This window comes from Vibrio sp. R10-SG-ISO4 (assembly GCF_059834135.1).
Window position 1 is genome coordinate 1 of sequence record NZ_JCBDHJ010000001.1, and the last position, 57671, is coordinate 57671.

43 protein-coding genes, 9 tRNA genes and 1 rRNA gene (1 of these 53 running past the window's edge) are annotated in these 57671 nt (G+C 49.9%); 20 read left to right on the forward strand and 33 right to left on the reverse strand.

The window, feature by feature from the left end; all coding sequences use genetic code 11:
• From AC6R03_RS00005 to AC6R03_RS00015, 3 genes are all read right to left on the reverse strand, one after another.
• Positions 1 to 1517 (reverse strand): 16S ribosomal RNA (locus AC6R03_RS00005); the annotation flags it as partial.
• A gap of 591 nt (positions 1518 to 2108) precedes the next feature.
• On the reverse strand, positions 2109 to 3368 hold the full coding sequence (locus AC6R03_RS00010) for a cyclic di-GMP phosphodiesterase (protein WP_500627061.1): 1260 nt from the start codon (positions 3366 to 3368) through the stop codon (positions 2109 to 2111).
• Between the two features lie 146 nt (positions 3369 to 3514).
• The gene (locus AC6R03_RS00015; protein ID WP_500631239.1) at positions 3515 to 3919 is read right to left on the reverse strand and encodes a VOC family protein; all 405 of its coding nucleotides are present in this window, start codon (positions 3917 to 3919) and stop codon (positions 3515 to 3517) included.
• A gap of 266 nt (positions 3920 to 4185) precedes the next feature.
• Here AC6R03_RS00015 and ahpC point away from each other — a divergent pair, with 266 nt between their 5' ends.
• From ahpC to AC6R03_RS00040, 5 genes are all read left to right on the forward strand, one after another.
• Positions 4186 to 4743 (forward strand): alkyl hydroperoxide reductase subunit C, encoded by a 558-nt coding sequence (ahpC, locus tag AC6R03_RS00020; protein ID WP_334555125.1) that lies wholly within the window; start codon positions 4186 to 4188, stop codon positions 4741 to 4743.
• A gap of 154 nt (positions 4744 to 4897) precedes the next feature.
• Complete coding sequence (gene ahpF / locus AC6R03_RS00025; RefSeq protein WP_500631238.1) at positions 4898 to 6466, forward strand: alkyl hydroperoxide reductase subunit F; 1569 nt, start codon at positions 4898 to 4900, stop codon at positions 6464 to 6466.
• Between the two features lie 299 nt (positions 6467 to 6765).
• Positions 6766 to 8232 (forward strand): methyl-accepting chemotaxis protein, encoded by a 1467-nt coding sequence (locus tag AC6R03_RS00030; protein ID WP_500631237.1) that lies wholly within the window; start codon positions 6766 to 6768, stop codon positions 8230 to 8232.
• On the forward strand, positions 8232 to 8651 hold the full coding sequence (locus AC6R03_RS00035; protein ID WP_500631236.1) for a hypothetical protein: 420 nt from the start codon (positions 8232 to 8234) through the stop codon (positions 8649 to 8651). Before AC6R03_RS00030 ends, AC6R03_RS00035 begins: the two co-directional genes overlap by 1 nt.
• A gap of 77 nt (positions 8652 to 8728) precedes the next feature.
• A complete protein-coding gene (locus AC6R03_RS00040) occupies positions 8729 to 10030 on the forward strand; it encodes a methyl-accepting chemotaxis protein (protein ID WP_500631235.1) in 1302 nt (433 codons plus the stop codon).
• 127 nt (positions 10031 to 10157) lie between these two features.
• Here AC6R03_RS00040 and AC6R03_RS00045 read toward each other — a convergent pair.
• A tRNA-Leu gene (locus AC6R03_RS00045) sits at positions 10158 to 10242 on the reverse strand.
• Positions 10243 to 10433: 191 nt separating this feature from the next.
• On the opposite strand from AC6R03_RS00045, the gene AC6R03_RS00050 reads away from it, so the two are divergent.
• Positions 10434 to 10910 carry an RDD family protein gene (locus AC6R03_RS00050; RefSeq protein ID WP_334555102.1) on the forward strand — a complete coding sequence of 159 codons (477 nt, stop codon included), beginning with the start codon at positions 10434 to 10436 and terminating at the stop codon, positions 10908 to 10910.
• Between the two features lie 87 nt (positions 10911 to 10997).
• On the opposite strand, the gene luxS is transcribed toward AC6R03_RS00050, so the two are convergent.
• The 22 genes from luxS to pncC all read right to left on the reverse strand — a co-directional run bounded on the left by luxS (position 10998) and on the right by pncC (position 29316).
• A complete protein-coding gene (luxS, locus tag AC6R03_RS00055) occupies positions 10998 to 11516 on the reverse strand; it encodes an S-ribosylhomocysteine lyase (RefSeq protein ID WP_334555101.1) in 519 nt (172 codons plus the stop codon).
• Positions 11517 to 11646: 130 nt separating this feature from the next.
• Complete coding sequence (gene gshA / locus AC6R03_RS00060; RefSeq protein WP_500631234.1) at positions 11647 to 13224, reverse strand: glutamate--cysteine ligase; 1578 nt, start codon at positions 13222 to 13224, stop codon at positions 11647 to 11649.
• A 51-nt stretch (positions 13225 to 13275) separates the two neighbouring features.
• A complete protein-coding gene (locus AC6R03_RS00065) occupies positions 13276 to 16134 on the reverse strand; it encodes a M16 family metallopeptidase (RefSeq protein ID WP_500631233.1) in 2859 nt (952 codons plus the stop codon).
• Between the two features lie 8 nt (positions 16135 to 16142).
• On the reverse strand, positions 16143 to 16604 hold the full coding sequence (locus tag AC6R03_RS00070; RefSeq protein WP_334555098.1) for a YqaA family protein: 462 nt from the start codon (positions 16602 to 16604) through the stop codon (positions 16143 to 16145).
• Positions 16598 to 17548, reverse strand: a complete 951-nt coding sequence (locus tag AC6R03_RS00075; protein ID WP_500631232.1) for an NADP-dependent oxidoreductase — start codon at positions 17546 to 17548, stop codon at positions 16598 to 16600. Before AC6R03_RS00075 ends, AC6R03_RS00070 begins: the two co-directional genes overlap by 7 nt.
• A 117-nt stretch (positions 17549 to 17665) precedes the next feature.
• On the reverse strand, positions 17666 to 18796 hold the full coding sequence (locus AC6R03_RS00080; protein WP_500631231.1) for a sodium ion-translocating decarboxylase subunit beta: 1131 nt from the start codon (positions 18794 to 18796) through the stop codon (positions 17666 to 17668).
• A gap of 9 nt (positions 18797 to 18805) precedes the next feature.
• On the reverse strand, positions 18806 to 20581 hold the full coding sequence (oadA, locus tag AC6R03_RS00085; RefSeq protein WP_334555095.1) for a sodium-extruding oxaloacetate decarboxylase subunit alpha: 1776 nt from the start codon (positions 20579 to 20581) through the stop codon (positions 18806 to 18808).
• Between the two features lie 31 nt (positions 20582 to 20612).
• On the reverse strand, positions 20613 to 20870 hold the full coding sequence (locus AC6R03_RS00090) for an oxaloacetate decarboxylase subunit gamma (protein ID WP_334555094.1): 258 nt from the start codon (positions 20868 to 20870) through the stop codon (positions 20613 to 20615).
• A 452-nt stretch (positions 20871 to 21322) separates the two neighbouring features.
• A tRNA-Arg gene (locus tag AC6R03_RS00095) sits at positions 21323 to 21399 on the reverse strand.
• Positions 21400 to 21470: 71 nt separating this feature from the next.
• Positions 21471 to 21547 (reverse strand) — tRNA-Arg (locus tag AC6R03_RS00100).
• Between the two features lie 51 nt (positions 21548 to 21598).
• A tRNA-Arg gene (locus AC6R03_RS00105) sits at positions 21599 to 21675 on the reverse strand.
• A gap of 70 nt (positions 21676 to 21745) precedes the next feature.
• A tRNA-Arg gene (locus tag AC6R03_RS00110) sits at positions 21746 to 21822 on the reverse strand.
• Between the two features lie 50 nt (positions 21823 to 21872).
• Positions 21873 to 21949: transfer RNA gene (locus AC6R03_RS00115), tRNA-Arg, on the reverse strand.
• Between the two features lie 84 nt (positions 21950 to 22033).
• Positions 22034 to 22126: transfer RNA gene (locus AC6R03_RS00120), tRNA-Ser, on the reverse strand.
• Positions 22127 to 22150: 24 nt separating this feature from the next.
• Positions 22151 to 22227, reverse strand: a tRNA-Arg gene (locus tag AC6R03_RS00125).
• A 65-nt stretch (positions 22228 to 22292) separates the two neighbouring features.
• Positions 22293 to 22385 (reverse strand) — tRNA-Ser (locus AC6R03_RS00130).
• 181 nt (positions 22386 to 22566) lie between these two features.
• Complete coding sequence (csrA, locus tag AC6R03_RS00135) at positions 22567 to 22764, reverse strand: carbon storage regulator CsrA (protein ID WP_009847619.1); 198 nt, start codon at positions 22762 to 22764, stop codon at positions 22567 to 22569.
• 92 nt (positions 22765 to 22856) lie between these two features.
• Positions 22857 to 24044 carry an aspartate kinase gene (locus AC6R03_RS00140; RefSeq protein WP_500631230.1) on the reverse strand — a complete coding sequence of 396 codons (1188 nt, stop codon included), beginning with the start codon at positions 24042 to 24044 and terminating at the stop codon, positions 22857 to 22859.
• Between the two features lie 193 nt (positions 24045 to 24237).
• On the reverse strand, positions 24238 to 26820 hold the full coding sequence (gene alaS / locus AC6R03_RS00145) for an alanine--tRNA ligase (RefSeq protein WP_500631229.1): 2583 nt from the start codon (positions 26818 to 26820) through the stop codon (positions 24238 to 24240).
• Positions 26821 to 26953: 133 nt separating this feature from the next.
• Positions 26954 to 27418, reverse strand: coding sequence for a recombination regulator RecX (gene recX / locus AC6R03_RS00150; RefSeq protein WP_500631228.1), 465 nt, complete (start codon positions 27416 to 27418; stop codon positions 26954 to 26956).
• A 170-nt stretch (positions 27419 to 27588) separates the two neighbouring features.
• On the reverse strand, positions 27589 to 28635 hold the full coding sequence (recA, locus tag AC6R03_RS00155; RefSeq protein ID WP_334568429.1) for a recombinase RecA: 1047 nt from the start codon (positions 28633 to 28635) through the stop codon (positions 27589 to 27591).
• 180 nt (positions 28636 to 28815) lie between these two features.
• A complete protein-coding gene (gene pncC / locus AC6R03_RS00160) occupies positions 28816 to 29316 on the reverse strand; it encodes a nicotinamide-nucleotide amidase (RefSeq protein WP_500631227.1) in 501 nt (166 codons plus the stop codon).
• A 72-nt stretch (positions 29317 to 29388) separates the two neighbouring features.
• On the opposite strand from pncC, the gene mutS reads away from it, so the two are divergent.
• Positions 29389 to 31953, forward strand: a complete 2565-nt coding sequence (gene mutS, locus AC6R03_RS00165) for a DNA mismatch repair protein MutS (RefSeq protein WP_500631226.1) — start codon at positions 29389 to 29391, stop codon at positions 31951 to 31953.
• A gap of 94 nt (positions 31954 to 32047) precedes the next feature.
• Here the strand turns inward: mutS and lptG are convergent, their stop codons facing one another.
• Positions 32048 to 33118: an LPS export ABC transporter permease LptG gene (gene lptG / locus AC6R03_RS00170; protein ID WP_334555074.1), complete on the reverse strand. Its 1071-nt coding sequence runs from the start codon at positions 33116 to 33118 to the stop codon at positions 32048 to 32050.
• Between the two features lie 3 nt (positions 33119 to 33121).
• Entirely contained in the window at positions 33122 to 34228 is a 1107-nt protein-coding gene (lptF, locus tag AC6R03_RS00175; RefSeq protein WP_500631225.1) for an LPS export ABC transporter permease LptF, read from the reverse strand.
• A 191-nt stretch (positions 34229 to 34419) separates the two neighbouring features.
• Between lptF and pepA the strand changes: the two genes are divergently transcribed.
• From pepA to AC6R03_RS00195, 4 genes are all read left to right on the forward strand, one after another.
• The gene (pepA, locus tag AC6R03_RS00180; protein ID WP_500631224.1) at positions 34420 to 35928 is read left to right on the forward strand and encodes a leucyl aminopeptidase; all 1509 of its coding nucleotides are present in this window, start codon (positions 34420 to 34422) and stop codon (positions 35926 to 35928) included.
• 61 nt (positions 35929 to 35989) lie between these two features.
• A complete protein-coding gene (locus tag AC6R03_RS00185; RefSeq protein WP_500631223.1) occupies positions 35990 to 36439 on the forward strand; it encodes a DNA polymerase III subunit chi in 450 nt (149 codons plus the stop codon).
• 171 nt (positions 36440 to 36610) lie between these two features.
• Positions 36611 to 39484: a valine--tRNA ligase gene (locus AC6R03_RS00190; protein WP_500631222.1), complete on the forward strand. Its 2874-nt coding sequence runs from the start codon at positions 36611 to 36613 to the stop codon at positions 39482 to 39484.
• 163 nt (positions 39485 to 39647) lie between these two features.
• Positions 39648 to 40361, forward strand: coding sequence for a substrate-binding periplasmic protein (locus AC6R03_RS00195; RefSeq protein ID WP_500631244.1), 714 nt, complete (start codon positions 39648 to 39650; stop codon positions 40359 to 40361).
• A 1-nt stretch (position 40362) separates the two neighbouring features.
• Here the strand turns inward: AC6R03_RS00195 and AC6R03_RS00200 are convergent, their stop codons facing one another.
• Both AC6R03_RS00200 and rluA read right to left on the reverse strand, forming a co-directional pair.
• Complete coding sequence (locus AC6R03_RS00200; RefSeq protein ID WP_500631221.1) at positions 40363 to 41322, reverse strand: D-2-hydroxyacid dehydrogenase; 960 nt, start codon at positions 41320 to 41322, stop codon at positions 40363 to 40365.
• 35 nt (positions 41323 to 41357) lie between these two features.
• Complete coding sequence (gene rluA, locus AC6R03_RS00205; RefSeq protein WP_500628523.1) at positions 41358 to 42095, reverse strand: bifunctional tRNA pseudouridine(32) synthase/23S rRNA pseudouridine(746) synthase RluA; 738 nt, start codon at positions 42093 to 42095, stop codon at positions 41358 to 41360.
• Positions 42096 to 42310: 215 nt separating this feature from the next.
• Here rluA and AC6R03_RS00210 point away from each other — a divergent pair, with 215 nt between their 5' ends.
• Positions 42311 to 43582: an NRAMP family divalent metal transporter gene (locus AC6R03_RS00210; RefSeq protein ID WP_500631220.1), complete on the forward strand. Its 1272-nt coding sequence runs from the start codon at positions 42311 to 42313 to the stop codon at positions 43580 to 43582.
• A gap of 87 nt (positions 43583 to 43669) precedes the next feature.
• On the opposite strand, the gene rapA is transcribed toward AC6R03_RS00210, so the two are convergent.
• Positions 43670 to 46579, reverse strand: coding sequence for an RNA polymerase-associated protein RapA (gene rapA, locus AC6R03_RS00215; RefSeq protein ID WP_500631219.1), 2910 nt, complete (start codon positions 46577 to 46579; stop codon positions 43670 to 43672).
• Between the two features lie 663 nt (positions 46580 to 47242).
• Between rapA and AC6R03_RS00220 the strand changes: the two genes are divergently transcribed.
• The 5 genes from AC6R03_RS00220 (at position 47243) to AC6R03_RS00240 (ending at position 52078) form a co-directional block, all read left to right on the forward strand.
• On the forward strand, positions 47243 to 48619 hold the full coding sequence (locus AC6R03_RS00220) for a PhoH family protein (RefSeq protein ID WP_487901762.1): 1377 nt from the start codon (positions 47243 to 47245) through the stop codon (positions 48617 to 48619).
• Positions 48620 to 48784: 165 nt separating this feature from the next.
• Positions 48785 to 49789 carry an ornithine carbamoyltransferase gene (locus AC6R03_RS00225; protein WP_500631218.1) on the forward strand — a complete coding sequence of 335 codons (1005 nt, stop codon included), beginning with the start codon at positions 48785 to 48787 and terminating at the stop codon, positions 49787 to 49789.
• Positions 49790 to 50078: 289 nt separating this feature from the next.
• On the forward strand, positions 50079 to 51008 hold the full coding sequence (pyrB, locus tag AC6R03_RS00230; RefSeq protein ID WP_487901764.1) for an aspartate carbamoyltransferase: 930 nt from the start codon (positions 50079 to 50081) through the stop codon (positions 51006 to 51008).
• 18 nt (positions 51009 to 51026) lie between these two features.
• Entirely contained in the window at positions 51027 to 51488 is a 462-nt protein-coding gene (gene pyrI / locus AC6R03_RS00235; protein ID WP_500631217.1) for an aspartate carbamoyltransferase regulatory subunit, read from the forward strand.
• A gap of 200 nt (positions 51489 to 51688) precedes the next feature.
• A complete protein-coding gene (locus AC6R03_RS00240) occupies positions 51689 to 52078 on the forward strand; it encodes a RidA family protein (RefSeq protein ID WP_500627084.1) in 390 nt (129 codons plus the stop codon).
• Positions 52079 to 52250: 172 nt separating this feature from the next.
• On the opposite strand, the gene AC6R03_RS00245 is transcribed toward AC6R03_RS00240, so the two are convergent.
• Both AC6R03_RS00245 and mdh read right to left on the reverse strand, forming a co-directional pair.
• Positions 52251 to 52427 carry a hypothetical protein gene (locus AC6R03_RS00245; protein ID WP_487901766.1) on the reverse strand — a complete coding sequence of 59 codons (177 nt, stop codon included), beginning with the start codon at positions 52425 to 52427 and terminating at the stop codon, positions 52251 to 52253.
• Between the two features lie 116 nt (positions 52428 to 52543).
• Positions 52544 to 53476 (reverse strand): malate dehydrogenase, encoded by a 933-nt coding sequence (gene mdh, locus AC6R03_RS00250; RefSeq protein WP_334555058.1) that lies wholly within the window; start codon positions 53474 to 53476, stop codon positions 52544 to 52546.
• Positions 53477 to 53807: 331 nt separating this feature from the next.
• On the opposite strand from mdh, the gene argR reads away from it, so the two are divergent.
• The 3 genes from argR to AC6R03_RS00265 form a co-directional block, all read left to right on the forward strand.
• Positions 53808 to 54278: a transcriptional regulator ArgR gene (gene argR / locus AC6R03_RS00255; RefSeq protein WP_334555057.1), complete on the forward strand. Its 471-nt coding sequence runs from the start codon at positions 53808 to 53810 to the stop codon at positions 54276 to 54278.
• Between the two features lie 335 nt (positions 54279 to 54613).
• The gene (locus AC6R03_RS00260) at positions 54614 to 55582 is read left to right on the forward strand and encodes a TAXI family TRAP transporter solute-binding subunit (protein WP_334555056.1); all 969 of its coding nucleotides are present in this window, start codon (positions 54614 to 54616) and stop codon (positions 55580 to 55582) included.
• Positions 55583 to 55917: 335 nt separating this feature from the next.
• Positions 55918 to 57671 carry the 5' portion of a TRAP transporter permease gene (locus AC6R03_RS00265; protein WP_500631216.1) on the forward strand. 826 nt of this gene lie beyond the right edge of the window, so 1754 of the gene's 2580 nt are visible here — the first part of the coding sequence; its start codon is at positions 55918 to 55920; the stop codon falls past the right edge of the window.

The window sequence follows — 57671 nt, forward strand, 5'->3', positions numbered from 1 at the left end:
CCTTGTTACGACTTCACCCCAGTCATGAACCACAAAGTGGTGAGCGTCCTCCCCGAAAGGTTAAACTACCCACTTCTTTTGCAGCCCACTCCCATGGTGTGACGGGCGGTGTGTACAAGGCCCGGGAACGTATTCACCGTGGCATTCTGATCCACGATTACTAGCGATTCCGACTTCATGGAGTCGAGTTGCAGACTCCAATCCGGACTACGACGCACTTTTTGGGATTCGCTTACTCTCGCAAGTTCGCCGCCCTCTGTATGCGCCATTGTAGCACGTGTGTAGCCCTACTCGTAAGGGCCATGATGACTTGACGTCGTCCCCACCTTCCTCCGGTTTATCACCGGCAGTCTCCCTGGAGTTCCCACCCGAAGTGCTGGCAAACAAGGATAAGGGTTGCGCTCGTTGCGGGACTTAACCCAACATTTCACAACACGAGCTGACGACAGCCATGCAGCACCTGTCTTACAGTTCCCGAAGGCACCAAAGCATCTCTGCTAAGTTCTGTAGATGTCAAGAGTAGGTAAGGTTCTTCGCGTTGCATCGAATTAAACCACATGCTCCACCGCTTGTGCGGGCCCCCGTCAATTCATTTGAGTTTTAATCTTGCGACCGTACTCCCCAGGCGGTCTACTTAACGCGTTAGCTCCGAAAGCCACGGCTCAAGGCCACAACCTCCAAGTAGACATCGTTTACGGCGTGGACTACCAGGGTATCTAATCCTGTTTGCTCCCCACGCTTTCGCATCTGAGTGTCAGTATCTGTCCAGGGGGCCGCCTTCGCCACTGGTATTCCTTCAGATCTCTACGCATTTCACCGCTACACCTGAAATTCTACCCCCCTCTACAGTACTCTAGTCTGCCAGTTTCAAATGCAATTCCGAGGTTGAGCCCCGGGCTTTCACATCTGACTTAACAAACCACCTGCATGCGCTTTACGCCCAGTAATTCCGATTAACGCTCGCACCCTCCGTATTACCGCGGCTGCTGGCACGGAGTTAGCCGGTGCTTCTTCTGCAGCTAACGTCAAATCCATACGCTATTAACGCATGAACCTTCCTCACTGCTGAAAGTACTTTACAACCCGAAGGCCTTCTTCATACACGCGGCATGGCTGCATCAGGCTTGCGCCCATTGTGCAATATTCCCCACTGCTGCCTCCCGTAGGAGTCTGGACCGTGTCTCAGTTCCAGTGTGGCTGATCATCCTCTCAGACCAGCTAGGGATCGTCGCCTTGGTGAGCCCTTACCTCACCAACTAGCTAATCCCACCTGGGCATATCCTGACGCGAGAGGCCCGAAGGTCCCCCTCTTTGAGCCGAAGCTATTATGCGGTATTAGCCATCGTTTCCAATGGTTATCCCCCACATCAGGGCAATTTCCCAGGCATTACTCACCCGTCCGCCGCTCGACGCCGTTATCGTTCCCCGAAGGTTCAGATAACTCGTTTCCGCTCGACTTGCATGTGTTAGGCCTGCCGCCAGCGTTCAATCTGAGCCATGATCAAACTCTTCAATTTAAAGTTTTGATTCCCTAAATAAATAGGGGAGGCTCAATGAATACTGATAAGTTCCTAGTGACTAGAAGCTAGTTCCTAGAAAACTTGAATTGACTGTGCTCTTATTGGTTTTCACTTTTGAAAAAGTAAAACAAAACAGCTCAAGGCTGCTTCCCAATTCGAATGGTCACTCAGTTCATTGAAACCTAATTTGAAACCGCTCTTTATTAAGAGAAATTTCTAAATTGGATTATCATCAACGAGTGCCCACACAGATTGATAGGTTTATATTGTTAAAGAGCTGTGCTTTTCAAGAAACTTTCTCTCAAAGCGGAGGTGCATTCTAGCGAGTTAATTTGAAGAGTCAAACACTTTTCAAATTTATTTTCTCAAGAAGCTTTTACCTCTCTTAACACTGCTGAAGCCTTGTGGCCTCTGCCGTGTCAGTGGAAGCGCATTATAGGGAGCAACAGAAATAGCGCAAGCGAAAAAAGCCTTTTTTTTATCAAGAAACGCCTGACCGACTACTTTTCGATCAGGCGCTATTTTATACCTAGTTTACGCGCACACTATCCTAAGCATATACACAAATGCCTGTGGATAACTCAACCTCTAACTGTCTGAATCAAAGAAGTATGAAATGCGTGAGCGTGGGTTTAAGTACTCTTTTACTTTATCTGGCAGCTTAGCAGGCAAAATTGCATTCACTATTTTCAGTTCTTTCTCCGCTAAATCGAGAATCGGGGCTTGAGTCCTTGGCACAGAAGGGTCGTACATCAGCACATTCGGATAGAGAATATTGCGCGCGTTGACTGAAATGACCAAACCAACCATGTTGTTGGACAGTTGGACAACGGTACCGGGTGGGTAGACGCCCATAAACTTGATTAAAATGCCGAGGTTTTCGTTGCTATAGAGATGCTTGCAGTTTTTATAAAGGTGAGACAGCGCAACATAAGGGATCTTTTGTTCTGCTTCTATATTGCAGTGACAGAGATTGTCATACGCATTCGCCACCGACACTATTTGCGTCATCATATCTATCTCTTCTTCTTTTAACCCTTGAGGGTATCCAGAACCATCATTCAGTTCATGATGTTGAGTAATGACCGTTTTAGCACTTTCCGGAAAGCTCTCTATTTTATCGGCCAAGTCAAAACCATACTTGGTGTGCAGTTTGAGGTAGTTTTTCTCTGGTTCCGTCAAGGCCGTCTTTTTACGGACTATTGCCGTTGGGATTTTAACTTTTCCCATATCATGGAATAGCGCAGCAAACGCCACTTCTTTTATCTTGTCTGCATTGAGCTTTTTAGCCTTGGCAATCATCATCGCGATAACCGCAACATTGAGGGAGTGAAAATAGATGTCCTCAAATTCACTCTTACCGTTCATCAGGTGCAACGTCACGTTGTCATCGCTAAGCAATTTGTCGACCACATCGCTGACTAACTCCGATGCCTCATCAATGGCTTGTTCTGGTCGGCTGCGAATTTTATTCATCACCGCTCGCATCTTTGACAACGATCGTTCGAACTCTTTTTCACACTGGATCACTCGGCGTCGATAGGCATTGAGCTTTTCTATTTGCTCTTGTTTCTGCTGCCAGAGTTTTTCTGCCTCACTATCAACGCCGGAGTGGTCATTGTCGGCCTCTTCTTCGGGTTGCGCTTTCTGCGGTGGCAGTGGTTCAACATCACTTTGCGCTGGATTGATATAGACGTGCTTAATTCCCAAGTGACGAATGAGTCGCACTTGCTCTTCATCTTTTATCTTGAAGCTATTCAATAAGAAAGGGTGCTCATTCCATTTGAGCGGCAGTCGAATGTGCAATCCGGGTTGGAGACGATCGACGGTAATTTTGATGCTAGCCACGACGTTTATACAACTGAATCATTTTGATAACCCAATAATCTTAGATGAATTAGGTGGCGATTTCATCACAAAAAGCCACCCTACCTGACCAACTCATCAATAGACGTGAGCAACGGATTACTGACGCGACATGACACCTCAGCAGATTAGACTAGATTGCAGTGCAGCATCCAACGGATGCCAAACTGATCTTCCACTTTACCAAAGCGCGCGCCCCAAAATGTGTCGGCCAAAGGCATCATCACGCGACCTTGCGTCGCGAGCTTATCGAACAGTCTCGCTTGTAAGTCGAGATCGTCAAGCACAATGGATAAGGCGATGGTGTTTCCACTCAGCTCTCTCGCCACCACGCCATCAGAGAGCATCAATTTATTGCCCATGATGTCAATTTCTGCGTGCATAATCCAATGCGGCTCCGCCCCCTCAATGACCTGTGGTGAATCTTTGAAATATTGCACTGATGTGACGTCTGCTTCAAAACTATCACGATAAAAATGGAGCGCCTCGGCACATCTTCCAGCGAAAAAGAGATACGGTGTGATTTGATACATTGTCTGACTTCCTGTTGTTTTCTTTAAAAGATAGATGACAATTCACTAACTCGCGGATAAAGCGAAGAAAAATTCCACCGCTCTTATCTTGCGCGCAAAGCGCCGACTCGAACCACACTGCGTTAGACGAGGCCTTGTTTATTTTTAATAGGATTCCCCTATCAATAAGATAGCTACAAGCAATTTTATTTAGTCTATGGGGGATGAGAATATACTTTCCGAAAGCAAGAACTGCTCACCCAAAACATTCTGAGGAAAGTAAAGATATGATTAACACTAAGATCAAACCATTCAAAGCGACCGCATTCAAACAAGGTGAATTTGTTGAAGTCACAGAGCAAGACGTTCTGGGTAAATGGGCGGTATTCTTCTTCTACCCAGCAGACTTCACCTTCGTATGTCCAACTGAACTTGGTGACCTAGCAGACCACTACGAAGAGCTTCAAAAGCGCGGCGTAGAAGTGTACTCAGTCTCTACTGATACACACTTTACTCATAAAGCATGGCACGATAGCTCAGACACTATCGGCAAAATCAACTACTACATGCTTGGCGACCAAACTGGCAACATCACCAACAACTTCGGTGTTATGCGTGAAGGTCAAGGTCTTGCAGACCGCGCAACATTCCTGATCGACCCAGAAGGTACGATTCAAGCGATGGAAATCACTGCTGAAGGTATCGGCCGCGACGCAGAAGACCTACTTCGCAAAGTAAAAGCCGCTCAGTACGTCGCTGCTCACCCAGGCGAAGTTTGCCCAGCGAAATGGAAAGAAGGTGAAGAAACACTGGCACCATCTCTAGACCTAGTTGGCAAAATCTAATCTCACTGAGATTGTTGTTCCTCCCCTATTAGGAACCTAATTAAGAGAGCATTCTGGGTCTGATACCTGACGACCTTCTACCCGGTTTGCTCTCTTCCCAACCTGTTTTTATCCAGAGTAACCACTCTTTTGTTTATTTAAGGTAAGTACCACCATGCTAGACCAAGCGATTCAACAACAACTCAAACAATATCTCGCCAATGTAAAAGAAGAGGTTCGTCTAGTGGTTAGCCTAGATGAAAGCAAAGCCGCCAATGACATCCTCGCGTTGGCCAGTCAAATCGCTGAGATGAGCGATCTGATCAGTGTTGAACGAGATGATAATGCCAGCGCACGCAAACCTGTGATGGCTGTGACCAACCCGGCCAAAGGTACGTCATTGCGCTTTGCCGGCTTGCCAATGGGACATGAATTCACGTCTCTCGTTTTGGCGCTGCTGCACTCTGGCGGTCACCCAATCAAGCTTGAGCCTGAGGTGATTGAGCAAATCGCCGCATTAGACAAAGATCTTGATGTCGAAATTTTTATTTCACTCTCGTGTCAAAACTGTCCAGACGTGGTTCAAGCGTTCAACATGATGGCGGCGATCAACCCGAAAGTGAACGCGACCATGATCGATGGCGCACTCTTCCAAGATGAAGTGAAACAACGTGACATCATGGCCGTACCGAGTGTCTTCGTTAACGGCGAGCTATTCGGTCAAGGCCGCATGTCTCTGACTGAAATTCTTAACAAAGTGGATGATGGCGCAAGCGAGAAAGCCGCGAAAGCTCTGAGCGAAAAAGACCCATACGATGTCTTAGTTGTCGGTGGTGGCCCTGGTGGTAGTGCTGCGGCTCTTTATGCGGCGCGTAAAGGGATTCGCACTGGCGTTGTCGCTAAACGCTTTGGCGGTCAAGTTATGGACACCATGGCGATCGAAAACTTCATTTCAGTGAAACGTACTGAAGGTCCAAAACTGGCGACTGATCTTGCTGAGCACTTAAAAGAGTACGATGTGGACGTCGTAACAGAACAGCAAGCAGAAAAGCTGATGGGCGCAGCGCACACAGAAGATGGTCTGATTCATATCCAACTTGAGAGTGGCGCAACTCTGAAAAGTAAGAGTGTCATTCTAAGCCCAGGTGCACGTTGGCGTGAAATGAACGTTCCGGGTGAGCAAGAGTACCGCAACAAAGGCGTTGCCTACTGCCCACACTGTGACGGCCCACTGTTCAAAGGTAAGAAGACTGCCGTTATCGGTGGTGGTAACTCAGGTATTGAAGCCGCTATCGACCTTGCCGGTATTGTTGAGCATGTGACAGTGTTGGAGTTTGCGGATGTCCTTCGCGCCGACCAAGTCTTGATCAACAAGGCGAACTCGATGCCTAACATCGACATTATTACCATGGCGCAAACCACAGAAGTGATGGGTGATGGGAAACGTGTCACGAGCTTGAAGTACAAAGATCGCAACACAGATGAGATCAAAGAGATTGAGCTGTCTGGTATCTTCGTGCAAATCGGCCTCGTACCGAACACAGAATGGCTGAAAGATTCAGAGGTTGCCCTGTCAAATCGTGGCGAAATCGAAGTCGGTAGCCGTGGCGAGACGAGCCTAGAAGGTGTATTTGCGGCGGGTGATGCCACAACCGTACCGTACAAACAGATCATCATTGCGATGGGAGAAGGCGCAAAAGCAAGCCTTGGTGCGTTTGACTACTTGATTCGCAAACAAGGATAAATCCCCTTCTCGCACATCATTGGCACCGCGTGAAATTTTCACCTCAGAGGAAATTTATCGGGACGCAGTGATCGAACTTTGTGACGAGAAGTATAACAACAAAGGAAGCCCAAAAGACTTAGCCAGCAGCTGCCAACCTGCTGGTTTTTTTTGTCTACAATTTTTTTATCAGCAAAACAGAATTTATCAGCAAAACGGCTTTTAACAGTAATACGGATTGTTGGTACAACCACTGAGCATGAGTGGTGTACATATACTCCTAACATGCACATCGTTTATTTTGCTAAGAGTAGATTGGTATGATTAAGCTAGAGCGTGAGTTGTCGTTCTCTCAAAAAACGTACATTATCGGCCTGCCTATGATGGCACTTTCGTTTATCTATTTTGCTCGCTATGGGTATGCGACGCCCGACCTGATTGCCACTCTGGTCTTGTCTGCCTTAGTCGTCATTCTCAATCGCCCCACCACTCGCTATGCCCTGCCGTACGTGCTGTACGGGTTTGTTGCTTTGCATATTCATCAAGCCTATGGCGACATCATGCTTCATTTTGAAGTCTTCATCATGTTGGCGTTGATGACGCTCTACAATAACTGGCTGATGGTATTACACGCACTGGTTGCCGCCGCTCTGCATCACGTTGTCTTCTTTTGGATGCAGTCGTCTGGCGTACCGGTATACATTTTCCCACCGAACAGCAGCTACACCTTAGTTATTGAGCACTGCCTGTATGCTATTTTCCAAGCTAGCGTATCCATGTACGCCTGTCTTGTACTGGATAAAAACCTGCAACGCTTGAAATACGTCAGCCGCACCGTCGATCATGTGGTGCAAGGTTCGACGTTCAACTTAAATGTGGAACTGCAAGAGCGGGATGAGTTTTTCACTCGCTTTAACCAAATCATTCTACAGTTACAAGACACCGCCAGAATCCAACGCGAATCCGTTGCGGAGCTTTCTCATGTATCCGAGGATTTTGCGGCTAACACCACACGAATTGATCGTGAGATCTCTCGCAATAGTAACAATATTAAGCAAGTCGCGAGCGCGGTGAGCAATCTCGGTGATTCGTTCTCCCATGTCTCACAAACAACCCAAGCTTGCCATCAAAGTGCCCTGCATGCCGCCGAGCTTAGTGATGCATCGCTTTCTCAATCGGCCGAATGTCAACATCGCTTAGCCCGCATGACTGATATTGTTGACCAAACACGCAGCAACGTCAGTCAAGTCGTACAAGACGCCAACAGCATTCACCAGATTCTCGAAGCGATCACGAGCATCTCTGAGCAGACAAACTTGCTCGCTCTCAACGCTTCCATCGAAGCGGCAAGAGCCGGCGAAGCCGGGAGAGGTTTCGCCGTGGTGGCAGACGAAGTCCGCCAGCTAGCGAATCGCACCAGCGCAAGCGTTGAGGAGATTGGTGTGTCTCTAGGTCAATTAGAGAAAGCGGTCAAACTCTCCACGGGCAACATCAGTGACATGACGGAACTATCAACGCAAGTCTCTAGTGCCGTGGACAATATCATCCAATCGACCGGACAAATCTCGCACAATATCAGCCAAGTGAGTCTCCAGATGTCGCAAGTCGCCGATTCAGTCGATGAGCAACACCGCTCATTAGACCGTCTACAAAGCAGTATGTCGGAAGTGGATAACGCCAGTGCTGTGATTGCCGAGCAATCGCAGGCGCAAAGCGCCTCGATTTCAGAGCTAACCCAAGCCACTAGCAAATTGGCGAGCCTAAGCCAGCGATTCCAGCTCTCTTAATGGCCTACCGCTACTTTTTGATCCCGCTGCTGTTTGCAGCGGGTTATTTCGCGCCGACCTGGTTCAAGTTTGAACCGAAAATGGAGTTCGCCGCGGCGCCTCAAGGGCTCACATTGGTCGACTGCCCAGTGAATGATGGAAAATGCCAAGTCGATGGGTATCACGTGACGATAAAAAGCGGCCAGTTTTCACCGCTAGAGAGAACCGAGTTTGAGCTCACTTATGAGGATGATCCTCCACTCGCTGACGTACTCGTTACCTCTGATGATCAACAATTTGGCACCTTAATTGGCCAACCGACACTCGATACGAGCCACTCCTACTCCGTGCTGATCCCCTACTGCACCAATAGCGCTATGCAAATCATCATCATTGACCCCTCGCGCTCGGTTGGCTTACGCCTCTCATCGCTGTTATAACCATTGAACAAACGCATCGAGTTACCTACACTAAACTCAATACAGTGCATAATAAAAACAGTGGTTAGGAGACAAGGATGTTTAATTTCGCTCGCGCCAAAAATGACAAGATTACTCAGTTAGAAAATCAACTTAGCAGCGCTAATCAATTCAAGGAGTCGGTGAAAGAATCGGTTCCTTATATCGAATTCACACCCGATGGGCACATCCGTTTTGCCAACGCTCAGTTTCTCTCTGTTACCGGTTATAGCTTGGAAGAAGTGCAAGGCAAACATCACCGCTTCCTTTGTTTCCCGGAGGACGTTGAGACAGCTGAATACAAACAACTTTGGAAAGATCTCAATCGCGGCATCCCTAAAACGGGCCGATTTATTCGCAAAAACAAGCAAGATCTCGCATTTTGGGTCGAGGCCACCTATTTTCCGGTCCGCGATCAAGATGGGAAAGTAGAGTATGTCGCCAAAGTGGCCTCTGACGTGAGTGATGCTCAGCGAGAGCGTGAGCGCAATCGAGCACTGTTAGACGCCCTGGATAAATCGTTAGCCGTCATCGACTTTGAACCCGACGGCACCATCATTACCGCCAATAAAAACTTCCTCGCGCACATGGGCTACTCATTGGCCGAAATCAAAGGTCAGCACCATCGTATGTTTTGCTTGCCAGAGTTTTATCAGTCCAACCCCAATTTTTGGGCAGAGTTGTCGACGGGTGCCATCAAAACCGGTCTGTTCCAACGGATTGATAAGCATGGTCAACGTATGTGGTTAGAAGCGACTTATAACCCGATTTTCAACCATGAAGGCAAAGTGGTTAAAATCATCAAACTCGCGAGCGATATTACCGATCGTGTCGAAAAAGCCGAGCGAGTCAAAGAAGCCGCCACCACCTCATTCGAGATAGCCCAGCAAACCGTCAACTCCGCGTGTGAAGGGAAAGAGAGCATTGCGCAGCTTCTGACCAACTCTCAAGAGATCAACCGCTCCGTCGCCGAAATGAATGAGTTGGTGACCGCCTTGAATGGTCAGTCGAAAAGCGTTGAAACCATCGTTTCAACCATCAGCGCCATTGCCGAGCAAACCAACCTGCTCGCATTGAACGCTGCAATTGAGGCGGCGAGGGCCGGAGAGCAAGGCCGCGGCTTTGCCGTTGTGGCCGATGAAGTGCGGAATCTCGCAGCCAGGACCTCAGAATCCACCTCAGAGATTGCCGACGTTATTGGTGAGAACAGTAAGATCACGCAAAAGCTCGATGGCAAAATCCAAGCCGTTACCGAAAAAACGTCCCACGGTGAATCTCAAACTGAGCAGATCTCACAAGTGATCGACAGAATCATCGATGACGCAGAAAAAGTATCTCGAACGGTGGAAAACCTGTCTTAACCCTCTATCGTGATACTGCTAAGCGTCGTTCAAACAAAGCCTCGTTTAAACACGGGGCTTTTTTGAATATGGCGAATGCTAGAAACAACAAAGCCCCGACTTTCGTCGAGGCTTTGTTGTTTAAATATGGTACCGGTGGGCGGACTTGAACCGCCACGCCCGAAGGCAACGGATTTTGAATCCGTCGTGTATACCAATTTCACCACACCGGCATCTTGGGGATGACTCCCTGTTGATGTCTGGCATTATACGTAAGCTTTGCCATCGCGCAAGTGCAAAAAGCTGATTTGCTTATTGTTTGCTGATAAATTCGCCACAAAGTCGTAAGCTGTGCGCAAGCTCTCTTTTCATCACCAGTTTGACACTATATTCTGGCGCCAGTTTTTTAAGGGTAAGTCGTTTTATGTCTAGCAATAGCACCTTGCCACCAGCGGGACTTTTTCGCCGCTTAGGGGCACTTTTTTATGATGGATTGATCATCATTGCCATCGAAATGATGGCAGCCGGTATCGTTATCGCCATTTTACATGCGCTAATGGCGCTCGGCGTATTTCATGTTGGCCAATACCAAGACGTCAGTGATTTCCTTACGCAGCATCCGGTATGGAGCCCTCTCTACACCTTCTATCTCGCGGCGGTGTGGGTCTACTTCTTTGTCTACTTTTGGACAAAAGCGGGCCAAACATTGGGCATGCGTGCCTGGAAACTGCAACTGCAAAATGAGCAAGGTGGTCGAATCACGGTGACGCAAGCGCTGATTCGCATTGGCACATCCGGTTTCGGCCTGGCCAATCTTAGTGTGCCTATCGATCCCAAAAAGCGTGGCTTTCACGATATATGGGCTAAAACGCGCGTCGTGGTATTGCCCAAAGCGCAATAACAATCTGATAGGTAATAAAAAAGGAAAGCGATGTGCTTTCCTTTTTTGGTTTCTGTCCCAGCCTAAATCAGCTGGTCTATTCGGTGCTTAGTCAACACTGAGCTCTTTCAGCATCGAATCTGGTAGCGCCAACTCATCGTTCTTATTGACCGAAATGCCCGCGTCAATAATCGCTGTTGCAATCGCTTTGGCTTCATCCAGTGAATGCATCGCTGCCGTACCGCATTGGTATTCGTTGAGCTCTGGAATCTTGTTCTGGCTTTCCACTTTCAGCACATCTTGCATTGCCGCGAGCCATGCGTCAGCAACTTGAGACTCGGTCGGTGTGCCAATTAGGCTCATGTAGAAGCCTGTACGACAACCCATCGGTGAAATATCGATGATTTCCACGCTCTCACCGTTAAGGTGGTTACGCATGAAACCAGCGTATAGATGCTCAAGGGTGTGGATGCCTTTTTCTGACAAGATGTCTTTGTTTGGGGCGGTAAAACGCAAATCAAACACTGTGATGGTATCCCCTTTAGGCGTGGTCATCGTTTTTGCCACGCGAACGGCTGGGGCGTTCATACGAGTGTGATCTACGGTAAAGCTATCTAGTAACGGCATGGTCCGTCTCCATTGGTTCCAAGCTCTTGGGAGCTGTTCTATTCTTTTTCTTCGCCCGGCGATAACAGCTAGGCAGATAGTCAAAGCCTAGCAAATCGACGATGAATGAGCGAGCCTATTGTGGCACGGATTACGCCTGCTGCGGCGTTTTTAAGTACGCGAAGTAGTCTTCTAAAAACGCATCAAATGACAGGCTGTCTTTCGCTTCAATGTCAGCTTGTGCCTCCACTGAGCGCGCGACTTCTTGTTCCATCAGAGACTCACTGTAGGTACGGTATTGATGAGCTTGATGGCGCGCTTTGTACTGACGACCAAAATCTCGGCCCACACTCCCTAAACCGCCTAGGCGTTTGGTGTCTGCCAGTAGTTGCCCTGAAATGGTCAGCTCTGGGTTATCAATCCACTCAAGCAGTGTCTTTGCCACATCTTGGTACGCCTGACCACCGGCTGCCTCATCCATGACTTTGGCGATCGCCGTCAATTCAGAAAATACACGCTTAGCCCAGGTTTGCAACGTTAAGACTTCACCTTTGCAGCCAATCTGCAACTCAAGACCCGGCTTGCGACCTTCGACAATCACTTTGTTCCAGTTCTCTCGCCAGCACGCTTGCTCACAAAAATCCATCGGCTCAGAGTCACTTAATGCAGCCCATGCTAAGAAGAGGTCGAGGAAGCGAACCTGATCTTCGGTAATACCCACCGAGCTGTACGGGTTCACATCCAGTGAGCGCACCTCAATGTACTCAACCCCGCCTCGGCGCAACGCTTCAGACGGTTTCTCACCGCTTTTGGTCACTCGTTTCGGACGGATAGGCGCGTAAAGCTCATTTTCAATCTGTAAAACGTTGCTATTGAGTTGACGGTACTCACCATCCACTTTCACGCCTATCTTGGCAAACTTGTCTGAAGGCGTGCGAATCGCTTCATTAAGACCTGCTAAATACTCATCAATGCTATTGAATCCGATCTTGAGGACACTTTGCGCGCTATTGGTGTAGCCCAAATCACTCAAACGCAGCGAGGTGGCGTTCGGCAAATAGAGGGTTTCACCAATGTTTTCAAACGGCAGTTTTGTCTCTCGGCCACGAATAAACGAAGAGCAGAGCGCCGGTGACGCGCCAAAGAAATAAGGAATCAGCCACCCAAAGCGGTAGTAATTGCGAATTAAGCCGAAGTACGCCTCAGATTTGCTCTCTTGGCGCGCCTGCTCATCTTGCTCTCCATAGAGGGCCTCCCAGAAACTGTCTGGGAAAGAGAAGTTAAAATGCACACCGGAGATAATTTGCATCAAACTGCCGTAGCGACGCTTCAACCCTTGGCGATACAGCGTTTTCATCTTGCCCGAGTTCGAGCCGCCATATTGAGCAAGGTTGATCAACTCTTCATGCTCTACGTAGCAAGGCATCGACAGTGGCCACAGTTTCTCTTCCCCCAGTTTGGTTTGGGTGAAATGGTGGATGTCTTCAAGCTGCGCCATCAACTGATCGATGTCGTGCGACACCGGAGTGATGAACTCGAGCAGCGATTCAGAGAAATCCGTCGTGATCCATTGGTTGGTCAACGCCGATCCTAACCCTTTAGGGTGCGGAGTGGTCGCCAAACGCCCGTCTTGATAGCGCAAAGTCTCTCGCTCGACGCCACGGCTAAAGTGTTGGAATACTTCTGGGTTACGAGCGACTCTCTCTAATCGCGCAGCAAAATCTGTCAAAATGAAGTTCACTTATGTTTAATCGTTTCTACGTTCTCAGTTATGTGTACTCTAACGGATGATTTCAAGCTCTTCTATCGGAATCTGTAAACTTTCTAGCTGGGGTTTTAACGATTTCGCATCGCCCACCACGATGATTTGATACTGGCTGGGATCAAACCACTTCGCCGCGAGTGCGTTTAACGTCTCCTTGCTGACCGTTGCCACAATCTGATTTCGTTGCTGTAAATAGTCTTCATCCAATCCGAACGCCAATATACTGCCTAGCAGTTGCGCTTTTTGCGCCGGAGTTTCGTAGTTGAGTGCATCTTGTTGACCGACGGCAAGACGCAAAAATTTCATCTCCTCATCGCTCATTCCCTGCTGGGCAAACTGTTCAAGCTCGTTACGCATCTCCACTAGTGCTGGCTGTGTGGCGTCTGCTCTAACTTGAGCGGAAAAGACCAAGGCACCCACTTCGCGGTTGGAGGCCAAATAGCCACTGGCACCATAGGTATAGCCTTTATCTTCCCTTAGGTTTTGATTCAGGCGGCTATTGAAATTGCCAGCCAAGTTAAAGTTGGCCAGTTGCGTAAGATAAACCTCTCCGGTTGCGTCAAATGGTAAGCCTTGTCGCACCATACGAATAATCGCTTGTGGCGCTCCCGGCTTATCTACTAGGTAGAGCTTTTTCTGGGCAAGGGGCTCAACCGACTGAGGTCGCAGCAATGGCGCCGCCTCGCCTTGCCACTCTTTCAAAAACGCGAGCTGTTTGACGATCTGTCTGCGGCTAATGTCCCCCACAACCACCACTTGCGCACCTTGCGGCGTGTAGTGCTGCTGATAAAACGCCTTCACATCGTCTAGGCTAATCGCCTCGACCGAGGCTTGGGTGCCATCGCTCGAACGTTCATAGACACTGCCAGAAAACAGAACTTGTCGCGTGGCTTGTGACGCCAGCCAAGTCGGTTTCTGATGTTGGTACACCAGCCCTTCTAATGTCTGCTTTTTAATCCGCTCGAAGTCGTCAGCATCAAAAGCAGGCTTGAACAGCACTTCTTCGACAATCGCCAACGTTGGCGTGAGGTTTTTCTCCAAGGTGGAGATCGACAGTGAGGTGGTGTAATTGCCCGCACTCACCGAAAGCGTACTGCCCAACGCATCCAGTTTGGCTTGCAACTCTTCAACACTCGACTCAGTGGTGCCCTCTTCGAGTAACGACGCCGTTAAGTTAGCCAGCCCCTCTTTACCTTGCGGGACATATCGCTCCCCGGCCGGGAAACTTATCTCAAGCTGAACCGTCGGCGTTTCTGAGCTCACGGTACCAATCAGCTCAGCGCCATTGTCAAAATAGACGCGGTACAGCTCAGGCATCGTTGCTTCGACACCCTTGGCGACCTCTGGCATCACCGAGCGGTCAAAATCATCCTCTGCACGTCGATACGCCAGCTGGCTCTCATCCACTTTTTGGTATTCCGGCAACTGACGTTCAGGGGTGACAAACGTCGCCGGCGCGGCTGCAAGCTCTGTTTTCCCTCGCGGCACAACACTTAATGTCACTTTGTGTTGGTCTTTGATAAAACGCTGATACGCAGCTTGCACGGACTCTGGCGTCACGTTACGGATCTGCTCTAGCTGAGTCTGCATTCTATCTGGTTGACCAAAGAAGGTTTGATTGGATGCCAACTGCGAGACTTTACCGCGCACACTTTGCAAGGCAAAGACGGCGTCAGCTTCCGCCATACCGGTAATCTGGTCAAGGCGCGCTTGAGTGGCCCCTGTTTGCTCGAACTCCTCAAGGGTGTCCATCAGCGCTTGGTAGAGCGGCGTCAACTGCCCTTTGTCACCGGATGGTCCCATGGCATAAACGTAGAAGCTACAGGCAAGTTCAGCGCAATCTTGGAAGGCGCCCGCATCCACAGCCATCTCTGTTTTGACCAAGTTTTGATAGAGCAAGCTATTGGCGCCACTGCCCAAAATATTCGCCAATGCATTAAGCGAGGCCTGATTTTGCTCGCCGTTGTAAGTGGTTGGCCATCCCACCAACACCATAGGTTGAGAAATGCGATCCTCTAGCGTGACATAGCGATCTTCATTGAGCTGAGCCGGCTGTTTCGGCGCTTTCTCTACCTCTGGTCCTGCCGGAATTGAAGCAAAATACTGGTGAACCCATTCAAGCGTTTGATCCACGTCGATATCGCCACCGATCGTCAGCACGGCATTATTCGGTCCATACCAGCGTAAAAAGAAAGCTTTAAGATCGTTGACATCCACACGGTCTAAATCCTCGACATAACCGATCGTTTGCCACGAATAGGGATGGCCTTCTGGGTACATGGCTTCCGCCATCTTTTCCCACATCAAGCCATACGGGCGATTATCGAAATTCTGCGCTCGCTCGTTTTTCACCGTATCACGTTGGACTTCAAACTTACGTTGTGAGACCGCATCAAGCAAAAATCCCATACGATCGGACTCAAGCCACAACATTTTTTCTAGCTGATTTGAAGGGACAGTTTCAAAGTAGTTGGTTCGGTCACGGTTGGTCGTACCGTTTAACGTACCGCCCGCTTCAGTGATAATTTTAAAGTGTTGCTGATCGCCAACATGTTCGCTGCCTTGGAACATCATGTGTTCAAAAAAGTGGGCAAAGCCGGATTTACCGACTTCTTCCCGTGCAGAGCCTACATGGTAAGTGACGTCCACATGGACAAGAGGATCTGAATCATCCGGAGAGAGGATGACCGTCAACCCGTTGTCGAGGCGATATTTGGCATAAGGGATCATCGCAACGCCAGGCTGAGGCTTTACCTCTTCGATTAGAGAAACGCCCGGTGGGAGAGAAGAAAACAGCGATACTGAAGGAATCGTGCTGCTCGCGCAGCCATACAAAGCAAGGAGAGAAAGGGCACCAAGCCAGAGTTTTCTCATGACATCTCCTAGAAAAGTCCAAAATAAAGCGCAGCTAACGCGCTGTAACGTAATGCCTTACCCAGCAAAATAAGCCAGCAACATGGCCAAAACCGCATTCTCAACCATCCAGCGGCTAAACAGAGAGGATCGCCAATAATCGGCAGCCAACTGAGCAGCAATGACCAATAGCCGTACTTTTGCAGCCAAGCTACGGCTTTATGACCGTGTTTTTCATCTTGAGTTCGATTTGGTAACCAGAGCCCGAGCCAATAATTGGTGAGCCCGCCCAAGGTGTTACCTAGGCTGGCAACGACGATCACCATCATAGTGGAGAATTGATTGAGACTGAGGGTGGCAACGAGCCCCGCCTCGGAGCCACCCGGCAGCAAAGTCGCACTGAGAAACCCTGTGATGAAGAGTACCCACAGAGCCGAATCAGAAAACCACAATGCGACCGACTGAAATGCGTGATTAAACGCGTCTAACATTGCATATCAAGCAAGACTTTCCCGCGCGTTCTGCCCGTCTCGATTTGTCGATGTGCATCAGCGACATTATCCATTGGGTAGACGTGCTGGATTTCAGTTTTAAGTAAGCCAACGCTGACCATATAGACGAGGGCATCTAACTGTTCAGGATTTGGGTCGACCAGCATCCCGGTCGCGTCAAAACCCAGCATCTTGGCTTTTTCGCAAATCATCTCAGCACTGATGGTCGGGACCGTCACGACGGTCGCGCCATCTTTTAGGCATTTTAGCGCATCTAATGCGGCGTCCCCGCCCACTAGGTCAATCAAGACATCTACGTCTTCAACGCGCTCAGAGACCGGGGCAAACTGATAGTTGACCGCATGTGCGCCCAATGTCGCCAGGTAATCCAAATTGGCTTCCGAACAGGTGGTAAACACTTCCGCTTTCGCCGCGAGCGCCACTTGGACAGCGATGTGCCCCACCCCGCCAGCCCCCGCAAGAATAAGCACGCGTTGCCCTTCTTTGACGCCGGCTTTATCCAGCGCCTGAACAGCGGTTTGCCCAGCCAAAGGCAGAGCGGCAGCCGCCTCCAACGTGATGGCATCAGGCACTAAGGTTAGTAGCGTCTCTGGTACGGCGACATACTGGCTGTAGCCTCCACCTTGCAAAGGAAAGCCAATAAATCCCGCCACTTTATCGCCAACAGCAAAACGCTGCGCGTCATCGCCCGCTGTGATGATCTCTCCCGCGATATCGTAGCCGGGCACCCAGGGGAGGTTGTCTTTGTTTTGCGCGGCAGCCCAACCGAGCCCTGCACGGGTTTTTACGTCGATAGGGTTAACCCCAGCGAATGCCACTTTAACCAACACTTCGCCGGCTTGAGGCTGAGGCACCGCTGAAGATTGAATCGCTAAGACATCCGGTTCGCCAAATTTCGTGATTACGATTTGTTTGTTTTCCATGTGTACTTTCCCTATCGATAAAAAAAGGGATGCGAAAGCATCCCTTTGAATATATACCAATTCTTAGTGAGAAGTTAACCGAACTGTCGCAATTTCGCCTTGCGTCACTCCCTCGACCTACTGAACCAGTGCCAGCAATATACCGGCGGCCACGGCCGAACCGAGCACGCCGGCCACGTTCGGGCCCATCGCATGCATCAGCAAGAAGTTTTGTGGGTTTGCTTGCAAGCCGACTTTATTCACCACGCGCGCAGCCATAGGTACCGCCGATACACCAGCAGCACCAATCAATGGGTTGATGTCCTCTTTTGACAGCTTATTGAGTAGCTTCGCCATCAAGACACCGCCTGCGGTACCGATACTGAAGGCAACCGCACCCAGCGCTAAGATCCCCAATGTTTCGATGTTAAGAAACTCTTGTGCTTGAAGCTTGGAGCCGACACCCAGCCCAAGGAAAATGGTCACTATATTGATCAATTCATTTTGCGCCGTTTTCGATAAACGCTCCACCACACCAGCTTCACGCATCAAGTTACCTAGACAGAACATACCCACCAACGGCGTCGCCGCTGGCAGGAAGAGGATCGTCATCAACAAAACCGCTAATGGGAAGAGGATCTTCTCTGCTTTACCCACATGACGCAGTTGCGCCATTTGGATCTTGCGCTCCTCAGGCGTAGTCAGCGCTTTCATAATCGGTGGCTGAATGATCGGCACTAACGCCATGTAGCTGTAGGCTGCCACGGCAATCGCGCCGAGCAGATCGGGCGACAATTTGCTGGCAAGGAAAATCGCCGTTGGGCCATCTGCACCACCAATAATGGCGATCGAGGCCGCATCAGGCATACTAAATTCCATACCCGGCACATAGTTAAGCAAGATCGCACCAAACAAGGTGGCGAAGATACCAAACTGCGCCGCAGCACCTAGCCACAAGGTTTTAGGGTTCGCGATCAAAGCGCCGAAATCCGTCATCGCGCCCACACCCATAAAGATCAACAGCGGGAAAATACCCGATTCGATCCCCACGTAGTAGACGTAATAGAGCAAACCGCCCTCTTCGGTAAAACCCGCATTCGGAATATTCGCTAAGATCGCACCAAAGCCGATCGGCAGCAGCAGCAATGGCTCAAAACCTTTGCGGATAGCCAAAAACAGCAGCACACAGCCGACCAAGATCATGCAAATCTGGCCAAATTCGAAGTGAGCGATCCCTGTCTCTGACCACAGAGTCATTAAACCTTCCATGTTACTCCCTTACGCCAAGCTTAATAACGGGGCGCCTACCGTCACGGCATCACCTTCTTTGACATGCAGATCTTGGACGATGCCAGCACGCGCCGCGCGGACTTCAGTTTCCATCTTCATGGCTTCTAAGATGAGTAGGACATCACCTTCTGCCACTTCAGCGCCGCTTTGTACGTTTACTTTGAAAATGTTACCCGCCAGTGGTGCTGGTACTGTTTCGGCATTGCTTTCTGCCGCAGGTGCAGGAGCCGAGGACACCGATTTCGCTGGTGTGACGGAGCTGAGCTGACCTTGAGGGCCCACCTCAACATCGTACACTTGGCCATCGACCTTAACGCTGTAGGTTTCAATTCCGCCTTGTGCGGCAACGCTAGGGGCTGCAACGACAGGCTCTTCTTTACCCGGCGCAGGCTCAAACGCATCTGGATTACGACGGTTTTTAAGGAACTTCAGCCCCACTTGTGGGAAGAGTGCGTACGTCAACACGTCATCAACGGTGTCTTGCGCCAACGCGATACCTTCCGCCTTCGCTTTTGTCAGCAGATCGTCAGTGAGGGTGTCCATCTCATCAACCAAAAGATCCGCAGGCCGGCAAGTGATCGCTTCCGCGCCATCCAGCACTTTCGCTTGAAGTTCTGCATTAAGCTCTGCGGGCGCTGCGCCATACTCGCCTTTGAGTATGCCTGCGGTTTCTTTGGTAATGCTCTTGTAACGCTCGCCAGTAAGCACGTTGATCACCGCTTGGGTACCAACGATCTGTGAGGTTGGGGTGACGAGAGGAATGTAGCCAAGATCTTGACGAACACGTGGGATCTCTTCCAGCACTTCATCAAGACGATCCGCGGCGCCCTGCTCTTTAAGCTGGCTCTCCATGTTGGTCAACATGCCGCCAGGTACTTGAGCAATCAAGATACGAGAATCGACGCCTTTCAACTGACCTTCAAATTTCGCGTACTTCTTACGAACCTCGCGGAAATACGCCGCAATAGGTTCAAGCTGATCCAACTTGAGGTTTGTGTCGCGCTCTGTCCCTTCTAGCATTGCCACCACAGTTTCTGTTGGCGTATGGCCATAGGTACAGCTCATCGAGGAGATCGCCGTATCGAGAATATCCACGCCCGCCTCTACCGCTTTCACTGCCGTGGCCGTAGATAGGCCAGTCGTCGCGTGACAATGGAGAGCCAATGGAATGTCCGTTGAGGCTTTAATACGCGTGATCAGCTCTTCGGCTTCGTAAGGCTTAAGCAAGCCAGACATATCTTTAATACAGAGAGAATGACAGCCCAAGTCTTCTAAGCGCTTGGCCAGATCCACCCAAGTATCGGCGTTGTGCACAGGACTGGTGGTGTAAGAGAGCGTACCTTGAGCGTGCGCACCCACATCGACGGTCGCTTTGACCGCTTTCTCGAAGTTTCTCACATCGTTCATGGCGTCGAAAATACGGAACACATCCATACCATTGGCATGGGCACGCTCGACGAATTTCTCCACCACATCATCCGCGTAGTGGCGATAGCCCAATAAATTTTGTCCACGCAGTAACATCTGCATCGGCGTGTTTGGCATCGCTTGTTTCAATGCGCGAAGACGCTCCCAAGGATCCTCTCCTAAGAAACGGATACAGGCATCAAAGGTGGCACCGCCCCATGTTTCTAAAGACCAATATCCGACTTTATCGAGCTCAGCTGCGATAGGTAACATATCTTCAAGGCGCATACGGGTCGCAAACAGCGATTGATGGGCGTCACGAAGTACCACGTCGGTTAACGCTAGTGGTTTAGACATGCTCATTAACTCCTTTTAATCCAGTCCAATACTAATTTGCCGTCTTGGTGCGATATTGATGCACCGCAGCGGAGATCGCCGCTACAACAGTCGGGCTCACCGTAGAAGAGCTGGGTTGAACTTTATTATTTTTAAGTGGGGTGGCGATCGGCTCTGGCACCTCTTCGGGGACCAGTTTCGACATCAGCCGAACGAGATAGACAAGAATAGTGAGGAACAGAAACACAACCGTCATCCCTGTTAACATCAGGGCGGCCGCGTCTACTAGCAGGCTTCCAACATTTTCCATTTTTGCATCCTTTCTTTGTCATCCTGACAAGGAGATAGGCCTCAATGTGGACGTCATTATCCTAAGGGTCGAATAAAAAGTCCTGATGGCCTAATAAAACCAGCGCAAAGCTGGCCCATCATTGTTCAGGATAAACCGTTTAATCCCGACAAGAGGTTTAGGATTATCTCGATTGGCTAAACTTTGTCAATTTTGATTCCTGCACTCTTGAGGATAATGCACATTTCTAAGGACGAACACGTCTTACAAATCACATAAATCTGCAATTTCACCGTATCCGAGCACAAATAACTGCTGATTTTATGACGTTATTGCAAATTTGGAGCAATTACTGGGATAGACTTAATGTTTCACGAAAAACTTCATAAAAAACATCAGGTTGTAAATGGAAGGTTGGAATAATATTACGAAGATGTTAAAAAGCCCCGCTATCGCTAGCGGGGCTTATAATATGGCGCGCTCGGAAGGATTCGAACCTTCGACCGCCTGGTTCGTAGCCAGGTACTCTATCCAGCTGAGCTACGAGCGCGCAATCTTCTCATTACGAGAAATTTGTGACTATTGGGGCACCAATAGTGGTCGGGCTATTGCCCTAAAGAGTGGCGCGTCCTGGAGGATTCGAACCTCCGACCGCCTGGTTCGTAGCCAGGTACTCTATCCAGCTGAGCTAAGGACGCGTCGGTTTCACTGACTTTGGCCTATTCGCCATCATCAATCAAACGTTATAGTGGCGCGCTCGGAAGGATTCGAACCTTCGACCGCCTGGTTCGTAGCCAGGTACTCTATCCAGCTGAGCTACGAGCGCGCAATCTTCTCATTACGAGAAATTTGTGACTATTGGGACACCAATAGTGGTCGGGCTATGCCCTAAAGAGTGGCGCGTCCTGGAGGATTCGAACCTCCGACCGCCTGGTTCGTAGCCAGGTACTCTATCCAGCTGAGCTAAGGACGCGTCGGTTTTACTGATTTTGGTCTATTGCCATCATCAATCAAACGTAATAGTGGCGCGCTCGGAAGGATTCGAACCTTCGACCGCCTGGTTCGTAGCCAGGTACTCTATCCAGCTGAGCTACGAGCGCGCAATATTCTCATTACGAGAAGGTTGTGAAGTATATCACACAAATTTTCGTCTAAAACAAAAAAATTGACCATAGGCCAATTAATGGCGGTGAGGGAGGGATTCGAACCCTCGATACGGCTACAAACCGTATACTCCCTTAGCAGGGGAGCGCCTTCAGCCTCTCGGCCACCTCACCGTTTTATTCCCTGGTAAGGAAATATGGCGCGCTCGGAAGGATTCGAACCTTCGACCGCCTGGTTCGTAGCCAGGTACTCTATCCAGCTGAGCTACGAGCGCGCAATGTTTTCCGCTGTTCTTCCAAAGAACGCTTTAAACGAATGCTCTAACGAGCAGTGCAAGAATGGCGGTGAGGGAGGGATTCGAACCCTCGATACGGCTACAAACCGTATACTCCCTTAGCAGGGGAGCGCCTTCAGCCTCTCGGCCACCTCACCGTCTTGCGGAGGCACATATTACGATTTACCAAAAATATGTCAAACACTTTCTTGGCAAAAACGTCATTTTATACTTCAACCGTTGGGTATTTAATCAAAGCGATGTTAATTCGCTCTTTTCATTCACTTTGTCACAATTGGCGATACAAAAAAGGCTGACAATCGTCAGCCTTTTCACAGGTTAGTAGTTACCTGGTGCAACGTTACCGTTGCCTTTTTCCGCTTGAATTCGCATGTAGATTTCTTCGCGGTGAACGGATACTTCTTTCGGAGCATTGACGCCGATACGTACCTGGTTACCTTTTACACCCAGTACGGTTACTGTTACTTCGTCACCGATCATTAGAGTTTCGCCCACTCGGCGAGTTAAAATTAGCATTCTGTGCTCCTTGAGTAATCTCTGATTTATCTTGCTACTGGGTTATTATCCAACAAAAGGGTTATTTACGTAAACTCTATTGTTGTGACTAATCAACCCCAAAAGGCATGTTTTTCTAAGCAGTCGATCGCCTTTGCAGAAGTGATGTAATGCTCATGCAGTACATTAGCCGCTTTATCAACAGACTCAGGTTCAACCACCAAAGTTAACGATTGCGGGTTAATCGATACATGAATCACGTCAATGGCAACTTCTGACAATAACGCACACGACTGTTCTACCAATCCTTCGACATGCAAACCTACTGCGGTGAGTAAGCTAACAGACCCACTATTGCGGATTTTGTCTTTGAAAACCAGTTCCAGTTTAGAGTATGCGTCCTCTTTTAACACCACGTCGACCCATTCTGCATACTCGATCACATTCCAGAGATGAATACCTAACATTAAACACTGTTTCTTCAGGCTCTCAAGTGACTCTTTTTCAATGCTGATCAGACGCATATCTCGCTGCAGCGCAATACCACAAACCGCATCTTGGCACTCTTCCCCTTTGACTAAGCTGCCAGGGTTAGTGTCAAAGGTGGATAACACACGCAAAGGCACATTGTGTTGCCATGCGTACTGTACAGAGGGCAAGTGCAATACCTTCGCCCCTTTACGTGCCATCTCTTCCATGGATGGGAAGTCGATCACTTCTAGCTTTTTCGCGTTGGCCACAACACGAGGGTCACAGGTATATATGCCATCCACATCGGTAAAGATTTGGCACTCATCGGCTTGCAAAGCGCCCGCTAGAGTCACTGCGCTGGTGTCCGAACCGCCGCGTCCCAGTGTGGTGATGTCCCCTTTTTCATTGATCCCCTGAAAACCAGCCACGACCACAATATGGTCTTCCGCCAGCAGTTCATCGATAAGTTGGGTATCAATCTGTTTAATCGTCGCATCATTGTGAACATTATCCGTCACAATGCCTGCTTGTGCTCCGGTAAGTGAACGGGCCGGATAGCCAAGTTTATTGAGCATCATCGCCAATAAAGCCATCGATACTTGTTCACCAGCAGAGAGCAAAACATCAAGTTCTCTCGCCGTCGGTACGCTGTCTACCTGCTTCGCCAAATCCATCAATCGATTGGTTTCACCAGACATCGCAGACACCACGACAACCACTTGATTACCATCATTTTTCGCGTTAATGATGTGTTTGGCTACCGTATGAATTCTCTCAATAGAACCCACTGAGGTTCCGCCAAACTTTTGCACGATAAGGGGCTTTTTCACCAGTCTTCACCTTCCCAAGACTATGTCTCATTAGGACTGCATTCAATGCGTTGAATATTATTTGCAGTAGTTAAAACAAAAACCAAGCGGCTTATAGGCTTGATTCATCAGGCCCAATTAAACCACTTGGCTTACAAAAATAAATTACGCCCAATCAAACTAATGATTGAGCGTGATAATTACTCTTGCGATTTTAGAGGCGCTCTTCCAGCCACCCTTGAACGGATTCAAGCGCTTTCGGTAGTGCCGACACATCCGTACCACCAGCTTGAGCCATATCAGGGCGACCACCGCCTTTACCACCGACTTGTTGCGCGACCATGTTGACCAACTCACCCGCTTTTACTTTGCCGATGAGATCTTTGGTCACGCCTGCGATAAGGCCGACTTTGTCATCGTTGATGTTCGCCAGCATGATGATGCCGCTGCCCATCTGATTTTTGACATCGTCTACCATAACGCGCAGATTTTTGTTGTCCGCACCTTCTAGTGCTGCAATCAGGACTTTAGTACCGGCAATATCCTGTACTTTACCCATGATGTTGGCACTCTCGGCTGCAGCCATCTTATCTTTGAGCTTCTGGATCTCTTTTTCCAAAGATTTGGCTTTCTGCGCAGATTCCGCCAGCTTCTCTTCGTACTTCGCCGCTTGAGCTTCAATCGCATCTAACGCTGCTTCACCTGTTACCGCTTCAATACGACGGATACCCGCTGCTATACCACTTTCTGACGTGATCTTAAAGAGACCAATATCACCCGTATTAGCCGCGTGGATACCACCACACAATTCGGTCGAAAAATCACCCATCGATAGTACACGCACTTCATCATCGTATTTTTCGCCGAACAGAGCCATTGCCCCTTTCTTCTTCGCCGACTCGATGTCCATAATGTTAGTTTCAATCGTATGGTTGCGACGAACCTGAGCATTAACTAAGCGCTCCACCTCTTTCAGTTCAGCCGCGGTTACCGCTTCTAAGTGAGAGAAGTCAAAACGAAGGTTCTCAGGTTTAACCAGTGAACCTTTTTGCGTGACGTGCTCACCAAGGACTTGGCGCAGCGCTGCGTGAAGTAAGTGCGTGGCTGAGTGGTTGAGAGAGATAGCCGCACGACGCTCAGCGTCAACCAGCGCTTCAACTTGTTCGCCTTTTGCCAGTACACCTTCAGCCAAAACGCCGTGGTGCGCAATCGCATTACCCAACTTCTGAGTATCTTCGACTTTGAATAGGCCTGATTCTGTTTTCAGAACACCCGCATCGCCACATTGACCACCAGATTCTGCATAGAAAGGCGTTTCACCCAGGATGATGATCGCTTTGTCACCTGCCGATAGAGATTCTGCCACTTCACCTTCAACGAAGATTTCAGCCACATGACTCTTACCTTGAGTGCCGGTGTAACCGCAAAATTCGGTTTCCGCTTCCGTTTTAATGGTTGCGTTGTAATCCGTATCGAATTGGCCGGCTTCACGTGCACGCTGACGCTGCTCTTCCATCGCTTTTTCGAAACCCGCTTCGTCGATGGTGAAATCACGCTCACGAGCCACGTCGTTAGTTAAGTCAGCCGGGAAGCCGTATGTGTCATAAAGCTTAAATACGGTCTCGCCATCAAGCTCTTTACCTTCAAGTGCATCCAGCGCTTCATTGAGGATAACCATGCCACGCTCGAGTGTACGGCCAAAGTTTTCTTCCTCAATGCGAAGTACTTTCTCAACAACCGCTTGTTGCTTCTTAAGTTCGTCAGCGGCGCTGCCCATCACTTCAGCCAAAACACCGACAAGCTTGTAGAAGAAGACGCCTTTGGCACCTAGTTTATTACCGTGACGCACAGCACGACGAATAATACGACGCAAAACGTAACCACGGCCTTCGTTTGAAGGCATCACGCCATCTGCGATTAGGAATGAACAAGAGCGAATGTGGTCAGCAATCACGCGTAGCGATTGGTTTGAAAGGTCTTCGCAACCGACCACTTCTGCCGCCGCTTTGATGAGCTTTTGGAATACATCGATTTCGTAGTTTGAATGAACGCCCTGCATGATGGCAGAAATACGCTCAATACCCATGCCCGTATCAACAGCTGGCTTAGGTAGTGGCTCCATCGTACCGTCAGCATGACGGTTGAACTGCATGAATACGTTGTTCCAGATCTCGATGAAACGGTCGCCATCTTCTTCAGGCGTACCCGGACGGCCACCCCAAATGTGCTCACCGTGATCGTAGAAGATTTCGGTACAAGGACCGCATGGACCCGTATCACCCATGGTCCAGAAGTTGTCTGACTCGTATTGCTTACCGCCCTCTTTGTCACCAATGCGTACGATACGATCGGCGGGAACACCTACTTTTTTGTTCCAGATTTCAAATGCTTCGTCATCGGTCTCGTAGACAGTGACTAAAAGACGATCTTTTGGCAATTGCAATGTTTCGGTCAGAAACTCCCAAGCGAACGCAATGGCATCTTCTTTGAAGTAATCACCAAAACTGAAGTTACCGAGCATTTCGAAGAAGGTGTGGTGACGAGCCGTGAAGCCGACGTTCTCTAGGTCATTGTGTTTACCACCCGCACGTACACAACGCTGAGCCGTAGTTGCTCGCGTGTAGGCACGTTTTTCTGCGCCCAAGAAGCAATCTTTGAATTGGTTCATGCCTGCGTTAGTAAATAGCAGGGTTGGGTCGTTATGCGGTACTAACGATGAACTTTCTACGATTTGGTGTCCTTTGCTTTCAAAGAACTTGAGGAACGCGTTACGAACCTCATCAGTGCTCATGTACATGCAGCTCTTCCTGAAAATAGTCGAGTTAGAATTTTGCCGTATTGTAGATCATGCAGTCAGCTACGACTAGTTTTCTTGAAAAAATGCCGCCGTTGACGGTACTTCATGCTTAGATTGATGAAAGCGTGTTGAATTAAGAGTCACAATGGTCGTTTAAGGCGTAACTGATTTGTTCAAAGCTGTATCCACGATACTGTAGGAAACGCACTTGTTTAGCGTACGCTTTTTGATCTTGTGCTTTGATGCCTTTGAATTTTTTCTCTGCCGCAAGCTTGGCAAGCTCAAACCAGTCTTGAGGTTCTTCCTCAAGGGCTTGATTGACTGTCGACTCAGCCACTCTTTTTTGTTGCAGCTCTTGGCGAACTCGACGCTCACCATGGCCTTTGTAAACCTGTTGGCGAACCTGGCTCTTGGCATAACGCAGGTCATCGAGATAGCGGTGCTCTAGGCAAAAATTCACCGCCTCTTGAATGTCGGCGTCCTCATAGCCTTTGAGGCTTAACTTCTGTTGCAGCTCATACACGCCGTGATCTCGGCGGCTAAGCAATTGCATCGCAGCTTCTTTACTGGACAGTGTCGGAGGTTGACGTTGATACATAATCGCACAGTGATCCATGACAAGTGAGAGGATGATTCAGTGACCCTCGAATTCAGTAACTCTCGAGAAGGTACCGCCTACTTTTCATATCGAGAATGTAGCGAACATTGAGAGTACAAGAAACGACAAAGCCCCGCATAAGCAGGGCTTTGATGAATGACGCTAAAAGCTTATAGCTCTTCTTGCTCTGGCGCTTGGCCAAATTCTGGCTCTTCAGCTGGGATTTCAGCCGGAGAAAGCAGAAGGTCACGCAGCTTTTTATCCAGTGTTTTCGCCGCTTCAGGATTCTCACGCAGGAACTTACACGCGTTCGCTTTACCCTGACCGATCTTGTCACCGTTGTAGCTGTACCATGCACCGGCTTTTTCTACCATCTTGTGTTTCACGCCAAGGTCAATAAGCTCGCCTTCACGGTTGAAACCTTGACCGTACATAATTTGCGTTTCAGCTTGCTTAAACGGCGCAGCAATCTTGTTCTTAACCACTTTGATGCGCGTCTCGTTACCGACCACTTCATCGCCTTCTTTGATAGAACCCGTACGACGGATATCAAGACGGACAGAAGCGTAGAATTTTAGTGCGTTACCACCCGTGGTGGTTTCAGGGTTACCAAACATCACACCGATCTTCATACGAATTTGGTTGATGAAGATACACATACAGTTAGATTGCTTAAGGTTACCCGTCAACTTACGCATTGCTTGTGAAAGCATACGCGCTTGAAGACCCATGTGGCTGTCGCCCATTTCGCCTTCGATTTCAGCCTTTGGTGTCAAGGCAGCAACGGAGTCAATAACCATCACGTCAATCGCACCAGAACGTGCGAGCGCGTCACAAATTTCAAGCGCTTGCTCGCCTGTGTCTGGCTGAGACACTAATAACGCATCGATATCCACACCCAGTTTTTTCGCGTAGACAGGGTCAAGCGCGTGCTCAGCATCGATAAAGGCACACGTTTTACCTTCACGTTGCGCAGCGGCAATCAGTTCAAGCGTTAAGGTTGTTTTACCTGATGATTCAGGGCCATAAATCTCAACAATACGACCCATTGGTAGGCCACCGGCACCCAGTGCAATATCAAGAGAAAGAGAACCAGTAGAAATCGTTTCCACATCCATTGCGCGGTTGTCACCAAGGCGCATGATTGAACCTTTGCCGAATTGCTTTTCAATCTGGCCTAGCGCAGCGGCGAGCGCTTTCTGTTTGTTATCGTCCATTACTTTCTCCAAAACTTTCACCTGAAATCAGGTAAAAATGAATACTTTCTTCAAATCGGGGGTGGCCCGAACACTCTATAAACGCCATTATACTGTTGATTCATACAGTGTCTATAGCTGATCAACGTTTTTTTGAAATTCAATCGTATGCTACTGATAAATAATAATTAACTGTTTTAGCTACGACGTTTTCACTCTCTGTTGCAACTCTTTATACAGCACTTCTAAAGCGGTTTCGACCGCAGCGGAGCGAACTGCGTCACGGTTCCCATTAAAATGACGCGTCTCGATTTTTTGCCATGAGTGACGGTCACACCAAGCAAAACAGACCGTGCCTACCGGCTTCTCTTGCGTTCCGCCTCCAGGACCCGCGATGCCGCTAATCGCTATCGCGATGTCGGCCCGTGAATGAGCCAATGCTCCCTGCGCCATTTCGCGCACCGTCGGTTCACTCACCGCGCCATATTGATCCAAAGTATCGGCACTCACGCCCAGCATCTCAATTTTCGCTTCGTTGCTGTAGGTGACAAACGCTCGATCGAACCACGCTGAGCTGCCAGCGATGTCTGTGATCGCTGTCGCGACACCGCCACCGGTACAGGACTCTGCGGTCGTCAGCACCAAGCCATGTTGAGCCAAGGCTTCCCCAACTTGGTGAGATAAATTTTGTTTGCTTTGCATCCTTTGCACCTTTTACCCATTTGGTGATTCACGTATCCTAAGCCGCAATAACCACAAACGAAAGATGTAACCGTGAAAGCAGAACAAAAACATACCCCAATGATGCAGCAGTATCTCAAGTTAAAGGCAGAGAACCCTGACATTCTGCTGTTTTACCGCATGGGGGATTTTTATGAACTGTTTTACGATGACGCAAAACGCGCCTCGCAATTGTTAGACATTTCCCTCACTAAGCGTGGCGCGTCAGCCGGTGAGCCCATCCCGATGGCGGGCGTGCCTTTCCACGCGGTCGAAGGCTATCTCGCCAAGCTGGTTCAACTCGGTGAATCCGTTGCAATTTGTGAGCAGATCGGCGATCCAGCCACCAGCAAAGGCCCTGTGGAGCGTAAGGTAGTGCGCATCGTGACACCCGGCACAGTGACCGATGAAGCCTTACTCTCTGAACGGGTCGATAATTTGATTGCCGCGATCTATCATCACGACGGTCGATTCGGCTACGCGACGCTCGATGTGACTTCCGGTCGCTTTCAGTTGATGGAGCCGCAAAACGAAGAAGCGATGGCGGCAGAGCTGCAGCGCACTTCGCCAAGAGAGCTTTTGTTCCCTGAAGATTTTGAGCCCGTGCATCTGATGTCTTCGCGCAGTGGTAATCGCCGCCGACCAATCTGGGAGTTCGAGCTCGATACGGCCAAGCAGCAGCTGAATCAACAATTTGGCACGCGAGATTTGGTCGGCTTTGGTGTTGAACATGCCAAACTGGGCCTCTGTGCCGCTGGCTGTTTGATCCAGTACGTCAAAGATACGCAACGCACCGCCCTGCCTCACATTCGCTCGCTGACGTTTGATCGCCAAGATCATTCGGTGATCTTAGACGCAGCGACAAGACGCAATTTGGAAATCACGCAAAACCTCGCGGGCGGCACCGACAACACGTTGGCTTCTGTACTCGATCACACCGCAACGCCAATGGGCAGTCGAATGCTCAAACGTTGGTTGCACCAACCGATGCGCGATATCGACACGCTCAATCAGCGTCTCGATGCCATCACAGAACTTAAGCAGCTCGCGCTCTTTACTGAGTTGCAGCCTGTACTCAAACAAGTGGGCGACATTGAACGCATTCTTGCACGCTTAGCGCTACGCAGTGCTCGACCTCGCGATATGGCAAGACTGCGCTTTACCATGCAACAGTTGCCAGAGCTCGCTGATGTGATGAAAAGTGCTGAGCACCCGTACCTTAAAAAGCTCGCCCAGTATGCTGCGCCGATGGAAGAAGTCTGCGAACTGCTTGAGCGCGCCGTTAAAGAGAATCCGCCCGTCGTCATTCGTGACGGAGGGGTGATTGCACAAGGCTACGACGCAGAGCTCGATGAATGGCGTAAATTGGCCGATGGCGCCACCGAATACCTGGACCAACTTGAGCAATCAGAGCGCGAACGTCACGGCATTGATACATTGAAAGTCGGCTACAACAATGTGCACGGTTTCTTTATTCAGGTCAGCCGTGGCCAAAGCCACCTTGTGCCGCCTCACTATGTTCGCCGCCAAACGTTAAAAAATGCCGAACGCTATATCATTCCTGAGCTGAAAGAGCATGAAGACAAGGTCTTAAACTCCAAGTCAAAAGCACTGGCGCTCGAAAAGCAGTTATGGGAAGGCCTGTTTGATCTGCTGCTGCCTCACTTAGAGCAGATGCAAAATCTGGCCTCAGCATTGTCGCAAATCGATGTGTTGCAAAACCTAGCAGAGCGCGCCGATAGCCTCGACTACTGCCGCCCGATACTCAATGGTGAGATTGGTGTTCATATCCAAGGCGGTCGCCATCCAGTGGTGGAGCAGGTAATGGATGAGCCGTTTATTGCCAACCCCACAGAACTGACGCCACAACGTAAGATGTTGATCATTACCGGGCCTAACATGGGCGGTAAATCGACCTACATGCGCCAGACCGCCCTTATTGCTTTGATGGCGCATATCGGCTCCTATGTGCCCGCTGAATCGGCAACCATAGGCTCGATTGATCGTATATTTACCCGTATTGGCGCCTCCGACGATCTGGCCTCTGGGCGCTCAACCTTTATGGTCGAAATGACGGAAACCGCCAACATCTTGCACAACGCCACGGAGCGCAGCTTAGTGTTAATGGATGAAATTGGCCGTGGCACCAGTACCTACGATGGCTTGTCGCTTGCTTGGGCAAGCGCTGAATGGCTTGCCAAAGAGCTTGGGGCGATGACTCTGTTCGCCACCCACTATTTTGAATTAACAGAGCTGCCCAACCAGATCGCAACCTTAGCCAACGTCCACCTTGATGCGGTGGAGCATGGCGATAGCATTGCCTTTATGCACGCGGTGCAAGAAGGGGCGGCAAGTAAATCCTACGGTCTCGCCGTTGCCGGGTTAGCTGGCGTACCAAAAAGTGTCATCAAGCAAGCACGGGCTAAATTGCAGCAGTTGGAATCAATCTCGTTAACCGATGCGCCAGCACCTGCGCGGGCTGGCGTTGATGTGGCTAACCAGCTCAGCTTGATCCCCGAGCCAAGTGAAGTGGAGCAGATGCTGGCCAATATTGACCCTGATGATTTAACGCCTCGACAAGCATTAGAAGCGCTGTACCGTTTAAAGAAACACCTCTAAAGCTCAGTACACTATCAAGCCTAAAGACAACAAGGCCTCCCGAATTTGGGAGGCCTTGTTGTTAACATGCTAGTGAAAGATCACGCCCCGTGGGCTACAACTTGCGGCGTAACAGCAACAGCGCAATGGTCAAGAACACCACGCTCGGCATCACCGCACCAAAAACAGGCGGAATGCTGTACACCAAGCTGAGCGGGCCAAAGAATTCACTCGAGATGTAAAAGGTGAAGCCGGCCACCACACCCGATAAAATGCGTGCGCCCATGGTGACACTGCGCAGCGGACCAAAGATAAACGACAGCGCCATCAACATCATCACGGCAATGGAGAAAGGCTGCGTGACTTTACGCCACAGCGCCAATTCATAGCGTGAAGAGTCCTGCTCTGAGGCTTTTAAGTAGGTCACGTAATCGTACAAGCCACCCAGTGACAACTCTTCAGGTTTCACCGTTACCACGGCGAGCTTGTCGGGGGCGAGCGACGTCGTCCAACGATATTCGGGCAGCGCCGTTTTATTGATCTCGACATCGTCCATCATTTCCGTCACTTGGACCTCTTTCATGAGCCAAGTGTTGTCGGACAGGTAATCCACTTTGTTGGCGTACACGACGGTTTGCAGCTTTTTATCGCTGTCAAATCGCCACATGTTCATGCCATAAATCGTGTCGTCTTCGACTTTACCCATAAAAATAAAATCGTTGGCATCACGCGCCCAAACGCCGGTACGCACAGACATAATCGCGCCGCCAGAGGTGGCAAACGCTCGTAAGTCACGTGCCATTTTTTGCGCTTGCGGCGCACCCCATTGTCCGAGCAACGTCACCAGCACCATTAACGGCACTGCGGTTTTGAGTACCGACAAACCGATATCTAACTTCGAATAACCCGACGCCTGCATCACCACAAGCTCGGAGCTTGAAGCCAACATACCAAGCCCTATCAAAGCGCCAAGCAATGCCGCCATTGGGAAAAACATCTCGACGTCACGCGGAATACTGAGGACGACAAAAAACAGCGCTTGCAACAAGTCATAGGTGCCACTGCCGACCTTACGCAACTGCTCGACATATTTGATAATGGCCGACAAGCCAACAAACGTAGCCAACACCAGAGACGTCGTGGCAATAATGGTTCGACCTATGTAGAGATCAAGAATCTTAAACACGACTTACGCTGCCTTCTTTTTTCTTTGTCTGACTCTATCTTTAAAGCGACGAACCGCAATACTGTCCATCGAGTTGATACCCACTGCGGTGAGCAACAACGCCGCGTTAATTGGCCACATGCCGATCATCGTAGGAAACGAGCCATCTTCAAGAGCCGACTTCGTCGCACTGATGGCTAAGAAGTAGGCCAAGTAAATCAATATCGCCGGCCCCATTTTCGCGAAGCGCCCTTGACGAGGGTTAACCGCCGATAACGGCACCACCAGCATGGTAAGCAAAGGGATGCAGACCACTAACGAGAGGCGCCATTGTAACTCCGCTTGTGCGCGTCGGTCAGGGTTGGACAACAGCTCCATCGTCGGAATTGCTTCCCAGTCACGCCCTTTCGCTTTCACATCGCGCTGCCCAATCAGTCCCTCGTACTGATCAAACTCAGTGATCATATAATCCACACGCGTTGGCACCCCTTCATAGCGTGTACCGTCATACATGCGAATAACCTGACGCCCGTCGCTCAGCTCTTTCACTTCACCAGATTGAGAGAAAGAGACGCTCGGTAAAATGGAGTCTCTCGGGCGCATTTGTGCGACAAAAACGTGTTTGAGTTTTTTACCGTCTATATCATCAATAAACACAACAGATGATCCATCCGGCGTACCTTGGAAGTGGCCTTTTTTGAGGAGGTCAACGCTATTTTCCGCTTCGACTTCTTCTTGCAATTGAATCAGCTTTTCTTGGCTGTAAGGCGCAAAAACAAACGCGTTGGCGGCGGCAATTAACCCGGTGATCACCGCCAAGTACAAAGCGGCGCGAATGAGGAATTTGTTGCCAATCCCCGTCGCATTCATCACGGTAATTTCACTTTCTGCGTAGAGACGACCAAAGGTGAGGAGAATGCCTAAGAATAGACTGAGCGGCAGCATCAAAAGCCCCATTGACGGCATGCTTAAGCCGACATAGTGCATGACCAAACTTGCGGGGATATCACCATCGGATGCATCGGCGAGCACTTTGATCAGTTTTTGGCTGAGAAACACCAAAAACAGGATAAAAAATATCGCTAATTGGCTCTTGAGTGTCTCGCGGATCAAATATCTAACAATAATCACGCTGAAATTACCTATACAAAACTTGTTTTTTTAATTGAATCACTATAATTTCCCGATGAACCTTTTGTTTTTAAATTTTTTGGCTAATTGTTAACGCGCTTATTTAAAGATAGTTCCGGTGTAGGAATCAACAAGTAAGACGCCATTATCTAACATTTAGTTCGATTTGTCTTCAGGATGTAGGAGTACGCATGGAGTTCAGTGTAAAGAGTGGCAGCCCAGAGAAACAACGTAGCGCATGTATCGTTGTCGGGGTGTTTGAGCCACGTCGCCTTTCTCCAGTTGCTGAGCAGCTAGATAAAATCAGCGATGGCTATATCAGTTCACTACTTCGCCGTGGTGATCTAGAAGGAAAACCTGGGCAGATGCTACTTCTGCATCAAGTACCTGGTGTGTTGTCTGAGCGTGTTCTGCTTGTCGGTTGCGGCAAAGAGCGCGAGTTGGATGAACGTCAGTACAAAGAGATTATCCAGAAAACCATCAACACCTTGAACGAAACGGGCTCTATGGAAGCGGTGTGCTTCTTGACTGAGCTGCATGTGAAAGGTCGTGATACCTACTGGAAAGTGCGCCAAGCGGTCGAAGCGACCAAAGATGGCCTCTACACCTTTGATCAGTTTAAGAGCGTCAAGCCTGAAACCCGTCGCCCACTGCGCAAGTTGGTGTTCAACGTACCGACGCGTCGTGAGTTGAACTTGGGTGAAAAAGCGATCGCGCATGGCTTGGCCATCTCGTCGGGCGTCAAAGCGTGTAAAGACCTTGGCAACATGCCACCCAACATTGCGAACCCAGCTTATCTCGCCTCTCAAGCGCGCCGCTTAGCGGACGACTACGAGACGATTACGACGAAAGTGATCGGCGAAGAAGAGATGGAAAAACTGGGGATGAACTCTTACCTAGCGGTAGGCCGCGGTTCGAAAAACGAATCGATGATGTCAATCATGGAGTACAAGGGTAACCCAGACGCACAAGCCAAGCCTATCGTATTAGTCGGCAAAGGTCTGACGTTCGATTCGGGCGGTATTTCACTCAAGCCTGGCGAAGGCATGGATGAGATGAAATACGACATGTGTGGCGCTGCCTCCGTGTTTGGCACCATGAAAGCGCTCGCGAAACTGAACCTGCCTATCAACGTGATTGGTGTGCTGGCCGGCTGTGAAAACATGCCAGGCAGCAACGCTTACCGTCCGGGTGATATCCTAACCACAATGTCAGGTCAAACGGTCGAAGTATTGAATACCGATGCCGAAGGCCGCTTGGTTCTGTGTGATGCACTGACCTACGTTGAGCGCTTTGAACCAGAATGTGTCGTGGATGTCGCTACCCTCACTGGTGCGTGTGTGATTGCACTGGGTCACCACATCAGTGGCGTGATCTCAAACCACAACCCGTTGTCTCACGAGCTTATTAACGCTTCTGAGCAAGCGAGCGATCGTGCATGGCGCTTACCGATGGCCGATGAGTACCATGAACAGCTGAAAAGCCCATTCGCCGATATGGCGAACATTGGTGGTCGTCCTGGTGGCACCATTACTGCCGGCTGTTTCTTGTCGAAATTTGCTAAGAAGTACAACTGGGCTCACATCGATATCGCGGGCACTGCTTGGAAATCTGGCGCAGCGAAAGGCTCAACAGGCCGACCAGTCTCTATGCTTGTCCAGTTCCTGCTCAATCGCAGCGGTCAAGATACTGAGGAGTAATCCTCAACCACATCGAAGGGCCGCAAGGCCCTTTTTTGTATATAAGGCATCAGCAAATATCATGGCTAACGCGACCTTTTATCTGATTCAATCGGATTCTCCCCAAGCCACCCCTGAAGGGTTGGATGCGTATGCGGTCTTTTTGGCGCAGCACTTTGCCAAACAAGGGGCAAAAGTGTACGTCAACTGCCAGCACAAAGCCCACGCGGAGGCCCTTGCTGAGCGGTTTTGGCAAGTGGAACCTGAGCAGTACATCGGCCATAACTTGGTTGGAGAAGGTCCCAAGTATGGCACGCAGATTGAGATCGGCCATCAGCAGGTCCGCCCTTCTTGGCATCGCCAGTTGGTGATAAATTTGGCTGAAAATGAGACAACCTTTGCGCATCCGTTTACAGAGGTGGTAGACTTCGTCCCTTGCGACGAAAAAGCCAAGCAGCAAGCGCGAGAACGGTATAAAATTTACCGTCAATCGGGCTTTCAAATGCAAACGATCGCACTCGAACACCACTGACCGTCAATCCTTATAGTTAAGCTCTCTTTTCAGAGAGTTCACTTATAAAGATTGACCTAGATTTACCATTAACCAGAATCAAACCTCCAAGGGGTAGAACGTCGGCTGGCCCTAATCATTAGGTGAATGCACGCCGCCTAAGTTCCATCATCACGAGGCAAAATGAGCGCTATGGAAAAGACATACAACCCAACTTCAATTGAACAAGCTCTATACCAGGCTTGGGAAGAAAAAGGCTACTTTAAGCCGCACGGCGACACGACGAAAGAATCATACAGCATCATGATCCCGCCACCGAACGTCACCGGTAGCCTTCACATGGGCCACGCATTCCAAGACACCATCATGGATACCTTGATCCGTGCCGAACGTATGAAGGGCAAGAACACCCTTTGGCAAGTCGGTACTGACCACGCAGGTATCGCCACACAGATGGTGGTTGAGCGTAAGATCGCGGCAGAAGAAGGCAAAACCAAGCACGATTACGGCCGTGATGCGTTCATCGACAAAATCTGGGAATGGAAAGGCGAATCAGGTGGCACCATCACTAAACAGCTGCGTCGCCTAGGTGCTTCTGTCGACTGGGACCGTGAACGTTTCACTATGGATGACGGCCTATCAAACGCCGTTCAAGAAGTGTTCGTGCGCCTCTACGAAGATGACCTCATCTACCGTGGTAAGCGTCTGGTTAACTGGGATCCTAAACTGCATACCGCAATTTCTGATCTTGAAGTTGAAAACAAAGATAAAAAAGGCCACATGTGGCACTTCCGCTACCCACTAGCGGATGGGGTGAAAACGGCAGACGGCAAAGACTACATCGTTGTCGCTACCACTCGTCCAGAGACGATACTGGGTGATACGGGCGTTGCGGTGAACCCAGAAGATCCTCGCTACAAAGACTTGATCGGTAAAGAGATCCTTCTTCCTATCGTTGACCGCCGCATCCCTATCGTCGGTGATGAGCACGCGGACATGGAGAAAGGCACAGGCTGTGTGAAAATCACCCCTGCGCACGACTTCAACGACTACGAAGTGGGTAAGCGCCACCAGCTACCGATGATCAACATCCTCACCTTTGATGCCAACATCCGTGACGCAGCCGAAGTGTTTAACACGAATGGCGAAGCGAGCGATGCATACTCAACAGAGATCCCGGCTAAATACCAAGGGTTGGAGCGTTTTGCCGCGCGTAAAGCCATCGTAGCGGAATTTGAAGAGATTGGCCTGCTAGACGAAATCAAAGACCACGACCTCACCGTGCCATACGGCGACCGTGGCGGCGTGGTCATCGAACCGATGCTGACCGACCAATGGTATGTGCGTACTGCTCCTCTTGCAGAAACCGCAACTAAAGCAGTGGAAGACGGCGAAATCCAATTCGTACCTAAGCAATACGAAAACATGTACTTCTCTTGGATGCGTGACATTCAAGACTGGTGTATCTCTCGTCAGCTATGGTGGGGGCACCGTATCCCTGCATGGTACGACAACGACGGCAATGTCTACGTTGGTCGCACTGAAGACGAAGTGCGTGAGAAGAACGGCCTAGCACCGGTTGTGGTACTGCACCAAGATGACGACGTACTGGATACCTGGTTCTCTTCTGCCTTGTGGACGTTTGGCACACAAGGCTGGCCTGAAAACACAGATGATCTGAAAACATTCCACCCTTCAGATGTGCTGGTCACCGGTTTCGACATCATCTTCTTCTGGGTTGCTCGCATGATCATGATGACTATGCACTTCTGTAAAGATGAAAACGGCAAGCCACAAGTGCCATTCAAGACGGTTTACGTAACGGGTCTCATCCGTGATGAAAACGGCGACAAGATGTCGAAGTCTAAGGGTAACGTGCTTGACCCAATCGACATGATTGACGGCATCGACCTTGAGTCTCTAGTTGAAAAGCGCACCGGTAACATGATGCAGCCTCAACTTGCCGCGAAGATCGAGAAGAACACGCGCAAGACGTTTGAAAACGGTATCGAACCCTACGGTACGGATGCACTGCGCTTCACTCTTGCTGCTATGGCTTCAACGGGTCGTGACATCAACTGGGATATGAAGCGTCTGGAAGGTTACCGTAACTTCTGTAACAAGCTATGGAACGCGAGCCGTTACGTGCTGATGAATACAGAAGATCAGGATTGTGGCTTCCATTCATCTAACGAACAGGCAGGTGAGATCGAGTACTCACTCGCAGACAAATGGATCGAGTCTCAGTTTGAGCTAGCAGCGAAAGAGTTCAATAGTCACATTGATAACTTCCGTCTGGATATGGCAGCAAACACGATTTACGAATTCATCTGGAACCAATTCTGTGACTGGTATCTAGAGCTCACTAAGCCAGTGCTTTGGAAAGGTAACGAAGCTCAGCAACGTGGTACTCGCCGCACGCTGATCACCGTTCTAGAGAAGACACTTCGTCTTGCGCACCCAGTGATCCCATACATCACAGAAACTATCTGGCAGAGCGTTAAACCACTGGTTGATGGTGTTGAAGGTGAGACGATCATGCTTCAAGCGCTTCCTCAGTTCGACGAAGCGAACTTCAACCAAGCAGCTCTTGATGACATCGAGTGGGTGAAGTCATTCATCACTAGTATCCGTAACCTACGTGCGGAGTACGACATCAACCCAGGTAAGCCGCTTGAAGTGATGCTAAAAGCCGCAAACGCGGAAGACGCAGCTCGTCTAGAAGCGAACAAGCAAGTTCTTGTTTCTCTGGCGAAGCTTGAGTCTGTACGTGTACTGGAAGCGGGTGAAGAAACACCAGCTTGTGCAACGGCACTCGTCGCTAAGTCGGAGCTAATGATCCCAATGGCGGGTCTCATCGACAAAGACGCCGAGCTTGCTCGCCTCGATGGTGAAATCAAAAAGACACAAGGCGAAATCAAACGCATTGAAGGCAAGCTAGGTAACGAAGGCTTCGTGGCTAAAGCACCAGAAGCGGTGGTGGCTAAAGAGCGTGAGAAGCTAGAAGGCTACAAAGAAACGCTCGTGAAGCTTGAAGAGCAAAAAACGACGATTGCCGCACTGTAAGTGCATAAATCAAGTCTGGGAGGCTGGTCATGATGACCAGCCTTTTTTATGTCTTGCTCTTTATCGGCTGAGAACTAAAGTTAAAGTAAAAGCGACAAAGGAGTGACTTGTGCGCGCGCTCGCAGTATCCCTTTCTAGTGCCCTGTTCGCATTGTGGTTCGCCGTGAGTGTCGACGCCACGGCAGAAACCAATAATGGTGAATTGAATAATGATGAAGACAATAAGATTGTCAAAATTGCCGCAGGTGAGTGGCCACCTTTTATCGGCCAAGAGTTAGAAGAATTCGGTTTTGTCGGAAAGACCATTGAGCAGGCGTTTGCGACACAAGGCTATCAAGTCGAATTCCACTTCTTTCCTTGGAAACGGGCCTACAAAGAAGCGAGTGAAGGCGAATTTGTCGCCACCGCTATCTGGATGTTTGCCCAAGAGAGAACCGAGCATTTTTACTTCAGCGAACCAGTGGCACAAGAGGAATTTGTTTTCTTTCATCGTAAAAGCGATGACTTTTCTTGGCAGCGTTTAGAAGATTTAGAGGGTAAACACCTTGGCGGTGGGCTGGGCTACAGCTATGGTGAAGAACTGGATGCACTGATCGAGGATGGGCATGTCACCATACATAGGGTCGCCGACCCTACCAAAGCGTTTCAATTTCTCAAATATCGCCGGGTTGAGCTCGTGCCAGAAGAGAAACACATCGGTCTATTTACGCTCAACAAACTCCCCTATGAAACCCAGGCTCTGATCAGTTTTCACCCTAAGCCATTTTTGACTAATAGTAATTATTTGATGTTCTCCAAAGCGCACCCCGATGGAGAAAAGCTGCTGCGTGTATTCAATCAAGGCTTGAGTCAATTAAAGGCCAGCAGCAGCGAGTAAATCACACCACGCGATTTTGCTCTCGACCGTCAAGAAATGCGTCGATGTTATCAATAAGAATGTCGGCGAGTTTCTGAATCGCGGAGTCGCTACCCCAAGCAACGTGTGGTGTAAGCAGCAGGTTTGGGAGCGAAATATTCGCCAACAAAGGGTTACTCTCATCGGCTGGCTCACTCGTGAACACATCGACCCCCGCCGCCCCTATCTGACCAGACGTCAACGCCGACACCAATGCCTGTTCATCAACCAATCCCCCTCGCCCAGTATTGATCAATATCGCGCTCGATTTCATCAAGCCCAGCTCTGGCTCACCGATGAGGTGAAAGGTCTCATCACTCAGTGGACAGTGCAAACTCACCACATCCGCTTGAGAAAGCGCCGCCTCAAACGGGACATAACCCTCACGGCACTGATGTTCCCCCTTACGCTCAGCAAAGATCACGTGCATACCGACCGCACTGGCCAGTTGCGCGGTGGCCCGTCCTAATGCCCCGCCGCCCACAATCGCAAGGGTTGTCCCCGCTACATCCCTTATCGGGTGGGTAAAAAAGCAGAACTGCTTGTTGCGCTGCCACTCCCCTTGGGCAATGTCGTGATGGTAGGCACTGAGGCGACGACTCAAGCTAAAGATCATACCCAGCACGTGCTCAGGTACCGATTGGGTGGCGTAACCTTGAACGTTGGTCACAGCAATGCCCAAGCGGCGACACGCTTCAATATCAAGGTTATTGTATCCTGTCGCCGAGACGGCGATGAGTTTGAGTGATGGAAGCTGCGCAAGCACCGCTTCATCGAGTAGCACCTTATTGGTGATCGCGACAGTGGCGCCTTGCAGGCGCTCGACCACTTGTTCTGGTGCGGTGAAGTCGTAAGCTTGCCAAACGTGCGGATGGCGAGGAGCTGGCAAGGTGATTTGACTTGGAATGGTGGCTCTGTCGAGAAAAACAAGGTTGGGCAGCATAAGGTCTCCTTCAACTGCCCACTCTGTGTAACCGATTATGGTTTGGGCAGTGTTTTATAGTCGGGTAATTTTCGCACAGGATCGAAATAATCAAACAGCATCTCTTGTGCCTCGGGATAGAAGTCACAAGGAACAAAAATACTTTTCAGCCAATGACTGCGTGGATGATAAAAGCTCAACTCTGCCGCGTGAAGGGCTAAGCGATCCGAACAGAGCAGCGCCTCACCGCTGGAGTAGAACTCATCACCGACAATCGGGTGGCCGAGCGCTTGCATATGAACGCGCAGTTGATGAGAGCGCCCCGTCACCGGCAACAAGCGCACGATGGTGGTTTTCTCTTCTCGTTTCGCCACTTGGTATAAGGTTTTTGACGGTTTACCTGTCTCTAAACACACTTTTTGCCGCGGGCGATTTGGCCAGTCACAAATCAGCGGCAGATCAATGACGCCCTCTTGCTCACTCACCTCTCCCCATACTCGTGCATAGTAGACTTTGTGTGTGAGACGAAACTGAAACTGCTTCTTTAACGCACTTTCTGCGAGTTTGTTTTTTGCTAATACCATTAGGCCGGAAGTGGACATATCTAAGCGATGCACCACTTGAATATCCGGGTGCGTCTCTTGCAGTCGTGACCACATGCTGTCGCGATGAGCAGGATCGCGGCCAGGTACAGACAGCAGCCCTGACGGCTTATTGACCGCAAGGATATGTTCATCTTCAAAAACAACCTCCACCCAAGGCTCCCTTGGTGGGTTGTACTCCAGCATGGCCATAAACACTCTCAACTACTATGAATTCGGGCGAAGTATACCCGAAGCCACTCGCAAGGGCACCAGTCTGGCATTTTTGTCGATTATTCACGCTTGAAAAGAAAGTTTCACTCAAAGTGTAAAAAATCTATGACAGACAAAGCAAATGTGTTATTCCTTAATGACCTTGACAGGTAATAAATACAATAAAACACAACATTTCACCCATAGGCAGTAGTATGGAAAGTATCACTTCAGCGCCCCCGAAGGCGCGTTTCTCGTTAGCCCACCTTATTCGCTCATTAGGCCCAGGAATTATGATGGCCGCCGCTGCTGTCGGTGGCTCTCACTTAGTCGCCTCCACCAAAGCGGGTGCCATTTATGGCTGGCAGTTGGCGGCGCTCATTTTGCTCGTCAACGTATTCAAATACCCGTTTTTTCGCGCCGGTGTGCAATACACTATGGGCACCGGCACCAGTTTAGTCGAAGGCTACTCAAAACTTGGCAAACCATACTTGTGGCTGTTTGCCGGCTTAAGTGCGGTCTCCGCTGTGGTCAACACCGCTGCACTACTGATGTTTAGCGCTAGCTTGCTCGCCTATTTCGTCCCCTTTGATCTCTCGATGCCCGTGCTCAGCATCCTTATACTGAGCACCTGTTTAGCGATTTTATTTGCAGGCCAATACAAGGCGTTGGATGCGTTATCGAAAACCATCATGGCGGTTCTAACCATTGCCACACTGCTCGCGGTGTGCATCGCATTGGGTAAACCTGCCGAGCCCGTCGTGGGCTTCGAATCCCCCTCGCCTTGGACATTAGCCGCAATCGGATTTCTCGTTGTGACCATGGGTTGGATGCCTGCACCGATTGAAATTTCCAGTATCACCTCAATGTGGCTAAAAAGTCAGTGTAAGCAGCAAACGGTGACGCCGCGCTCTGCGCTGTTTGATTTCAACGTGGGCTACATAGGGACTGCGCTGCTGGCGATTGTCTTTCTTTCCTTAGGCGCTTTGGTGCTGCATGGGACAGGCGTTGAGCTTTCAAGCTCTGGCGTCGGCTTCTCGCATCAACTGGTAGGGCTCTATGCATCGACCATTGGTGAGTGGTCTCGCTACTTGATTGCTGTGATTGCGTTCTTCTGTATTTTTGGTAGTACGATCACCGTGATTGACGGTTATGCGCGTGTGTTGTCTGAATCTCAACGTTTAGTGCAAAAGCAACCAGAAATGAAAAACGGCGTGACGCTGACTTGGATGGTGATCATCTCTGCAGCAGCCCTTGCCATCATCTTGTTTTGGGCCAAAGCGCTACTGCCAATGCTCAATTTTGCGATGATCCTTGCCTTTGTTACGACTCCATTTTTCGGTTTACTCAACTACATTTTGGTGACCAAAACCGATCTGCCTAAGCCGCTCGCAATGACATCCTCGCTAAAGTGGCTCTCCATCGCCGGTCTGATTTATCTGTTCGGCTTTTTGGCGGTCTTTATTTGGTGGAAATGGCTTCTTTAGTCATCGGTTTCGTCATCTTTATTAACGATCAAAAAGGCCCTCAACGTTGAGGGCCTTGTACTAATACGTTACTCGCGTTGCGATCACTTAGTTGTGCGCGACGACAATCATACGCAGTGAGTCGAGTTGGTATTGCGCTTGGCGGATGTAACCGGTCAGCGCGGTAATCTGCTCATCAATCGCTTCAATCTCTTCATCACGAATGTTCGGGTTCACCGCTTTCAGGGCCTGCAAACGCTCAAGCTCGCCATTTAGACTCGATTGCATCTCTTTTTGCGCTTGCTCGCGTACGGCTTCCACTTTTTCGACCACCAGCTTGTCACCTGCGGCAATCAGCTGATGCACCTGCGCCTGTACCGAAGAGACCAGTTTAGCCGCAATATGGCGGCCGACCGGGCTGAGCTGACGGTTGAAACTGTCAAACTCCACTTGCGCCGATAAATCATTGCCTTTGCCATCAAGCATGATGCGAATCGGCGTGGTCGGTAAGAAACGGCTGATGCCAGTACGTTTGGGCGCTTGCGCATCCACTTTGTAGATCAGTTCAAGCAGCAGCGTCCCTACGGGCAGAGCCTTGTTTTTCAGCAGTGACACCGCACTGGTCCCCACGCCCTCACTCATCAGCAGATCAATACCGCCTTGAATCATCGGGTGTTCCCAGCTGATAAAGTGCATGTCCTCACGAGACAGCGCCGTATCACGGTCAAAGGTGATAGTTGCGCCTTCGTATGGCAGTCCTGGGTAACTGGGCACCATCATGTGCTCAGAAGGGGTGACCACGAGCGCATTTTCGCCTTTGTCGTCTTGGTTAAGACCAATGGTATCAAACAGGCTCAAGGCGAACGTGACAAGATTCGTATCGCCATCGGTCGCGGCAATCGTATCGACAATCGCTTGCGCTTTCTCACCGCCGTGCGAGTGCATTTCAAGCAGACGGTCACGCCCTTGCTCCAGCTCCGCTTTGAGCGCTTTGTTCATTGCCGCAGATTGAGCAATCACATCATCCAACTCACTGGTATCTCCACTGGCCAGCATAGTAATCAGCGCATCCGACACCTTGTCGTACACCATGCGACCGGTTGGGCAGGTTTGGGCAAACGCATTCAAACCTTCATTAAACCAACGCGCCAAAATCGCTTGCGAGGTGCCTTCAAGGTAGGGGACATGAATATCGATATCGCGCTGCTGACCAATTCGGTCTAAGCGACCGATGCGTTGCTCAAGTAAGTCTGGGTTGAACGGCAGATCAAACATCACCAGTTGGTTCGCAAACTGGAAGTTGCGCCCTTCAGAGCCAATTTCGCTACAGATGAGAACCTGTGCGCCTCCCTCTTCTTGGGCAAAGTACGCCGCCGCTTTGTCGCGTTCTAAAATCGACATACCTTCATGGAATACCGTGGCACGGATGCCTTCACGCTCGCGCAGCGCTTGTTCCAATTGCAACGCCGTACTGGCGCGAGAGGCGATCACCAACACCTTTTCACTGCGTTTTTGCGTGATCTTCTCAAGTAACCAATCAACGCGACTATCAAACTGCCACCAGCTCGATTCGTCACCTTCAAACTCTTGGAACAGCTCTTCAGGGTAGAGATTTTTCAGCGCACGCGCTTCTGGGCTCATCTTGCCGCCAATCATGCCAGAGACACGCATCGCCGTGGTGTATTGGCTCGGAATCGGCATCGGCACCAAATGCACATTACGCACTGGGAAGCCTTTGATCGCTGCACGCGTGTTACGAAACAGCACGCGCCCCGTACCATGACGATCCATCAAATTATCAATCAACTCTTGACGTGCAGCGGCAATCGCCTGGTCGTCACTGTTGCTCTCGATAATACGAAACAGTGGCTCAACATCTTGTTCAGATAAGAGCTCGGTGATCTGGTTTTTCGCCTCATCCGCCAAGGATTCGCCAGAGAACAGAGCGCTGACCGAATCGGCCACCGGGGCGTATTGCTGCTCTTCTTTGACAAACTCTTCATAGTCAAAGAAGCGATCCGAGTCGAGCAATCTCAAGCGTGCAAAATGGCTTTCACGACCTAGCTGTTCAGGTGTCGCGGTGAGCAGGAGTACACCAGGTGTACGCGCAGCCAAGCCTTCAATCACCTGATATTCACGGCTCGGCTGCTCTGGGCTCCACTCTAAATGGTGCGCTTCATCGACCACTAAGAGATCCCAATCGGCGTCAAGCGCTTGCTCGAAGCGCTTGCGGCTCTTGCGTAGAAAATCGAGTGAGCACAGCACATATTGCTGGGTATCGAATGGATTATCGGCTTCCGCGAACGCTTCAATGCAACGCTCTTCATCAAAGATAGAGAAATGCAGATTGAATCGACGCATCATCTCCACCAACCATTGATGCTGAAGCGTTTCTGGCACCACGATCAAAATGCGTTCCGCTCGACCCGCCAGCACTTGCTGGTGGATGATCATGCCCGCTTCAATGGTTTTACCTAGGCCCACTTCATCGGCCAACAACACGCGCGGCGCGTGACGACGCCCCACTTCATGGGCGATGTAAAGCTGATGAGGGATCAAGCCTGCACGCATACCACATAAGCCGCGCATTGGGCTCTTGTGCTGCTCATATTGGTTCATCAGTGCACGATAACGGAGCACAAAGTTGTCCATACGATCGATTTGACCGGCAAACAGCTTATCTTGAGGTTTATTAAAACGAATCTGGTTGCTGAGCATGATTTCACGCAGCTCGACGTCTTTATCGCCGTTGTCTTCACGCGTACCGATGTAGGTCAGCAGCGACTGCTCCTCAACCACTTGCTCAATGCGCAATGACCACCCTTGTTGGCTATCCACAACATCCCCTGGGTTAAACGTCACACGAGTCACCGGCGCATCATTGCGCGCGTACACGCGATTCTCTTCGGATGCGGCAAACATCAATGTGACCGTTCTAGCATCCAGTGCGACTACAGTACCTAAACCTAAATCGCTCTCTGTATCGCTGATCCAACGCTGGCCCAAAGCAAATGTCATCTATCGACTACCTCTTTCAATCGGTCTGTTGTGAGTCGGGGTACGGCTTATTGATGATAGTGTAGACAATGATTCTCATCATCCCAACCAACAATCAAGATCTGCCCCCAATGCGCCGCTAGAACAGGACTCAAGCCTTTTCCAGCCACACATAAAAAAGGTCGCTAATGGTACTCGAAGCTGTGATATTGGTCACGCACAAACACCTCAATTCTCAACAAATTTTTTGCCACTCTCTGGCTGACATCAAAGTGTAAAAAAGAAGTGGCATTTCTAAAGTGGAAGAGATGGAAACTGACTTATACTTTAAGGGCAGGCGCATCTCTGACAATGGGTTAGTACCTTGGCAATTTCTTGGCTTTACCCCTAACACGGCACAAGAAATGCAATCCATCGAGAGAGCGGTACAGTGAACCAAACGGTCAGCACGAAAAACGCTGACTCACTACGTTGATGATCCACTCGGGTTTGTAGCGACGCCTTGTTAGGCGGCATGTTGAATGGACAGGGCAACGCCTAAGCCATGTCAGCTTCCTGCTCACTGAAGGTGTCACTGCAAAATGACTGCAAGTTACCTCACACAATGAGGATACACCTGACATGGCGCACACGCCGTGCTGCGTATGACAGGTAAGCAAGCCGCGCTGCGGCAAGGAGACGCTTATGGGTGATACGGAACGGAAACTCTTCGTTTTAGACACCAACATCCTTCTTCATGAACCTCACGCAATCTACTCATTCCAAGAGCACGATGTCGTCATACCGATGACGGTCCTCGAGGAGCTCGATAAAATCAAAGACAGCAAACGCGATGTGGCTCGCGACGCCCGCGTCGCCATTCGCGCGCTCGAAGCACTGTTTAAAGACGCCACGCCCGATGAAATATCAGAAGGCATCCCCATCAACCGCGATAAAGAAAGCACCGGTCACATCGCCATTTTGGCAGATTTCGAACTGCAAGAAACCGTCAAAGCCTTCGCAGACAAAGCCGGTGACAACCGCATTCTCAACGCCGTGCTCTACTTACAAAACAAGCGTGCGCCGCGAGAAGTGATCCTCATTACCAAAGACATCAACATGCGTTTACGCGCCAAAGGGGCGGGAGTACGTTTTGTTGAGGACTATCGCACCGACCAACTGATCGACGATGTCCAATACCTCACCAAAGGTTACCAACAGATCGAAGGGGAGTTTTGGAGCAAGGTCGATGAAGTCGACAGCCAAACCATTCACGGCCGCACTTACCACACATTGCCGCGCGAGCCGTTTGAACCCACTTACATTAATCAATATGTCTTGGACGATTCGAGCGACTTTGCCGGTCGAGTCGAGGACATCACCAGCGACAAGATCACCATTAAGGATCTCAGCCGGGAGCGATTGATGCACCGTAAAGCGTGGGACATCACTCCAAAAAACATTTACCAAGGCATGGCCCTTGATGCGCTGCTCGATCCCAATATCGATTTGGTCATACTGACGGGTTCTGCGGGCAGCGGGAAAACCTTGTTGGCGCTGGCCAGTGCGCTTGAGCAGACCATCGAAAAAGGCATGTTTGATAAAATCATCGTCACCCGAAACACGCCCGATATTGGCGAGTCAATCGGCTTCTTGCCCGGCAGCGAAGAAGAGAAGATGATGCCTTGGCTCGCGGCGGTCACCGATACCTTGGAAGCGCTGCACAAGCATGATCACTGTACGGAGGGATCGCTCAAGTACATTTGCGACAAAGCCAACATCCAGTTCAAGTCGATCAACTTTATGCGCGGGCGCTCCATTCAGAATGCGTTCGTGCTGCTGGATGAGTGCCAAAACCTCACGGCGTCTCAAATCAAAACCATCATCACCCGTTGTGGCGAAGGGACGAAAATTGTCTGCTCCGGTAACTTAGCGCAGATTGACTCCCACTACCTCACGCCGGTGACCTCGGGGCTCACCTACATGGTCGAGCGATTTAAAAACTTTGAAGGCAGCGCCAATATTCACCTCAACGGAGTGGTGCGCAGTCGCTTGGCAGAATTTGCGGAAGAGAACTTGTAACCTCGCTAAGCAGTCCTGTCACCCACAACCACATTAAGCATTAATAGTCACAAAAAGCGGGATATTATCTATATCCCGCTTTATTTTTAAAATAATTATTCACAAACAGCCGTCAGGTATGTTTAACTATTGGCAAATAATGAATACCGATTCAAGGACTGGTATATGGCTTTTAATCTTCGTAATCGTAACTTTCTCAAGCTGCTTGATTTTACCCCCAAAGAGATCCAATTTTTGCTCGACCTTTCTGCGGATTTAAAGAAAGCGAAATATGCCGGAACGGAGCAAAAGAAGCTCGTGGGTAAAAACATTGCCCTTATCTTTGAAAAGTCATCGACACGAACTCGCTGCGCGTTTGAAGTCGCCGCATTTGATCAAGGCGCGCAAGTCTCTTACATCGGCCCATCGGGTTCACAGATTGGCCATAAAGAGTCGATGAAAGACACCGCGCGCGTACTGGGTCGCATGTACGATGGCATTGAATATCGCGGTTTTGGTCAAGCGATCGTCGAAGAGCTGGGTCAATACGCAGGCGTACCGGTTTGGAATGGTTTGACCGATGAGTTTCACCCGACGCAAATTTTGGCCGACTTCCTTACCATGCTCGAACATGGACGAGGTAAACAGTTGCACCAAATGCGCTTTGCTTACCTCGGTGATGCACGCAACAACATGGGCAACTCTTTGATGGTTGGCGCTGCCAAAATGGGCATGGACATTCGCCTAGTCGCACCGAAAGATTTTTGGCCCGAGGCTGAGTTGGTGGACACTTGTCAAACCATCGCTGCGCAAACAGGGGCAAGCATCACATTGACCGAAGATGTGGCGCAAGGCGTGGAAGGTTGTGATTTCCTTTACACCGACGTTTGGGTGTCGATGGGTGAAGCGCCTGAAGCGTGGGATGAACGCGTGGCCAAAATGACCCCGTATCAAGTCAATGCGGCAACGCTTGAAAAGACCGGCAACCCGCACGTCAAATTCATGCACTGCCTGCCCGCTTTTCACAACGATGAAACCACCATTGGCAAACAAGTAGCCGAGAAATATGGCATGAACGGCCTCGAAGTGACCGAGGAAGTGTTTGAATCTGAGCACTCGATCGTCTTCGATGAGGCAGAAAACCGAATGCACACCATTAAGGCTGTGATGGTCGCCACACTGGGCAGTTAATATCGAACACAGATCGACACAAAAAACCGCGATGCAATCGCTTGCTCTGCGCAAAGTTCGGCGTATAATGCTCGGCAATTTGTCTGGAGATAGTGAAATATGTCACGTCGTTGGTGTGTTACAAAGCGTGTTACTGCACATAAGCAAACTGGCTTATTGATGCGACGTTTCTCTATCTTCATTGATTTGTAAAGCCTCCCGTTATGGGGGGCTTTTTTATGCCTAACACTTATTATTTATACCTAACGCATATTATTCATGCCTAACGCATATAACTGGGAAGATGATTATGACAAACTCGCTTTACAACAAGCACATTATCTCCATTCCTGAGCTTTCACGTGAAGAGCTGGAATTGATTGTCAAAACCGCAGGTCAACTCAAAGCTGAGCCAAACCCAGATTTAATCAAAAATAAAGTGGTCGCGAGCTGCTTCTTTGAACCCTCGACACGTACTCGACTCTCATTTGAGACTGCGATTCAACGTATTGGTGGCGACGTGATTGGCTTTGACAATGGCGGCAACACCTCTCTGGCGAAAAAAGGCGAAACCCTAGCTGACTCCGTGCAGGTCATCTCCTCTTATGTGGATGCGTTTGTGATGCGCCACCCTCAAGAGGGCGCGGCGCGTCTAGCGTCAGAGTTTTCTAAAGGTGTACCTGTGATCAATGCAGGCGATGGTGCCAACCAGCACCCGACGCAAACCTTGCTCGATCTCTTCTCGATTGCCGAAACCCAAGGCCGTTTAGACAACCTCAACGTTGCCTTCGTCGGTGATCTTAAATATGGCCGCACGGTACACTCGCTGACTCAAGCGCTGGCGAAATTTGATAACGTTCGCTTCTTCTTTATCGCACCTGAAGCGTTAGCGATGCCTGATTACATCTGCGAAGAGCTCGAAGAAGCCGGTATTCGATTTAGCCTTCATACCGATATGGAAAGTGTCATCCCTGAGCTGGATGTACTGTACATGACACGCGTGCAAAAAGAGCGCTTTGATGAGTCTGAATACGCCCACATCAAATCGGCCTACATCTTAACGGCAGCGATGCTTGAAGGCGCACGTGACAACTTGAAAGTGCTTCACCCGCTGCCACGCGTCGACGAGATCACCGTGGATGTCGATAAAACACCCCACGCGTACTACTTCGAGCAAGCTGAAAATGGCGTCTACGCTCGTGAAGCGCTACTCGCCCTTGTCCTTAATCCAGACCTTTAATCGCAGGAGACTCCCATCATGGCAAAAGAAAAACAGTTGCAAGTTGAAGCCATCAAAAACGGCACCGTGATTGACCACATTCCCGCGAAAATGGGCATCAAGGTCCTGAAGCTATTTTCAATGGATGAGTCAAACCAACGCGTGACCGTTGGGTTGAACCTCCCTTCCTCCGCACTGGGCCATAAAGATCTGCTCAAGATTGAAAACGTCTTTATCAGCGAAGAGCAAGCCAACAAACTGGCGCTGTACGCCCCTCATGCCACCGTCAATCAGATTGAAGATTACCGCGTAGTGAAAAAGCTCGCTCTTGAGCTTCCACGTGAAGTCAACAATGTGTTTGCCTGCCCGAACAGCAACTGCATTACCCACAATGAACCGGTAGAAAGCAGTTTCGCGGTAATTGAGAAAAAAGACGAGTTTCGCCTTAAGTGTAAGTACTGTGAGAAAGTGTTCTCACGCGAAGTGGTCACTGAGCGCTAAGCTCACTCAAAGCTTAGTCATTTCATCCCCGCCGCTGCGGGGATGTTTCTTTACCCTTCATTTTTTTACTCTTCATTTTTCTTTACCCATCAAGGGATTCACGGCACACTGCTCTATTAAGCGAACGCCTCACTCGTCGAGCACTCGGCCCTGTAAGCGTTACTATCTCATCAGCTAAACACTCATTCAGGAAGAGAGACATGACCAAAGTACTTCATACAGAATCAGCACCAGCAGCGATTGGCCCATACGTACAAGGCGTTGACCTTGGCAACATGGTTCTGACCTCTGGACAAATCCCAGTCAATCCTGCAACCGGTGAGGTCGCAGAAGATATTGCCGCTCAAGCACGCCAATCACTAGAAAACGTCAAAGCCGTGGTAGAAGCATCAGGCTTGACGGTTTCAGATATCGTGAAGATGACGGTGTTTGTCAAAGATTTGAACGATTTTGGTACGGTGAACGAAGTGTACGGTCAGTTTTTTGATGAGCACAACGTCGCCAACTACCCTGCACGCTCTTGTGTAGAAGTGGCACGTCTACCCAAAGATGTCGGCATTGAAATCGAAGCGATTGCGGTGCGCAAATAACGGCAATGTTCAGGTTGCCTTAGGGGACTCTAACCTGAGGAACTCTAAACAAAAAGCGAGCCTAACCCGGCTCGCTTTTTCGCTTTTATTGTCCGTAGGTATTGCTCGGCAAGAGAGGTTGATTAGCAAGATTAAGTAAGGGAGAAGATGGGCCCTTCCCCAAGCGCGTCATTCATTCGCCGTACGACTCTCGCACATTGGCAAGCTCACTCACCAGCGCCGCGAACTGAAAGCCTGACTTTGGATCTTGGATTAAGGCGATGTTAGTCTGTCTGTCGACCACCAAAACTTCGCCTCGCCCCTCAGCGCATTCGACCATCATACCTTTTGTAACTTGACACACGTCCATTGGGTGACTCCTCTTTTTTGCCTGTTTACGAGAAGTGCCATCGTCAGGATCACCGTCAAACGCGACAAATAAAAACGGCCTCACAAGGAGGCCGCTCAAATCAGAGTGGTTGGTCGTTATTTCACGAACTCAACACCGGTTTGGATATCACCGTTTAGTGTCTCTAGCATGCCGTCAAGCGCGTCTTTCTCAAACGCACTGAGCGCACCGTAGCTAAGCACTTCTTCAACACCCTCTTTACCCAGTTTCACTGGTTGAGCAAAGAATGGGGCGTGCTCACCATCACCTTCAACGTACGCGTACTCGATGACTTCTTCACCTTGCAGTGCTTTCACCAACGCAAGGCCGAAACGACACGCAGCTTGGCCCATAGAGAGCGTTGCGCTACCGCCACCCGCTTTCGCTTCAACCACTTCTGTGCCTGCGTTTTGAATGCGTTTGGTGAGAGCGGCCACTTCTTCCGCGCTAAATTCCACACCTTCTACTTGAGACAGTAGCGGAAGAATCGTCACGCCGGAGTGTCCACCGATCACCGGTACACGCACTTGACCTGGATCTTTGTCTTTCAATTCAGCTACGAAGGTTTCAGAGCGAATCACGTCCAATGTCGTTACACCAAACAGACGACGCTTGTCGTACACGCCCGCTTTTTTAAGCACTTCAGCTGCGATAGGCACTGTCGTATTCACTGGGTTAGTGATGATGCCCACTAAGGCTTTCGGACAGACCACCGCGATCTTTTCTGCCAACGACTTAACGATACCTGCGTTGACGTTAAACAAATCGGCGCGATCCATACCTGGCTTACGAGCCACACCTGCAGAAATAAGAACAACATCGGCACCTTCAAGTGCAGGTGTTGGATCTTCACCGGCGTAACCTTTGATAGACACAGGCGTTGGGATGTGGCTTAGATCCGCAGCTACACCCGGCGTCACTGGCGCAATGTCATACAAAGCCAGATCGCAGCCTGCAGGAAGGCGGTTTTTCAGTAAAAGGGCTAGGGCTTGACCGATGCCACCAGCGGCACCAATAACAGCTACTTTCATTGTAGTTCTCCTTGAGATGGATCTCTTATATGTATCTTGTAGGGTATTCTGTACTCAGGTGTGTCCAAGCTAAACCAATCACATCCTGATTACAATCAATTAACGTCAGCTTTGCGACCTTGCGCAATCCACCATTAACGTGCTACAAATTTCACGCGCATTATCCCCTGTTCTACCTTGTATGACAAAGGGTTAAGCCCTCTTTTGTCCTTGGCGTTTTTCGCCAGTTTACAGTGATACGCTAGACAGAATTTCAGCTTTTCCATAGCTATAACTGCATAGCTATGCGAGAATATTCACTTCCTGTATAGACACTACTGGTGGAAGAAACATGCGCCATTCAGAAAAACAAGATAGCTTAGTGAGAGCGTTCAAAGCCCTATTGAAAGAAGAGCGATTTGGCTCGCAAGGTGACATCGTTGATGCACTGAAAAATGAAGGGTTTGACAACATCAACCAATCAAAAGTCTCACGGATGCTGACTAAGTTTGGCGCAGTGCGTACTCGCAACGCCAAAATGGAGATGGTCTACTGCTTGCCCGCCGAACTGGGTGTCCCTACCGTTTCAAGCTCACTGCGTGAGTTAGTGCTCGATATCGATCACAATGAGGCCTTAGTCGTGATTCACACAGGCCCAGGCGCGGCGCAGCTGATTGCCCGTTTATTGGACTCTTTAGGCAAAGCAGAAGGTATTTTGGGCGTTGTCGCCGGTGATGACACCATTTTTATTACCCCAACGCTGAGCATCACGACCAAGCAACTGTTCAAATCGGTGTGCGAATTGTTCGAGTACACTGGCTAACGTTTCATATTATTGACGCTTTTGATGATCGCGCTGACGCTCATTCAGCGTGATCTGCATCACATCCTGATTAAAATCCAACAACCCCGACAAAGTAACCGTAAGTAATTGATTTACTGAAAAAATCATCACAGAACAATCCCTATACATTCTCCTCACAATCAGCCCAAATCGCTACATTAGTTAACATACGTGTAATTATGTGCCAATTTTTTGGTATTATTCAGCCACTTTTTCAACATACGGATTGAAAAAGATGCCGTTTCCAGTAAGAGGAAACGCCCAAAGCAACTACACTTGCTAAGGGGCTAATAATGAATAAGGAAGGGAAATTCATGGCATTGAACAAACTTATTAAAGTCGGTGCGATTGCAGCTGCTGTAATGGGTGCTGGCGCCGTTAACGCACAAGAGTTCATCACAATTGGTACAGGTTCGGTTACGGGTGTTTACTACCCGACGGGCGGCGCCATTTGTAAACTGGTGAACAAAGGCCGTAAAGAACACAATATTCGTTGTTCTGTAGAATCAACCGGTGGTTCGATCTACAACGTCAACACTATCCGTGCTGGTGAGCTGGATTTTGGTATCGTTCAGTCTGACTGGCAATATCACGGTTACAACGGTACAAGTAAGTTTGCTGAACAAGGCCCGTACAAAGATTTACGCGCTATGTTCTCTCTACACACTGAACCATTCAACATCATCGCACGCAGCGATGCGGGCATCGACAACGTGTCTGACCTAAAAGGTAAGCGCGTCAACATCGGTAACCCGGGTTCTGGCGACCGTGCAACCATGGGTGTGGTCATGGAAGCCATGGGTTGGACCAACGACGACTTCAAATTGGCTTCTGAGCTGAAAGGCTCTGAGCGTTCTCAAGCGCTGTGTGACAACAAAATTGACGCGTTCGTTTACGTTGTGGGTCATCCAAATGGATCGATCAAAGAAGCGACCACATCATGTGACGCGAAGCTAGTGTCTGCAACAGGCGAGAAAATCGATGCCATCGTCGCAAACAACCCTTACTACGCATACAGCACAGTACCTGCCGGCATGTACCGCGGCACTGAAAACGACGTAAACAGCTTTGGTGTGGCAGCGACTATGGTGACCACAGCCAACGTGTCTGACGACGTCGCGTACAACGTAGCGAAAGCGGTATTTGAAGATTTCGATACCTTCAAGCGCCTACACCCTGCGTTTGCAAACCTGAAGAAAGAAGACATGGTGAAAGCTGGTCTTTCTATCCCTCTTCACCCAGGTGCAGAGAAATACTACAAAGAAGTTGGCCTACTGAAATAAGCCACTTTGTACAAACCCGGGACATGGCGCTCGGGTTTGTAGCGCCCGTATAAGGGCCGCTCCCAATGTCTCTTTTAGGGTTTCACATTTTTGAAACCCTTCTTCGTTTTATAGTAATAACCCAACGGTACTGAGAATGCAGACCTCGCCGCGCATGGCACGTCGACGATGCAATCAAGGTCACTCTTCCCCACACAATGCCAATACGCTGGGCGGCGCGTGGGCAGGAATAAAGCAATATGGCTTCTTTTCGCTACACTGAAAGAGGCCAATAAAGATTCTGACTGCGACTGACGTCGTGACCGAATGAATCATTTATAACAAGGATAAAGACCATGTCGAAGACAACCACTCCGTCTCCTGATGTGCAAGAAATGGTTGCCCAAGCCGATACTGGCGCGCGTGCCCCTAGTGGCATCGCCGGACGTATCTTATGGTTTGTGCCGCTTTGTTGGTCACTCTTCCAACTTTGGTATGCCTCACCTTTGCCGTTTATTTTCAATTTTGGCGTACTGAACGACACCGAAGCTCGTTCCATTCACCTCATGTTTGCGGTTTTTCTTGCCTTTACTGCCTATCCGGCCATGAAAAACTCTCCGCGCGATACCATTCCCGTGGTGGACTGGTTATTGGCGCTGGCAGGTAGCTTCTCTGCTGCCTACATCTACTTGTTCTACACCGAGCTCGCGGGTCGCTCTGGCGCACCGACCACCTTAGATATTGTGGTCGCGGTCACTGGGATGATTTTGCTCCTTGAAGCGACACGCCGAGCACTTGGGCCACCATTGATGGCGGTAGCCGCGGTATTTTTACTCTATACCTTCGGCGGCCCTTACATGCCAGACGTCATCGCTCACAAAGGGGCGAGCCTCAATAAAGCCATGTCCCACCTTTGGCTCACCACCGAAGGCGTATTTGGTGTGGCACTGGGCGTCTCGACCTCGTTTGTTTTCCTTTTCGTCCTCTTTGGCGCCATGCTTGAGCGCGCTGGGGCAGGCGCTTACTTTATTAAAGTGGCCTTCTCGCTACTTGGTCACATGCGTGGTGGCCCAGCAAAAGCCGCCGTTGTCGCTTCTGGCCTCTCAGGTCTGGTATCGGGCTCTTCGATTGCCAACGTAGTGACCACGGGGACCTTTACCATCCCACTGATGAAACGTGTTGGCTTCCCTGGCACCAAAGCCGGGGCCGTGGAAGTGGCTGCCTCGACCAATGGTCAGTTGACGCCACCTATCATGGGTGCGGCGGCATTCTTGATGGTGGAATACGTCGGGATCTCTTATGTCGAAGTGATCAAAGCAGCGCTGCTACCGGCGCTGATCTCCTACATTGCGCTGATTTACATCGTTCACTTAGAAGCGTGTAAAGCGGGCATGACAGGTCTACCTCGTCGTCACAATCCGACCTTAGTTCAAAGCCTGCTGTCGTTTACCGGTACCATTTTGGGTCTATGTATCATTAGTGCCTTGGTATACTACGGCGTGGGTTGGACCAAAGATGTCTTTGGTGCTGCGGCGACGCCGATTGTCACTGTCGCCCTACTGGTCGCCTACGTGGCTTTGGTTAAGATCTCCGCCAAGTACGCGCACGAAGGCGCCATCGAGATTGATGCTGAACTGACCGAAGTGCCCGATCCCGGCCCAACGGTGAAATCTGGCCTGCATTACCTGCTACCCATTGTGGTCCTAGTGTGGTGTTTGACGGTGGAGCGCTTCTCTCCAGGTCTGTCCGCGTTCTGGGCGACCGTGTTTATGATCTTTATCTTGATCACCCAACGTCCATTAATGGCGTTGATGGCGAAACAGAGCAATCTGCTTCAGCCGGCAAAAGAAGGCTTCGTCGATTTGGCTGAGAGTCTCGTCTCTGGTGCGCGCAACATGATTGGTATCGGCGTCGCCACGGCGGCAGCGGGTACGGTCGTCGGTGTGGTCACCTTAACCGGTATTGGCCTCGTCATGACAGACTTTGTCGAGTTCATCTCCGGCGGTAACATCATCTTGATGCTACTGTTTACTGCCTTGATCAGTTTGATCTTGGGCATGGGTCTTCCGACGACGGCAAACTACATTGTGGTCTCTACCCTGATGGCTCC

Bases quoted from the DNA above. Each gene is read 5' to 3' on its own strand.
- AC6R03_RS00015 (WP_500631239.1), bottom strand. From the start codon at position 3,919: ATGTATCAAATCACACCGTATCTCTTTTTCGCTGGAAGATGTGCCGAG.
- ahpC (WP_334555125.1), top strand. From the start codon at position 4,186: ATGATTAACACTAAGATCAAACCATTCAAAGCGACCGCATTCAAACAA.
- ahpF (WP_500631238.1), top strand. From the start codon at position 4,898: ATGCTAGACCAAGCGATTCAACAACAACTCAAACAATATCTCGCCAAT.
- AC6R03_RS00030 (WP_500631237.1), top strand. From the start codon at position 6,766: ATGATTAAGCTAGAGCGTGAGTTGTCGTTCTCTCAAAAAACGTACATT.
- AC6R03_RS00035 (WP_500631236.1), top strand. From the start codon at position 8,232: ATGGCCTACCGCTACTTTTTGATCCCGCTGCTGTTTGCAGCGGGTTAT.
- AC6R03_RS00040 (WP_500631235.1), top strand. From the start codon at position 8,729: ATGTTTAATTTCGCTCGCGCCAAAAATGACAAGATTACTCAGTTAGAA.
- AC6R03_RS00050 (WP_334555102.1), top strand. From the start codon at position 10,434: ATGTCTAGCAATAGCACCTTGCCACCAGCGGGACTTTTTCGCCGCTTA.
- luxS (WP_334555101.1), bottom strand. From the start codon at position 11,516: ATGCCGTTACTAGATAGCTTTACCGTAGATCACACTCGTATGAACGCC.
- AC6R03_RS00065 (WP_500631233.1), bottom strand. From the start codon at position 16,134: ATGAGAAAACTCTGGCTTGGTGCCCTTTCTCTCCTTGCTTTGTATGGC.
- AC6R03_RS00070 (WP_334555098.1), bottom strand. From the start codon at position 16,604: ATGTTAGACGCGTTTAATCACGCATTTCAGTCGGTCGCATTGTGGTTT.
- AC6R03_RS00075 (WP_500631232.1), bottom strand. From the start codon at position 17,548: ATGGAAAACAAACAAATCGTAATCACGAAATTTGGCGAACCGGATGTC.
- AC6R03_RS00080 (WP_500631231.1), bottom strand. From the start codon at position 18,796: ATGGAAGGTTTAATGACTCTGTGGTCAGAGACAGGGATCGCTCACTTC.
- oadA (WP_334555095.1), bottom strand. From the start codon at position 20,581: ATGTCTAAACCACTAGCGTTAACCGACGTGGTACTTCGTGACGCCCAT.
- AC6R03_RS00090 (WP_334555094.1), bottom strand. From the start codon at position 20,870: ATGGAAAATGTTGGAAGCCTGCTAGTAGACGCGGCCGCCCTGATGTTA.
- csrA (WP_009847619.1), bottom strand. From the start codon at position 22,764: ATGCTAATTTTAACTCGCCGAGTGGGCGAAACTCTAATGATCGGTGAC.
- alaS (WP_500631229.1), bottom strand. From the start codon at position 26,820: ATGTACATGAGCACTGATGAGGTTCGTAACGCGTTCCTCAAGTTCTTT.
- recX (WP_500631228.1), bottom strand. From the start codon at position 27,418: ATGTATCAACGTCAACCTCCGACACTGTCCAGTAAAGAAGCTGCGATG.
- recA (WP_334568429.1), bottom strand. From the start codon at position 28,635: ATGGACGATAACAAACAGAAAGCGCTCGCCGCTGCGCTAGGCCAGATT.
- pncC (WP_500631227.1), bottom strand. From the start codon at position 29,316: ATGCAAAGCAAACAAAATTTATCTCACCAAGTTGGGGAAGCCTTGGCT.
- pepA (WP_500631224.1), top strand. From the start codon at position 34,420: ATGGAGTTCAGTGTAAAGAGTGGCAGCCCAGAGAAACAACGTAGCGCA.
- AC6R03_RS00185 (WP_500631223.1), top strand. From the start codon at position 35,990: ATGGCTAACGCGACCTTTTATCTGATTCAATCGGATTCTCCCCAAGCC.
- AC6R03_RS00190 (WP_500631222.1), top strand. From the start codon at position 36,611: ATGGAAAAGACATACAACCCAACTTCAATTGAACAAGCTCTATACCAG.
- AC6R03_RS00200 (WP_500631221.1), bottom strand. From the start codon at position 41,322: ATGCTGCCCAACCTTGTTTTTCTCGACAGAGCCACCATTCCAAGTCAA.
- rluA (WP_500628523.1), bottom strand. From the start codon at position 42,095: ATGGCCATGCTGGAGTACAACCCACCAAGGGAGCCTTGGGTGGAGGTT.
- AC6R03_RS00210 (WP_500631220.1), top strand. From the start codon at position 42,311: ATGGAAAGTATCACTTCAGCGCCCCCGAAGGCGCGTTTCTCGTTAGCC.
- rapA (WP_500631219.1), bottom strand. From the start codon at position 46,579: ATGACATTTGCTTTGGGCCAGCGTTGGATCAGCGATACAGAGAGCGAT.
- AC6R03_RS00220 (WP_487901762.1), top strand. From the start codon at position 47,243: ATGGGTGATACGGAACGGAAACTCTTCGTTTTAGACACCAACATCCTT.
- AC6R03_RS00225 (WP_500631218.1), top strand. From the start codon at position 48,785: ATGGCTTTTAATCTTCGTAATCGTAACTTTCTCAAGCTGCTTGATTTT.
- pyrB (WP_487901764.1), top strand. From the start codon at position 50,079: ATGACAAACTCGCTTTACAACAAGCACATTATCTCCATTCCTGAGCTT.
- pyrI (WP_500631217.1), top strand. From the start codon at position 51,027: ATGGCAAAAGAAAAACAGTTGCAAGTTGAAGCCATCAAAAACGGCACC.
- AC6R03_RS00240 (WP_500627084.1), top strand. From the start codon at position 51,689: ATGACCAAAGTACTTCATACAGAATCAGCACCAGCAGCGATTGGCCCA.
- AC6R03_RS00245 (WP_487901766.1), bottom strand. From the start codon at position 52,427: ATGGACGTGTGTCAAGTTACAAAAGGTATGATGGTCGAATGCGCTGAG.
- mdh (WP_334555058.1), bottom strand. From the start codon at position 53,476: ATGAAAGTAGCTGTTATTGGTGCCGCTGGTGGCATCGGTCAAGCCCTA.
- argR (WP_334555057.1), top strand. From the start codon at position 53,808: ATGCGCCATTCAGAAAAACAAGATAGCTTAGTGAGAGCGTTCAAAGCC.
- AC6R03_RS00260 (WP_334555056.1), top strand. From the start codon at position 54,614: ATGGCATTGAACAAACTTATTAAAGTCGGTGCGATTGCAGCTGCTGTA.